General features: G+C 46.3%; 38 protein-coding genes, 1 tRNA gene and 1 pseudogene. 28 read left to right on the top strand and 12 right to left on the bottom strand.

Translation table 11 applies throughout. The annotated features are described in order from the left end of the window. The first annotated feature begins 163 nt into the window (after positions 1–163). Together bfr (FJM67_RS12845) and bfr (FJM67_RS12840) are read left to right on the top strand one after the other, a co-directional pair. Entirely contained in the window at positions 164–631 is a 468-nt protein-coding gene (bfr, locus tag FJM67_RS12845; RefSeq protein WP_140589890.1) for a bacterioferritin, read from the top strand. A gap of 9 nt (positions 632–640) precedes the next feature. Next, a complete protein-coding gene (gene bfr, locus FJM67_RS12840; RefSeq protein ID WP_140589889.1) occupies positions 641–1,111 on the top strand; it encodes a bacterioferritin in 471 nt (156 codons plus the stop codon). Between the two features lie 32 nt (positions 1,112–1,143). On the opposite strand, the gene FJM67_RS12835 is transcribed toward bfr (FJM67_RS12840), so the two are convergent. Both FJM67_RS12835 and FJM67_RS12830 read right to left on the bottom strand, forming a co-directional pair. Next, the gene (locus FJM67_RS12835; protein WP_140589888.1) at positions 1,144–1,338 is read right to left on the bottom strand and encodes a (2Fe-2S)-binding protein; all 195 of its coding nucleotides are present in this window, start codon (positions 1,336–1,338) and stop codon (positions 1,144–1,146) included. 135 nt (positions 1,339–1,473) lie between these two features. Continuing rightward, positions 1,474–2,115, bottom strand: coding sequence for a DsbA family oxidoreductase (locus FJM67_RS12830; RefSeq protein ID WP_140589887.1), 642 nt, complete (start codon positions 2,113–2,115; stop codon positions 1,474–1,476). A gap of 159 nt (positions 2,116–2,274) precedes the next feature. Between FJM67_RS12830 and FJM67_RS12825 the strand changes: the two genes are divergently transcribed. Genes FJM67_RS12825 through FJM67_RS12810 form a run of 4 tightly spaced genes read left to right on the top strand, consistent with a single transcriptional unit; the run spans position 2,275 to position 6,252 of the window. Then, positions 2,275–3,000, top strand: coding sequence for a pyridoxine 5'-phosphate synthase (locus FJM67_RS12825; protein WP_140589885.1), 726 nt, complete (start codon positions 2,275–2,277; stop codon positions 2,998–3,000). A 7-nt stretch (positions 3,001–3,007) separates the two neighbouring features. Then, complete coding sequence (locus FJM67_RS12820; protein WP_140589883.1) at positions 3,008–3,592, top strand: tRNA-uridine aminocarboxypropyltransferase; 585 nt, start codon at positions 3,008–3,010, stop codon at positions 3,590–3,592. A 14-nt stretch (positions 3,593–3,606) separates the two neighbouring features. Next, entirely contained in the window at positions 3,607–4,293 is a 687-nt protein-coding gene (locus FJM67_RS12815; RefSeq protein ID WP_407943624.1) for a transglutaminase-like cysteine peptidase, read from the top strand. 9 nt (positions 4,294–4,302) lie between these two features. After that, positions 4,303–6,252, top strand: a complete 1,950-nt coding sequence (locus FJM67_RS12810) for a bifunctional diguanylate cyclase/phosphodiesterase (protein ID WP_140589882.1) — start codon at positions 4,303–4,305, stop codon at positions 6,250–6,252. A gap of 43 nt (positions 6,253–6,295) precedes the next feature. On the opposite strand, the gene FJM67_RS12805 is transcribed toward FJM67_RS12810, so the two are convergent. Then, the gene (locus FJM67_RS12805; RefSeq protein WP_140589880.1) at positions 6,296–6,649 is read right to left on the bottom strand and encodes a hypothetical protein; all 354 of its coding nucleotides are present in this window, start codon (positions 6,647–6,649) and stop codon (positions 6,296–6,298) included. A gap of 133 nt (positions 6,650–6,782) precedes the next feature. Between FJM67_RS12805 and FJM67_RS12800 the strand changes: the two genes are divergently transcribed. The 3 genes from FJM67_RS12800 to FJM67_RS12790 all read left to right on the top strand — a co-directional run bounded on the left by FJM67_RS12800 (position 6,783) and on the right by FJM67_RS12790 (position 11,098). Further along, positions 6,783–9,011: a type I secretion system permease/ATPase gene (locus FJM67_RS12800; protein WP_140589878.1), complete on the top strand. Its 2,229-nt coding sequence runs from the start codon at positions 6,783–6,785 to the stop codon at positions 9,009–9,011. A gap of 1 nt (position 9,012) precedes the next feature. Further along, positions 9,013–10,356, top strand: a complete 1,344-nt coding sequence (locus tag FJM67_RS12795) for an HlyD family type I secretion periplasmic adaptor subunit (RefSeq protein WP_140589877.1) — start codon at positions 9,013–9,015, stop codon at positions 10,354–10,356. 127 nt (positions 10,357–10,483) lie between these two features. Next, a complete protein-coding gene (locus FJM67_RS12790; protein WP_140589875.1) occupies positions 10,484–11,098 on the top strand; it encodes a helix-turn-helix transcriptional regulator in 615 nt (204 codons plus the stop codon). A 19-nt stretch (positions 11,099–11,117) separates the two neighbouring features. On the opposite strand, the gene FJM67_RS12785 is transcribed toward FJM67_RS12790, so the two are convergent. From FJM67_RS12785 to purM, 3 genes are read right to left on the bottom strand one after another with little or no spacing between them, the layout of a single operon-like run. Continuing rightward, positions 11,118–11,852, bottom strand: coding sequence for a DUF3108 domain-containing protein (locus FJM67_RS12785; protein WP_140589874.1), 735 nt, complete (start codon positions 11,850–11,852; stop codon positions 11,118–11,120). Between the two features lie 8 nt (positions 11,853–11,860). Next, positions 11,861–12,520, bottom strand: coding sequence for a phosphoribosylglycinamide formyltransferase (purN, locus tag FJM67_RS12780; protein ID WP_140589872.1), 660 nt, complete (start codon positions 12,518–12,520; stop codon positions 11,861–11,863). Then, the gene (purM, locus tag FJM67_RS12775; RefSeq protein ID WP_140589870.1) at positions 12,517–13,572 is read right to left on the bottom strand and encodes a phosphoribosylformylglycinamidine cyclo-ligase; all 1,056 of its coding nucleotides are present in this window, start codon (positions 13,570–13,572) and stop codon (positions 12,517–12,519) included. The genes purN and purM overlap by 4 nt, the downstream gene beginning before the upstream one ends. Positions 13,573–13,686: 114 nt before the next feature. Here purM and FJM67_RS12770 point away from each other — a divergent pair, with 114 nt between their 5' ends. Both FJM67_RS12770 and FJM67_RS12765 read left to right on the top strand, forming a co-directional pair. Then, the gene (locus tag FJM67_RS12770; protein ID WP_140589869.1) at positions 13,687–14,766 is read left to right on the top strand and encodes a DUF2066 domain-containing protein; all 1,080 of its coding nucleotides are present in this window, start codon (positions 13,687–13,689) and stop codon (positions 14,764–14,766) included. After that, positions 14,766–14,987 carry a hypothetical protein gene (locus FJM67_RS12765; RefSeq protein WP_140589867.1) on the top strand — a complete coding sequence of 74 codons (222 nt, stop codon included), beginning with the start codon at positions 14,766–14,768 and terminating at the stop codon, positions 14,985–14,987. Before FJM67_RS12770 ends, FJM67_RS12765 begins: the two co-directional genes overlap by 1 nt. 54 nt (positions 14,988–15,041) lie before the next feature. Here the strand turns inward: FJM67_RS12765 and gltA are convergent, their stop codons facing one another. Further along, on the bottom strand, positions 15,042–16,322 hold the full coding sequence (gene gltA, locus FJM67_RS12760; RefSeq protein WP_140589865.1) for a citrate synthase: 1,281 nt from the start codon (positions 16,320–16,322) through the stop codon (positions 15,042–15,044). A gap of 558 nt (positions 16,323–16,880) precedes the next feature. On the opposite strand from gltA, the gene sdhC reads away from it, so the two are divergent. The 9 genes from sdhC to sucD all read left to right on the top strand — a co-directional run bounded on the left by sdhC (position 16,881) and on the right by sucD (position 28,464). Next, the gene (gene sdhC, locus FJM67_RS12755) at positions 16,881–17,258 is read left to right on the top strand and encodes a succinate dehydrogenase, cytochrome b556 subunit (RefSeq protein ID WP_140589863.1); all 378 of its coding nucleotides are present in this window, start codon (positions 16,881–16,883) and stop codon (positions 17,256–17,258) included. After that, the gene (sdhD, locus tag FJM67_RS12750; RefSeq protein ID WP_140589861.1) at positions 17,252–17,599 is read left to right on the top strand and encodes a succinate dehydrogenase, hydrophobic membrane anchor protein; all 348 of its coding nucleotides are present in this window, start codon (positions 17,252–17,254) and stop codon (positions 17,597–17,599) included. The genes sdhC and sdhD overlap by 7 nt, the downstream gene beginning before the upstream one ends. 3 nt (positions 17,600–17,602) lie before the next feature. Beyond that, the gene (gene sdhA, locus FJM67_RS12745) at positions 17,603–19,375 is read left to right on the top strand and encodes a succinate dehydrogenase flavoprotein subunit (protein ID WP_140589858.1); all 1,773 of its coding nucleotides are present in this window, start codon (positions 17,603–17,605) and stop codon (positions 19,373–19,375) included. Positions 19,376–19,388: 13 nt separating this feature from the next. Next, entirely contained in the window at positions 19,389–20,093 is a 705-nt protein-coding gene (locus tag FJM67_RS12740) for a succinate dehydrogenase iron-sulfur subunit (protein ID WP_140589856.1), read from the top strand. A gap of 348 nt (positions 20,094–20,441) precedes the next feature. Beyond that, positions 20,442–23,279: a 2-oxoglutarate dehydrogenase E1 component gene (locus tag FJM67_RS12735; protein ID WP_140589854.1), complete on the top strand. Its 2,838-nt coding sequence runs from the start codon at positions 20,442–20,444 to the stop codon at positions 23,277–23,279. Between the two features lie 33 nt (positions 23,280–23,312). Continuing rightward, positions 23,313–24,818: a 2-oxoglutarate dehydrogenase complex dihydrolipoyllysine-residue succinyltransferase gene (odhB, locus tag FJM67_RS12730; protein WP_140589852.1), complete on the top strand. Its 1,506-nt coding sequence runs from the start codon at positions 23,313–23,315 to the stop codon at positions 24,816–24,818. Positions 24,819–24,899: 81 nt separating this feature from the next. After that, complete coding sequence (lpdA, locus tag FJM67_RS12725) at positions 24,900–26,339, top strand: dihydrolipoyl dehydrogenase (RefSeq protein ID WP_140589850.1); 1,440 nt, start codon at positions 24,900–24,902, stop codon at positions 26,337–26,339. Positions 26,340–26,422: 83 nt separating this feature from the next. After that, positions 26,423–27,589 carry an ADP-forming succinate--CoA ligase subunit beta gene (gene sucC / locus FJM67_RS12720; protein ID WP_140589848.1) on the top strand — a complete coding sequence of 389 codons (1,167 nt, stop codon included), beginning with the start codon at positions 26,423–26,425 and terminating at the stop codon, positions 27,587–27,589. A 2-nt stretch (positions 27,590–27,591) separates the two neighbouring features. Beyond that, positions 27,592–28,464, top strand: coding sequence for a succinate--CoA ligase subunit alpha (sucD, locus tag FJM67_RS12715; RefSeq protein WP_140589846.1), 873 nt, complete (start codon positions 27,592–27,594; stop codon positions 28,462–28,464). 287 nt (positions 28,465–28,751) lie between these two features. On the opposite strand, the gene FJM67_RS12710 is transcribed toward sucD, so the two are convergent. Continuing rightward, positions 28,752–29,249, bottom strand: coding sequence for a MarR family winged helix-turn-helix transcriptional regulator (locus tag FJM67_RS12710; RefSeq protein ID WP_140589844.1), 498 nt, complete (start codon positions 29,247–29,249; stop codon positions 28,752–28,754). Between the two features lie 95 nt (positions 29,250–29,344). On the opposite strand from FJM67_RS12710, the gene FJM67_RS12705 reads away from it, so the two are divergent. Then, on the top strand, positions 29,345–30,223 hold the full coding sequence (locus tag FJM67_RS12705; protein ID WP_140589843.1) for a DMT family transporter: 879 nt from the start codon (positions 29,345–29,347) through the stop codon (positions 30,221–30,223). A 27-nt stretch (positions 30,224–30,250) separates the two neighbouring features. Here the strand turns inward: FJM67_RS12705 and FJM67_RS12700 are convergent. After that, positions 30,251–31,291, bottom strand: a pseudogene (locus tag FJM67_RS12700) (methyl-accepting chemotaxis protein); the annotation flags it as partial. A gap of 749 nt (positions 31,292–32,040) precedes the next feature. Between FJM67_RS12700 and FJM67_RS12695 the strand changes: the two are divergent. Beyond that, positions 32,041–33,069 (top strand): pirin family protein, encoded by a 1,029-nt coding sequence (locus tag FJM67_RS12695; protein WP_140589838.1) that lies wholly within the window; start codon positions 32,041–32,043, stop codon positions 33,067–33,069. Between the two features lie 35 nt (positions 33,070–33,104). Here FJM67_RS12695 and FJM67_RS12690 read toward each other — a convergent pair whose 3' ends face one another. Together FJM67_RS12690 and FJM67_RS12685 are read right to left on the bottom strand one after the other, a co-directional pair. After that, positions 33,105–34,112, bottom strand: a complete 1,008-nt coding sequence (locus tag FJM67_RS12690; protein ID WP_140589837.1) for an asparaginase — start codon at positions 34,110–34,112, stop codon at positions 33,105–33,107. Positions 34,113–34,116: 4 nt separating this feature from the next. Next, the gene (locus tag FJM67_RS12685; RefSeq protein ID WP_140589835.1) at positions 34,117–35,517 is read right to left on the bottom strand and encodes an aspartate ammonia-lyase; all 1,401 of its coding nucleotides are present in this window, start codon (positions 35,515–35,517) and stop codon (positions 34,117–34,119) included. A gap of 181 nt (positions 35,518–35,698) precedes the next feature. Here FJM67_RS12685 and FJM67_RS12680 point away from each other — a divergent pair, with 181 nt between their 5' ends. After that, positions 35,699–36,511, top strand: coding sequence for a helix-turn-helix domain-containing protein (locus FJM67_RS12680; RefSeq protein WP_140589833.1), 813 nt, complete (start codon positions 35,699–35,701; stop codon positions 36,509–36,511). Between the two features lie 140 nt (positions 36,512–36,651). On the opposite strand, the gene FJM67_RS12675 is transcribed toward FJM67_RS12680, so the two are convergent. After that, a tRNA-Leu gene (locus tag FJM67_RS12675) sits at positions 36,652–36,736 on the bottom strand. 199 nt (positions 36,737–36,935) lie between these two features. Between FJM67_RS12675 and queA the strand changes: the two genes are divergently transcribed. The 5 genes from queA to secF all read left to right on the top strand — a co-directional run bounded on the left by queA (position 36,936) and on the right by secF (position 42,370). Further along, positions 36,936–38,006, top strand: coding sequence for a tRNA preQ1(34) S-adenosylmethionine ribosyltransferase-isomerase QueA (gene queA, locus FJM67_RS12670; RefSeq protein ID WP_140589832.1), 1,071 nt, complete (start codon positions 36,936–36,938; stop codon positions 38,004–38,006). 23 nt (positions 38,007–38,029) lie between these two features. Further along, a complete protein-coding gene (tgt, locus tag FJM67_RS12665; RefSeq protein ID WP_219845986.1) occupies positions 38,030–39,148 on the top strand; it encodes a tRNA guanosine(34) transglycosylase Tgt in 1,119 nt (372 codons plus the stop codon). A gap of 53 nt (positions 39,149–39,201) precedes the next feature. Beyond that, positions 39,202–39,528, top strand: coding sequence for a preprotein translocase subunit YajC (gene yajC / locus FJM67_RS12660; RefSeq protein WP_140589828.1), 327 nt, complete (start codon positions 39,202–39,204; stop codon positions 39,526–39,528). A 69-nt stretch (positions 39,529–39,597) separates the two neighbouring features. Beyond that, positions 39,598–41,445: a protein translocase subunit SecD gene (gene secD / locus FJM67_RS12655; protein WP_140589826.1), complete on the top strand. Its 1,848-nt coding sequence runs from the start codon at positions 39,598–39,600 to the stop codon at positions 41,443–41,445. Positions 41,446–41,455: 10 nt separating this feature from the next. Beyond that, positions 41,456–42,370 (top strand): protein translocase subunit SecF, encoded by a 915-nt coding sequence (secF, locus tag FJM67_RS12650; RefSeq protein WP_140589825.1) that lies wholly within the window; start codon positions 41,456–41,458, stop codon positions 42,368–42,370. Positions 42,371–42,538 lie beyond the last annotated feature (168 nt).

Raw genomic sequence — 42,538 nt, 5'->3', positions numbered from 1 at the left:
GCCTTACGGCGTATTTATAGCAAGATTTCGGTATTAACTATCGTATAAAAACACGTTGTATTCAATGGGTTGAGAGTTTTTCAGGGGCGACTAAATAAGCATTACGGCCATCATCATCTGAGTTAGACTTTAGCTCGAAGATTAACTGTTACGGGAGAAGTACGTGAAAGGTAGTCAACGCGTCATTGATAGTTTGAACACGTTGTTAGCGAATGAGCTGGCAGCAATCGACCAATATTTTATCCATTCTCGTATGTACGAAGATTGGGGGCTGACAAAATTGTATGAACGCCTTAACCATGAGATGGATGAAGAAAAGGATCATGCAGACTGGCTGATAAAGCGAATTCTGTTTCTCGAAGGTACGCCTTGTATGACCAAACGCCGTGAATTGCTTATCGGTACAGATGTGCGTTCTATGATGCAAAACGATCTCACTCTCGAGCTAGAAGTGGTTGAGTGTGCGCGTGAGGTCATCGCTGTGTGCGAGGCGGAAGGAGATTACCAAACTAGAGAAGTGTTAGAAAAGCTCTTGTTTGATACAGAAGAAGATCATGTCTACTGGTTGGAAAAGCAATTGCGTTTGATCGACATGATTGGTTCTCCTAACTACCATCAGGCGCAAATGTAAGGAGCGATAATGAAAGGTGATAAAAGTGTTATTGCCGCCTTAAATAAGGTGTTAGCCAATGAACTGGTGGGAATCAATCAGTATTTTCTTCATGCCCGTATGTTTAAGGACAAGGGCCTAGATAAGCTGGATAAAGCCGACTACAAGGTCTCGATTCAGAAAATGAAAAATGCTGACCGTCTGATTGAGCGTATTCTGTTTTTAGAAGGGCTACCTAATCTACAAGACCTGGGCCGCTTAAGAATCGGAGAAGATTGCGAAGAAATGATTGCCGCTAATTTGGCCTTTGAAAGTGCTTCGTTGCCAGACTTGCTTAGTGCGGTGAAGGTTTGTGAGCAAGCCAAAGATTTCATTAGTCGTGAGGTGGTAGAGCACATTCAGGAAGAGCAGGAAGAGCAAATTGATTGGCTTGAAACGCAACAAACATTAATCACGAACGTTGGTATTCAGAATTACCTTCAATCTATGATGGCTGAGTAGTATGCCGTCATAATTCCGGGTGGCTTGTGGTTTCAGGCCACCTGGACGGCATCGTAGGCTAACTTGGCTAGCTCTTCGTTAAGTATTTGTTTGGCTGTTTGGCAGCATTTTCCACACTGACGTCCCAGCTCCAGCTCAGTATAGAGGTCTCGCATTGAATGCGCCCCTTGAGCAACAGATTGTTTAATATCTTTCTCTTTCACCGAGTAGCAAATACATACGTACATTAATGAAAATCGCTCTCAATACCTTTTGTATTTGAGATATTAAAGTTTATAAGAACTATTATCAACTGTAATTTTGTCTCATCTATAAAAAAGCCAGCATTGCGCTGGCTTGTTGAGATCGCTAGGAAAGAAAACTTAGTCGCGTCCGTCAATCACTTCTATAATGGCTTGGGCAAACTCTTCTGGGGAGCGCGCTCCTTGCAGTAAAAACTGCTCATTAATAATATAACTCGGTACCGATTGGATATTTAGGCGGCGGATTTTATCGATTTTCTCTTGCACTATTTGGGCGCCGCTACGGGTGAAAGCATCGTTGATGAGCTCGTCTTCAAGCCCAACATTCTTCGCTATTTTGGTAAGTACTGTTTCAAGGCCGATATTTTCGCCCTTGGTAAAGTAAGCGTCGAACAAGGCCAGCATCATGGGAGTTGCTAAGTCTTGTTTGACTGCTTGGAGCATCAGCTGATGCGCTTTCAAGGTGTTCGGCACAACATCTTCGGGAGAAAAATTGAACTCAATTCCTTCAGCTGCGCCAATGGTTTGCAGGGCGTGGCTCACCTCATTGAGCTTCTCTTGGCTACCAAATTTGCGTCCCAAATAGTCATCTCGCAAAACCCCCGTGGCTGGAATATCCGGATGTAGCTCAAATGGTAGCCAATTTAATTTGAAACGATAACTGTCGCCGAGATGCTCAACAGCACCTTGTAAACGTCGGTAGCCAAGGTAGCACCAAGGGCAAACCGGGTCAGCAATGATATCGATGGTTACATCAGCCATAACAATCCTTAAATACGTTTAAAATTGCTGCCATTGTAACACAGGTCGTTCTACCTAAAAGATGAGCGTGTTTATGACAATTTATTTCCCTAATGGCGGTGATGTGGTTGACCAGATTAGCTTATAATCTACTCATAACTTTGGTTTTAGAGTATTTGTATGACGCATTTAAGTGTAAATCTGAATAAAATTGGCCTGCTGCGAAATTCTCGTGGGCGGAATTACCCCAACATGGAGCAGATGGCAAAACGCACTCTAGACTTGGGGGCATTTGGTATCACCATTCACCCGCGTCCAGATCAACGTCATGCAACCTATCAAGATGCCCATGATTTAAAGGCGCTGTTAGCTCAATATCCGGGCAGAGAGCTGAATATCGAAGGCTTTCCCGATAGCAAATTTCTCGACGTGGTTCTGGAAGTTGTGCCTGATCAATGTACGCTGGTGCCAGATGACCCAAACCAGTTGACTTCAGATCACGGTTGGAACCTAGACAGAGACAGTGAAGCCTTGTTGCCGGTAATTGCAAAGTTGCAAGAAAAAGGCATTCGCGTGTCTTTATTTATGGATCCTGTTCCGGAACAAATGGCCCTAGCTAAAGCCACCGGCGCGGAGCGAGTGGAGCTTTATACCGAGGCTTTTGCAGAGGCTTACGGTACGGATCAGCAAGATATCGTCAATGCTCAGTATCAAGCCGCAGCGCAAGCAGCCCTTGATCTAGGTTTGGAGGTCAACGCTGGGCACGACTTAGACTTGCAAAATGTCAGTTTGCTATGTGCGCCTGGGCGTATCATGGAGGTTTCGATAGGGCATGCACTGACTGTCGAAGCGCTTCAATATGGTTGGGATGAAGTCATTAAGCGTTATTTAGCCGAGTTAAGTTAGGTGCTATATGTCTCGACCAAGGTGTAGCCAGTGTCAATATGTGCATGAGCAGTGCGTGTGCGACTTGCGACCATCCTTAGTCTCAGACATACATCTTGTGATAGTGCAGGATAAGCGCGAGGCGCACCATGCCAAAAATACAGTGCGTCTGTTGTCTCTGGCGTATTCGCCGGTGTCCATTATTCAAATTGCTGAGCCTTTTGTTGCCCTAGACCTCCCCGATGATATGAGCGTCGAGAACACACTACTGCTGTATCCCGGAGAGGATGCTTTTCCTCTTGTCCGAGAAAATAGCGAGCAGTTTGCGTCAACCAAGTATCTGTTATTGTTGGATGCAACTTGGCGCAAAGCTAAAAAAATGATGTATAGCTTGGATCATCTGCGTTGTTTTCCAAAAGTGGCTTTAACAGATTTAGAAGAGTCCAACTACAACATTAGAAAAACGTCGGTAAGTCATGGTCTGTCTACCTTAGAAGCTAGTGCACGTGCTCTGGAAGTGATAACCGAAACCGATATGACACCACTGGTAAACTTTATGATTCAGAGCCATAAACGCCAGTGGCGTTTACATCCCAATATTGTCTCTGTTTAGCTGAGATCAAGTGAATGTCGCTATTGTTCCTATCCAAGCAACTCTTGATCACCCGTCTTAGCCGATGGTGGTGCTACGGACTAGTGCTAATGGCGTTGGTTGGGGTAACGCAGGCCGAGATTTCCCAACAATACCTACGTTTGGCACAGCAGATAGGCAGTCAGTATGGCGAGTTTGCCCAGCGCCGTATCATTGCTTGGCGCGAAACAATTGATAATAACCGCTCTAAAAATATTCAGACTCAGCTAACAGCGGTCAATGATTTTTTTAACCAAATGGACTTTGTTAATGATATTGACCATTGGGGGAAAGAGGACTATTGGGCCACACCAATAGAATTCCTCTCTACTCGGGGGGGAGATTGCGAGGATTTTACCATTGCCAAATACTTCGCCTTACGGGAGCTCGGTGTGCCGGATGAAAAATTACGCTTAGTCTATGTTAAGGCGTTAACCTTAAACCAGCATCATATGGTGCTAGCTTACTACCATACACCAACCGCGGTACCAGTGATTTTGGATAACTTGGATAAAACGATTAAGCCTGCTATACACCGAAAAGATTTGTTGCCTATTTATTCATTTAACGCTGAGAATCTTTGGTTATCCAAAGAGAAAGGCCGCGGTGAATTGGTAGGTGGTTCTTCCCGTCTGAGCCTATGGACGGATCTCAACAATCGACTCTCAGAATTCGAGAATTAGGGGAATATAATGACCTTATTTCGTCAGTTGCTATTGACCATTGTGGCGCTGCTGTCACTGATGTTGTTGGTGGTGATGGGAATAAACTTCCAAACCACAAAAGATTATCTGGTTAATCAATTGCAGAATACGACACAGGACTCAGCCACGTCGTTAAGTATGCAAGTCTCGGATTTCATGGCCTATGAAGACTATGCTGCGGTAGAAAGCAGCGTCAATGCTGTCTTCGATAGTGGCTACTTCTCGGAAGTTCGAATTCACGTCTACGCCACCGACAAAGATATTCGCCGTACCAATGATACGCAGGTGAAAGGCGTCCCCGGCTGGTTTATAAGCGCAATTGATTTTCGTGTGCCCACTGCGAAAGCGGTCATTTCTAATGGTTGGAGCGAACTAGGACAAGTTTACGTCACTGGTAGCGCCGGATATGGTTACTATCAGCTCTGGTTAGCAACGCGAGATCTATTGATCTCTTTTGTCATTATTGGTGGTATTTGGGTGGCTCTGGGAGGCTTAGCGTTGCGCTGGTTATTCCGGCCTCTAGTGGAGGTGGAGCGTCAGGCGGAAGCAATTCAACAGCGTCGTTTTGTTAAAATGACCAAATTGCCAAAAACCCGCGAATTAAAGTCTGTGGTTGAGTCGATGAATCGCATGGCTGAGAAATTGGAAAAGGAATTTGCGGCAGAAGCTGAAACCGCCCAGTGGTTGCAAGCGAAGGCTTTTAAAGATCCAGTTAGTAACTTAGGTAACCGTAATTTCTTTGAAAGTCAGGCTCAAGCCCATTTCTCTGCAGCAGATCGAGCCACAGATGGCCTTATGTTGATCAGTTTGGCAGATTTGGCAAAGCTGAATAATGAAAGGGGTTATGAGGCCGCAGACACCTTAATTCGCTCAGCAGCTCAAGTGCTGTCGGAACAAATTAGTCAAACCGGTACAAGTGCGACTCTGGCACGTTTGAGTGGTGCTGATTTTATCGTCTTAATTACCAATATCGACTATGAGGGGCTTACTCAGCTTGCCGAAGCAATCATGCTGGGCCTGAAAGAGTTGGTTCCGGCGCGTATCAGCTATAGCGAATCCGTGGCGAACATCGGTGCTGTGCTAATCGACGAGAATGTCGATCGCTCGAATGCAATGGCTCAAGCAGATGCGGCTCTGCGTGCAGCCAAAACCGCTGGTATAAACGCCACTCGAGTGTTTGATTTAGAAACTGGGCAAGAGATGGCAATTGGTCGCATGGCATGGAAGGATATGCTCGAAAGTGCCATTGAAAAGCGTGCATTTAGCCTCAGAAAGCAGCCTGTTATGGCCACTGATGAAAATGGAAAGGTGCTGCAGCAAGAAGTATTTGCGAGCCTAGAATACGGCGGAAAGCAGTATCATGCTGGGTACTTCATCGGCTTGGCGGAGCAATTTGATCTCGGCGATGAAATTGATAAAGTTGTGATTGATTTAGTGATCGAACGTTTGCCATCTTTGCCAAAAGATCAACAGCTAACGATAAACCTAGCCGCTTCAGCCTATGCTAAGACCACGTTCTTGGGCTGGTTAGACCGGCGCCTAGGTGCCTTGGACTTGAAAACCCGACAGCAATTAGCCTTCGAAATTTCTGAGCAGAGTGTATTGGCAACTGAAGATCATGCTTTTCTGTTGGCGCAAACACTGAAGCGCCATCAGGTGGCATTTGGCATAGACAATGTGGGCAAGCAGTTTTCTGCCTTTCAGTATTTGCAGACGCTAATGCCGGATTATGTGAAAGTCGATCCTTCCTATACCAAATTAGCGGTTGGGAAGGATTCCGAGTCTTTCTTTATGCACACCCTGTGCAAGATGTTTAACAGTCTTAATATAAAAGTGTTTGCGACTGGTGTCGAAACTGCGCAACAGGCACAAACCTTAGCCCGCTTCGATATCGCGGGGGTACAGGGATTCGGAGTAGGTAGGGCGGAGAGCTTTTAAACTCAGAACTCAGTGGTTGTGGGTCACTGATTTGAACAGGTATTCAGATCAGTGCATCATCATCTAAGTTGTGTTCTTGGATCAAGGCTTCCTCGTGATTAGCATGGCGGCCCCGAACCCATTTTCTGCTCAGTAATTTCTTCTGTGCCGCGAGCGGTAACTCGGTAAATTGGATCAAGCGTTTGCTGGTTAACAAATCAATCAGGTCTTCAAGTACCCGCATCATATCTTGGTCTGAGGCTTCTAGTAACTCTTGCGTGTCACTTTCAGTAAGCTTAGCTTCCAAGATTCTCGCGACCACAGGGTCATCAGGCGCGACAAGTTTGCGGTAATCATCTGATTGACGCGTTGCCACGTCGACGATCTCGCCATTTGCATTTAACTTGGCATAGAGCATAAGTTCCCCTTATTAATCCGTTAATCGCGTATGTAAAGGTCTGTTAATAGCAGCCGATAAAGCATATTCTAGACTAATAGTTTATTGATTCATAAGTAATTAATCTCGATTACGCTAAGGTTAGGGCGAAAGTATGTCTGGGACTGATCAGAACGACAACACAGATACCCCCAAAGAGTCGGCAACGGTGCCTGAACAGGATCAGAAAAAGCCTCAGTGGCAAGTGGACTCTACGTCGATTGAGTATCCCAATCCACTACTGGATTGCTTGGTGCTGCTTACTCGCTATTTTAATAACCCCTACACCGCCGACGCCTTGGCTGCAGGTTTGCCAATAACGAATAGTGAGATGCCTCCGGAGCTATTCCAACGGGCGGCGCAACGTGCAGGAATCAGTAGTCGCTTAGTGAAAAGGGATTTGGCGACTATTCCATCCATGCTACTGCCCACCGTGTTGTTATTAAAAGATAAGCAGGCTTGTATTCTGCTAGAGGTCGATCACGAACAAAATGTCGCTAAGGTATTGCGCCCCGAATCTGGGGAGGGAGAGATCTACCTGTCGTTGGATCAAGTTCAGAAGCTCTACACAGGCTACTGTTTCTTTGTCCGTCCGCTATACCGATTCGATAAACGCTCTGAGCATCAATACGAAGAAAAGCAAAAACGCGGCCATTGGTTTTGGCAAACCGTCACATCATCCTGGCGCATTTATCGGGATGTATTGATTGCGTCTTTGTTGATTAACCTATTTGCCGTCGCGAGTCCCTTGTTCGTTATGAACGTGTATGACCGTGTAGTTCCCAACAATGCCTTTGAGACCCTCTGGGTTCTGGCAATTGGAGCGACCGTTGTTTACCTGTTCGATTTCTTACTAAGAATGCTGCGGGGATATTTTATCGATGTGGCAGGCAAAAAATCCGACATACTAATCTCGGCAAAAATATTTTCCAAAGTGAACAATATGCGCATGGCCGTGCGTCCTAAGTCGGTGGGTGCGTTCGCGAAGAATTTGCAAGAATTTGAGAGCATTCGGGATTTTATAACTTCAGCTACTATCACTACATTAGTCGATCTACCCTTTATGTTTATCATTCTTGGGGTGATCTGGATGATTGGTGGCCCCGTGGCTTATGTTCCCCTCGTCACCATACTATTGGTAATCTGTTACAGCGCTATCATTCAGATCCCCCTGAGAAAATCCATCGAAGAAGGGCAAAAAACTGCATCGCAAAAAAATGCGGTATTGATTGAAAGTTTGTCGAATGCGGAAAGTGTCAAGCTCAACAACGCCCAAGGCGTCTTGCAGCAGCACTGGGAAAGTGCCGTGGGCAATATTGCAGACTGGGGAATCAAGACACGGCAGTTAGCCCAATCAAGCTCAGCGTTTGCGTCAGTGGCGCAACAGCTAACCACTGTGGTGATGGTCATTATCGGTGTTTATCAGATATCCGAGCGCAATATGAGTATGGGTGCTCTGATTGCTGCGGTGATGCTTACTGGAAGAGCTCTAGGGCCCATGGCGCAAGTGGCGAGCTTGGCAACCCGTTACAATCAGGCCAAATCGGCCTTCAACTCTCTCAACGAAATTATGGCTTCTCCAGTTGAGAACCCTGATGACGTCAAGTTTGTTCACCGCCCTAAATTTGAGGGGGCTTTTGAATTTGATAAGGTTTCCTTTGCTTATCCTGAGCAGGAACAAGCAGCAGTTTCCGATATTTCCTTCAGTATTAAGGCCGGTGAAAAAGTCGCTATTATTGGGCGTATCGGATCTGGGAAATCAACCCTTGGCAAGATTATGACGGGCCTATATCAGCCTAGTGATGGCGCCATACGTATCGACGGGGTGGATTTGCGGCAGATCAACCCAACTGACTTGCGCCGCAATGTTGGGGCGGTGTCGCAAGATGTTACCCTATTCTACGGCTCTATTCGTGACAATATTACCCTTGGTGTTCCTTACATTGAGGATGGTGCAATTATCCGTGCGGCAGAGCTCTCCGGCGTGGCGGAATTTGCTAACCGAAGACCATCTGGGCTAGATGCGGTGGTAGGGGAGCGTGGCGTGCTATTGTCCGGCGGTCAACGACAAAGCGTTGCCATTGCTCGGGCATTACTGTTCGATCCTAATATTCTCATTTTAGATGAGCCAACCGCTTCCATGGACAATACAACCGAAGCGCGTATGAAGCGGCGACTAGGGGAAATTATTCATAATAAAACCCTGATATTAATTACGCACAAGTCGTCAATGTTGGATTTAGTGGATCGAATTATCGTCATGGATAATGGTCGTATGGTGGCTGATGGGCCAAAAGAGCAAGTATTTGAAGCGCTCCGTCAGGGTCGGTTAAAGGTAAGTTAGCATGTGGAAGCGAGAGAAGAGTGAAGATCAGGTTGCACAGCAGGACCTTGATTTTTTGAGTGATAGAAATGCGGCTTTGATGCTTAAAACACCTCGTGGGGGCCGTATTATCCTATGGGCGATTACCGCTTTTGTTTTTATTGCGCTCATATGGGCAAATTTCACAAACTTGGATGAAGTCACCGTAGGAGATGGCAAAGTCATACCATCCAGCCAAGTGCAAATAGTACAAAACCTTGAAGGTGGTATTTTAAAAGAAATTAATACCGCGATTGGTCAGACAGTGGAAAGGAATCAGTTGCTGATGACAATCGAAAATACGGAAGCGCTATCCTCCTTACGAGAGCAGCAAATTGAGGAGATGAACCTAAGAGTCCGCGCGGCAAGACTGACAGCGGAAGCCAATGGTGAACAACCTGATTTTGATAATCCAATGTTTAGCGATTATGGACAGATTGTGGCGCGGGAAAAGGATTTGTATCGCAATCGCCTCACTTCCCTAGTTGCTAACCAATCGATTTTTGAACAGCAAGTCGAGCAAAAGCGTCAAGAAATCGTTGAGCAAGAGGCCAAGTTACGCAACCTTATGGACAGTCTTGAATTGGCTCAAGAGGAATTGAAGTTAACGCAGCCTGCGTTCGAGCAAGGTGCGGTTTCTCGGGTAGAGCTATTACAAATCGAGCGCGAAGTGAATCAAATGCAAGGGGATATGGAAGCGACCAAACTGGCGTTGCCACGGGCGAGATCATCCTTGAGGGAAGCACAAACTAAGCTCGAAGAAAGTACGGCTAAATTTCGTGCCGACGCCCAGGAAGAGCTGACTAAAGTCAAAGCAGAGCTGGATAAAATTCGAGAGTCTAGTGTCTCACTGGAAGATAAAGTGCAGCGGACACAAGTGCGTTCACCTGTGAAAGGGATTGTGAAGCAAATCCAAATAAATACTGTGGGCGGTGTCATTAAGCCTGGTATGAATTTGATAGAAATTGTGCCACTAGAAGACTCGTTGTTAATAGAAGCCAAAGTGCGCCCCGAAGATATAGGCTTCATCAAACCTGGTCTAACCGCAATGGTAAAATTGACGGCTTACGATTTTGCAATTTTCGGTGGTTTGCCGGCGAAAGTGGAGAACATTTCTGCCGATACCATCTTAGATGAAGAGGGTAATAGCTTTTATCTAGTGCGGGTTCGTACTGATAAGAGTTATCTAGGAACGGAAGAAGCGCCGTTGCCTATCATACCTGGGATGCAGGCTAGTGTAGATGTCATTACGGGTAAGAAAACGCTATTGGATTACCTGTTAAAACCAATATTGAAGGCGCAGCAAAATGCACTTCGTGAACGCTAGTAACAATTCTGTTTTGAGATAAGGTAAAATTTTTACAAAAAGTTACATTTGGTCTTGGTGGGCTAGATAAAATGATTTCTCTAAACGGAAAGTAGGCTTTAGACATGAGAGCAGGATTGAGGTCGCTTTGAAGATAATTTGTTGGAATACAAACGATGCAGTATGGCGCCATTGGCAGCAAGTCTCGCCGTCAGTGTATGAGTTGCATAGGGCGGTAACATTTGATGAATGTCGCGATTTTCTAGATCAGGAAAATGACGTATCTTTTTGTTTTGTTTATCTAGGGCCTGAGTCTTTTACCGCTCAAGTGGAACAATTGGTGACACTTAAAGCAACATTTCCAAATACTCTGATGATTGCGTTTCCTAATCAACGGAGCCAGTCAGCTGCAATGCGCCTATTGTCTAACGGAGTAGAAGGTAACTGTGCGCCTTTCATCGGTGCTCGTCAGCTTGGTTTAGCGTTAACTGTCATTGAGTCAGGGGAGATCTGGGGTGGAAAAGACTTCATTCAAGGGTTGATTAACCTGAACCCGGTGGAGCAAGACGCACAGAAGCAGGCTGCAATTGGTCTATCCGAGCGTGAATTTGAAGTAGCGATACTGGTATCTAAAGGGCTGTCCAACAAACAAATTGCAGATCAGTTGAGCGTCACTGAGCGTACTGTAAAAGCCCACTTGACTTCGAGTTTTAAGAAGCTTCAGGTCAAAGATCGTCTTGGCTTGGCGTTGGCGCTACGCTGAACGGTTGTGCGACATATTTCTATTGGCGAATCTTTTCTAGTTCCAGTTTGTAAGATTCGCCATCTTCCTTATGCACCATTTTCACCAGCAGGTAATCGTATTTAGGTGCAAACCAAAACGTCGATAAGCGTTCTTCAGATTGGTTGTCTGTGCGTATTACCTTAATTGCATCAAGCTTACCTAGTTTTGTCTGGATACGATCACTACCTTGACGCTTAAACTGCCAGTGTTTTACTTTCCCGCCATCAGCCACATCATAAGACAATTCTTCTTTTCCAAGTTGCAGATCCCTGCGTAATTGCAGTTGCAAGCCCAGCCGGTCCAGTGTCCCGTTCTCCACTTCCATATACCAAGGAGTATCATCGACATCGTTGAGTACGCGCATGTTATCCCAGTCGAATGTGATTATTGCTTCACGCTTTCGCCCCAGAACACTGCTTTTGTAGGCGTAACGCAAAGGTTTTATTGGGGAGTCTAAAGCATCGGGTAGGGTGAATGTGACATCTTCTTTGAGGCTTGCGATTAAGGCGCTGGCTTTAAATTCAAAATGCCACGTATTGGGCGCTTGTTTGGTAAGAGTTTGCTTGCCTTCTACTCTTAAGCTAATTCCCTTGTGCCATGTGGTGCTGTAGGTGGCACTAAAGGGTGCAAGATTGGATTCGGCTTCAGCGCTACTAAAAAAAAGGGTGCCGGCAGCTAATAGAATGGCTATGAGAGTTGGTCTGTATGTCTTTCCTTGATTAATCGCTCTCATAGCTGGTCCTATTTCATTAGCAAGTTAGGCTCAAAATTAATGCCTGATTCACCGAGAATATGATCATCCAAGATAGCGTGAGTGCCATCAAACCGAAGACGCCCTTCGCTGAACCATTTAACTGCTAGAGGATAAATAAGGTGCTCTTGTTGGTGCACTTTTGCTGCGAGAGTATCAGCATTATCTTCTGGGCTAATGGGTACACTTGCCTGAATAATCACTGCTCCGGCATCAAGCTCTGCGGAGACGAAATGAACAGAAACACCATGCTCACATTCCCCAGCATCGATGGCTCGTTGATGTGTATTAAGACCCTTATACTTTGGCAGAAGAGATGGATGGATATTAACTAATCGACCTTGGTAATGATGAGTAAATTCTGGGGTTAGAATCCGCATAAATCCGGCTAATATCACGAGGTCCGGCTGATACTGGTCGATGGTGGACATCATTTCTGTATCGAATGCTTCGCGGCTGTCATAATCTTTATGACTTAGTGCGTGGGTTGGAATGAGAGCGCGACGGGCGCGCTCTAAACCAAATGCTTCCGCCTTATTGCTGATCACGGCTTTAATATCGATATCGAGCTTTCCGGCTTGATGTTGATCGATAAAAGCTTGCAGATTGCTGCCGCTACCTGAGATCAGTATAACAACGGATAGACTCATTGATTTTCCTCAAGATCAGAAATCACAACTTCCTTATCTTGCAGTGAACGAATTTCACCGATCACCCAAGCTTGTTCGCCCGCTTCGGTAAGCAGGGCTCGGGCTTGCTCAGCATGCTCTGGAGCTACGCTGATAACCATGCCAACGCCACAGTTTAGTACGCGATACATCTCTTCTTGCTCAACGTTACCTTGCTGTTGGAGCCAATCGAACACGGCAGGGCGCTGCCATGAGGATGCATCAATATAAGCTGCTGTGCCTTCAGGCAATACGCGAGGGATATTCTCTAGCAAACCACCGCCGGTAATGTGGGCCAAGGCATGAACCTGGATTTGCTCCATAAGCTTTAGGATAGATTTTACATAAATCTTAGTTGGCGCCATTAGGGCATTTTTAAGTGCTATGCCGCCAATATCAGTATTTAGGTCAGCTTTGCTTACTTCCAAGATTTTACGAATAAGTGAGTAGCCGTTGGAATGAGGGCCAGAGGAGCCAAGGGCAATTAGGGTGTCTCCAACAGCCACCTTGCTACCGTCAATGATCTGGTCTTCTTCTACAACTCCAACGCAGAAGCCAGCAAGATCATAATCCCCGCCATGGTACATGCCAGGCATTTCTGCGGTTTCGCCGCCCACTAGCGCGCAACCGGCTTGTAAGCAGCCTTCACCGATCCCGGTCACAACGTCCGCTGCAACATCAACGTTTAGCTTGCCCGTGGCGTAGTAATCTAGAAATAGTAAGGGTTCTGCGCCGGCCACTACTAAATCGTTTACACACATGGCAACTAAATCGATACCGATGGTGCTGTGTTGTTCTAGATCCATCGCAAGGCGTAGTTTGGTGCCGACGCCATCAGTACCAGATACCAAAACAGGTTTTTTGTATTTTTCTGGCAAACGAGTTAATGCACCAAAACCACCTAAGCCGCCAAGGACTTCAGGGCGTTTGGTTTTTTTGCTAACGCCTTTGATGCGTTCAACAAGTTCATTGCCTGCATTAATATCAACACCTGCGTCTTTATAACTAATCGAGGTCTTGTTCGATTCGGTCATTACCTAAGCCTTACGTTAATGGGGGAAAAAAGCTATTTTAGCACAGTCGTTGTATAGGGCTATGGTTCTTTGAGGGAATGTCGTTAGAATAGTGCGACAAATTAAGGAAGGGTTATGATTTATCGTATCGTTAGTCTTTTGTGCCTTTGTATTCCTTTACTGGCGAAGGCCGTACCTGTGAGCAATCTCTATAGCGCTCAGGTTCTTATGGGCGCTAATCAAGGGGAAGCAGATTTATTGCAGAATGCTTTTACCAAGGCAGCGACACAAGTATTGGCCCGTGTATCGGGAAAAGAGGTTGAAATCAAAGGAGAATTGGCTCCTAGAATTGCTCAGCAAGCCTCTAAGTGGGTAGCGGAACATGCCGTACAAGCATTGCCAGGTCTATACGACATCGATGGTGTGAGCCAGCCAGCTAAGCAGGTAAAGGTTGATTTCTATCCTCAGTTGGTTAATCAGTTCTTATATGCTCAGGGGTTGCCCGTATGGGGGGGGAATCGTCCCTCGATATTGGTTTGGGTGATTTCCGAACAAAATGGCGTTCGAGCGGTTGCTAGTGCCAATCAATCCACATCGGCGCTGAATGCATTAGCTTCCCACGCGCAAATGATGGGGCTCCCTATTTATGCACCTTTATACGATGATACTGATCAACGTAATCTGTCTGGCTCTGAACTATGGGGAATGTTTGAAGACTCGATTGCCTTAGCCAGTAAAAGATATCAGACCGATATGGTGTTAGCGGTAAAAGTCGATCAGTTAACACAAGATGTATCTGCAAATGCAGAATTATTTATTCCGGATATGGAACCTGTTGTTTGGCAGTTGACAGCAGAGAACGAAGCCGCAGTGTTAGAAAGTTTGATTGGTGCGGTTGCTGCAGAATTATCTGAGCGCTATGCCTCAACTCGTTCCGATATTACCGGTGATGTTGTGATGCGTGTAACAAATATCAATGATGCATCCGCTTTGCGACTAGTGAGTTCCTATCTGTCTTCCATCGATGTTGTCCGTAAAGTGCGTCTAGCTACGTTAGATGGGCAAACAGTCGAGTGGGTTTTGACGCTTGATGGTGACCAGCAAAAACTACTTAACAGTATTCGCTTGCGCTCTATTTTGGTAGCGCAAACTGTCAGTGCGCTTGATCCTGATGCCAATCGGGTGCTTGCTTATAAATACAACAGAGGTAATTAATGGATCAGAATGAAGTGTTAGAATTGAATTTCTATGACCGTCCTGAAGATGAGCAGCAAGATTTCTTGGCTCAAACATGGTGCAATCAATGTCTTGAGGTTGATCTAGGTATGGTTAATCCTCGGGAGTATCGTAGTGAGGATCGCCATTGGATCGTGGGAGATTGTGCGCGTTGTGGTAATGAAGTGATTACCGAAATTGTCTACGAAGATGATGAATAAAAAAATGCCGCGGTTTGAACGCGGCATTTTGTTTTACGAATTAATAATCGTATCTTACTTTTTCGGATAACTGCGCTCAGTATGACCAACGTAAAGCTGGCGCGGGCGTCCAATTTTGTAAGGCCCACTGATCATTTCATTCCAATGTGAAATCCAGCCAATGGTTCGAGCCATAGCAAAAATTACAGTGAACATAGAAGTTGGAATGCCAATCGCCTTCATGATGATGCCTGAGTAGAAGTCCACATTCGGGTAGAGTTTGCGCTCTACAAAGTAAGGGTCTTCTAGGGCAATCTGCTCTAATCGCTTAGCGATCTTCAGCATTGGGTCGTCTGATTTGCCTAACTCTGCAAGCACCTGATCACAGGTCTCACGCATTACTTTCGCGCGAGGATCGAAGTTCTTGTATACCCGATGGCCAAAACCCATTAGTCGGAATGGATCGTTCTTGTCTTTTGCCTTAGCGATAAACTCATCAATGCGGGACTCATCACCAATTTCTTCAAGCATTGTTAATACTGCCTCATTGGCACCGCCATGAGCAGGCCCCCATAGGGTCGCGATACCGGCAGCGATACAGGCAAATGGGTTGGCGCCAGATGAGCCAGCCAAACGTACAGTAGAAGTGGAGGCGTTTTGCTCATGATCGGCATGAAGAATGAAGATTCGATCCATTGCCTTAGCAAACACAGGGTTCACTTTATATTCCTCACATGGAGTAGAGAACATCATGTGAAGGAAGTTTTCAGCGTAACTGAGGTCGTTACGAGGGTAAGTTACGGGTTGTCCCTTGGAGTACTTGTAACACATTGCTGCAATCGTTGGCATCTTAGAAATGAGACGGAACGCCGCGATTTCTCGATGTTTAGGATCATTTATATCCATATGATCTTGATAGAATGCCGATAATGCGCCTACCAATCCAACCATTACGGCCATTGGGTGTGCATCGTTGCGGAATCCTTCTAGGAATTTTTGCATCGACTGTTGCACCATAGTGTGGTTTTTAACAGTCTTAACGAACTCTGCCTTCTCGGCCTCGTTTGGTAGCTCTCCATATAAAAGTAGGTAGCAAGTTTCGAGGTAGTCAGAGTGTTGTGCTAATTCGGCGATAGGGTAGCCGCGGTGTAGTAATACACCCGCGTCACCATCTATGTAGGTAATTGCAGACTCGCATGAGCCAGTAGACATAAAACCAGGGTCGTATGTAAACACCCCGTGGGAACCGAGTCCACGAACATCAATTACGTCTGTGCCTAATGTACCTGACAGGACGGGTAGTTCGATTGGTTGATCGATACCGTCCACCGTTAGTCGTGCTTTCTTATCAGCCATTTATGGTCTCCTTCGTATCTGGTCCGGGGCAAAGAGCCGTGAGTTGACTCTCCAGGCCCAGAAGGTGCGGAAAAAATACTTTCTAACTCACTCTAAAGTCAATCATACCCTATACCGTAAGATTCATAGTTTAGATTAAAAATTCTGTAATAAAATTACGAAATGCGACTAAAGTAGAATAGGTTTTAGGTGCGTAATTATAATTTAACTTATTGATAAATATATGTTTTATTTTGGTTTGACATGGGGTTGTTATATGTAATTTTGTACCATTATTGCTTGTGTTTATGGGGCTATTCATTTTATGAATGACGACAATTAAATTGCTATAGTTTTGTCTATTTGTCTTAACTTTTTTCGCTAGTCTATAATTGCGCTCCGATGATTTCATTGATTTGTCGATGTGATTTTGCGGTTGCTAAGCCGCCAAGATTGAACTCGTTTGCAAATCGATGGGATTTTCAATTGGCCTATTCGGCAGCGTCTAGCGAGAGGGGCGCTACTGGTAGATCCTGGGTCGTGATGGACCAATCATTTCAAAAAATGGTGTAAAGAGTCGTGAACAAAAAAAGACCAGTCAATCTTGATATTTCAACAATATCAATGCCCGTAACGGCAATCGTCTCCATCTTGCATCGTGTAACAGGCGTCATCCTTTTCGTTGGGTTGGTGTTCTTGTTTTATGCGTTTGATGCTTCTTTATCTTCTCAGGAAGGTTTTGACCAAGTTGTAGATCTGTTGTCTAGTAATTTCCTGGCCAAGTTCATCGTGTGGGGTGTGGTATCTGCACTGATGTATCACTTCGTGGCAGGTGTTAAACACTTGTTTATGGATCTTGGTTATTTCGAAGAGCTGGAAAGCGGTCGTCAAGCGGCGAAAGCTAACTTGGTAATCGCAGCAGTACTAGTTGTTCTAGCGGGAGTTTGGGTATGGTAACGCAAATTACAAGTTTTGGTCGCTCAGGCCTATACGATTGGATGATGCAGCGTATTTCTGCTGTTGTCTTATCACTCTACAGCGTTTTTATTATCGGTTATTTGCTGTTGAACCCTGATCTTACTTATGAGCAGTGGGGCTCGCTGTTTGAGGCTACGTGGATGCGTATCTTCAGTTTGTTGGCTCTTTTATCTGTTGGTATTCACTCGTGGATCGGACTTTGGTCTGTTTCTACTGACTACTTGAAAGCCACAGGTGTTCGTTTCTTCTTTCAATCTCTATGCGGCCTAGTGATGTTTGTTTATGTCGTATGGGGTGTTCAAGTGCTTTGGGGGCTGTAAGACATGGCAAATATCCGGACGATTTCATTTGACGCTATCGTAATTGGTGGTGGTGGTGCAGGTATGCGTGCAGCATTGCAGCTTACCGAGTCTGGTCTACACACAGCGTGTGTCACCAAGGTGTTTCCAACTCGTTCTCACACTGTTTCTGCTCAGGGTGGTATCACTTGTGCGATCGCCAGTGAAGATCCTAATGATGATTGGCGTTGGCACATGTACGACACTGTTAAGGGGTCTGACTACATCGGTGACCAAGATGCTATCGAATACATGTGCTCTGTAGGACCACAAGCAGTTTTTGAACTAGAGCACATGGGTCTGCCTTTCTCTCGTAAAGAAAATGGTCGTATCTACCAGCGTCCTTTCGGTGGTCAATCAAAAGACTTTGGTAAAGGTGGGCAAGCGGCTCGTACTTGTGCTGCTGCGGACCGTACGGGGCATGCACTATTGCACACGCTTTATCAAGCTAACCTAAAGGGCGGTACCACATTCTTTAATGAATGGTATGCTGTTGATTTGGTTAAAAATGCTGACGACGCCGTAGTGGGTGTAGTAGCGATCTGTGTGGAAACTGGTGAAACAGTTTATTTGAAAGCTAAGGCGACTGTCATGGCAACTGGTGGTGCAGGTCGTATCTACCAGTCTACAACTAATGCCCACATCAATACTGGTGATGGTGTTGGTATGGCATTGCGCGCAGGCTTCCCTATGCAAGACATGGAAATGTGGCAATTCCACCCAACCGGTATTTATGGCGCTGGTACACTTGTGACAGAAGGCTGTCGTGGTGAAGGTGGTTACCTGATCAACAAAGATGGCGAGCGTTTCATGGAGCGTTATGCGCCGAATGCTAAAGACTTGGCTGGTCGTGACGTAGTTGCTCGCTCCATGATTTTGGAAATCCTTGAGGGGCGCGGCTGTGGTCCTAAAGGCGATCATGTGTTGTTGAAACTTGATCACCTTGGTGAAGAGACTCTGAATAAACGTTTGCCTGGTATCCTTGAGCTTTCTCGTACTTTTGCTCACGTTGACCCTGTGAAAGAGCCAATTCCTGTAATCCCTACTTGTCACTATATGATGGGCGGTATTCCGACCAATGTTGGTGGTCAAGCACTAAAGACCAACGAAGCTGGCGAAGATGTGGTTATTCCTGGTCTATACGCCTGTGGTGAAGTGGCATGTGTGTCTGTGCATGGTGCCAACCGTCTAGGCGGTAACTCGTTGCTAGACTTGGTCGTATTTGGTCGTGCGGTAGGTATCCAGGTTAAGAAGTCGCTTGATGAAGGCTTTGAGTCCATGAACGCTAGTGATACCGATGTTGAAAAGGCTATGGCTCGTATCAATCGTCTAAATTCAACTAAAGGTGGTGAGTCTGTTGCGGAAGTGCGTGACGCATTACAACGTGTTATGCAGCTATACTTCGGTGTATTCCGTGATGGCGAAGCAATGCAAAAAGGTTTGAAAGAGCTTGCTGAGATTCGTAAGCGCGTTGAGAACCTACACCTAGAAGATAAGAGTTTAGCGTTTAACACAGCTCGTATTGAAGCGTTAGAGCTAGAAAACTTGCTTGAAGTGGCTGAAGCAACGGCAGTTCCTGCTGAGTTCCGTAAAGAGAGTCGTGGTGCGCATGCGCGTAATGACTTTACCGAACGTGACGACGAGAACTGGTTGAAGCATTCTCTATACCACCCAACAGACAAGACTGTGACAAAACGCGATGTTAACTTTGCGCCGAAGACCGTTGAAGCCTTCCCGCCTAAAGTTCGTTCGTACTAAGGAGTAATGACCGATGTTAGTTAGTATTTATCGTTACAATCCTGAAGTGGACGACGCTCCTTACATGCAGGATTACGAAGTTAATCTACCAGAAGGCAAAGACCTGATGGTATTGGATGTGTTGAATATCCTAAAAGCACAGGATCCTAGTATTTCTTACCGCCGTTCATGCCGTGAGGGTGTATGTGGATCTGACGGTATGAATATGTCAGGTAAAAATGGCTTGGCTTGTATTACACCCGTATCGAGCGCTGTTAAGAATAATAAGCTAGTACTACGTCCGCTTCCTGGTCTGCCTGTGGTGCGTGACTTAGTGGTAGACATGTCTCAGTTCTACAAACAGTATGAGAAGATCAAGCCATTCTTGATTAACGATACGCCAGCGCCTGCTATCGAGCGTCTGCAGAGTCCTGAAGATCGTGAGAAGCTTGATGGCTTGTATGAGTGTATTTTGTGTGCATGTTGTTCAACAGCTTGTCCTTCATTCTGGTGGAATCCTGATAAATTTATTGGCCCATCAGGTCTGTTGCAGGCTTACCGTTTCTTGGCGGACAGCCGTGATACGGCAACTCAAGATCGTTTGAGTGAGCTAGATGATCCGTTCAGTGTATTTCGTTGCCACGGTATCATGAACTGTGTGAACGTTTGTCCGAAAGGGTTGAACCCGACTAAGGCAATTGGCCACATTCGTACCATGCTGCTACAAAGAGCAACCTGATAGTCGTTGAATTATATTGTGCTAAATCAATATAATTGCAAAGAGGCGACTTTGGTTTCTCAGAGTCGCCATTTTTGCATGTGTGAGCCGGAATATCGGGTCAGACGATATAACTGTCTTTAATGAGTATTTTTGGTCTCACCAGTAGTTCGGATGAGAAAAAATACTGACTAAGCCTCATTTTTATCTAAGTGAGACAGGCTCAGTAGCTTAAAATACTCGACCAAGGCAAATAATAGCTGAAAGCAAAAATAAGTCGGTTCTGATTCGCGTCAGAAATCGATGTGATAGAAAAATAAGTTGTCGTCTGTAGGCAACTATAGCTCGAACATAAAAGGGTGATCGAGAATGCACGAAAGTTTAATGGAGTTGCTATGGAGCACCTCTCATTTCTCTGGTGGTAACGTAGAGTATGTTGAGGGGTTGTTTGAGAGCTACTTGGTTGATCCGAACTCGGTGTCGGAAGAGTGGAGAAAATGTTTTGATCAGCTTCCCAGAGTGAGTGAAGCACAATCAACCGATTTACCCCATTCTGTTATCCAACAACAGTTCCTTGAACTAGGTAAAAATAAATTTCGCAACGTACCTGTTAGTACAGGAGTTGCCGCAAGCTCAGAGCATGAGCAAAAACAAATCAATGTTCTGCAATTAATTAATGCTTATCGCCATCGCGGTCACCAGCATGCTAGTCTTGATCCATTAGGATTACAAAAGCGTGAGAAAGTCGCTGACCTTGATCTAAGCTATCACCAACTTACTGGTGCTGATCTCGATACCCAATTCAAAACCGGCTCTCTATTTTTTAATCAAGAGTCGATGCCTCTTAAAGAAATCGTTTCCGAGTTAGAGAAAACCTATTGTGGCTCTATTGGTTACGAGTTCATGCACATTGTTGACACACAAGAGCGTGCTTGGTTGCAACAGCGTGTTGAGTCCGTGCGTTCTCGTCCAGAATATTCAGCGGAAACCCGTATCGCTTTACTTGAGCGCTTGACTGCTGCCGAGGGTTTGGAAAAATACTTAGGTAGTCGCTACCCAGGTGCCAAGCGATTTGGCTTGGAAGGCGGCGAGAGTTTGATTCCGATGGTGAACGAGTTGATTCAACGCTCTGGTGCGCTTGGTGCCAAAGAAGTTGTAATCGGTATGGCTCACCGTGGTCGCCTAAACGTCTTAGTTAATACCTTGGGTAAGAATCCTCGCGATCTTTTCGATGAGTTCGAAGGTAAGAAACTCGTTAACACCTCTGGTGACGTGAAATACCACCAAGGTTTCTCATCAAATGTGATGACCGCGGGTGGTGAAGTTCATACCGTTTTGGCGTTTAACCCATCTCACTTAGAAATTGTTTCTCCGGTAGTGGAAGGGTCTGTTCGCGCTCGTCAAGATCGTCGTAACGATACTGTAGGTAAAACGGTTGTGCCAATTTCTATTCACGGCGATGCTGCTTTTGCTGGGCAAGGTGTGGTGTTGGAAACCTTCCAAATGTCCCAAACCCGTGCTTACCGTACCGGTGGTACAGTGCATATCGTGGTGAACAACCAAGTTGGTTTCACGACAAACCGTCGCGAAGACAGCCGTTCTACAGAATATGCAACCGACGTTGCGAAAATGATTCAGGCACCGATCATTCACGTTAATGGTGATGATCCTGAAGCGGTATTGTTTGTCACTCAGCTAGCGTTAGATTACCGCTATGAGTTTGGTCGCGATGTGGTAATTGATCTAGTTTGTTACCGTCGTCGTGGTCACAACGAGACAGACGAGCCATCTGGCACTCAGCCTTTGATGTATCAGGTCATCAATAAGCTCAAGACAACTCGTACGCTTTACGCCGAAAAACTGGTTGCTGAAAACGTATTGAGCCAAGCTCAAGCTGATGAAATGGTTGCTGAGAACCGCGAAGACCTAGATAACGGTCGTCACGTTGCGAAAAGCTTAGTGCTTGAGTCAAAAGTCGAGTTGTTTGTCGATTGGACGCCTTACCTTGGTGTTGAATGGACGGATGCCGGCGATACTACTTATCCGCTAGCGCAATTACAGGAAGTTGCGAAGAAAACTACAGCGATTCCTGATGGTGTTGTAGTGCAGCGCCAAGTGGAAAAAATCTACCAAGATCGCGACAAGATGACGGCTGGCGCAATGCCGATTAACTGGGGCTATGCCGAGACTATGGCATTTGCTACTTTGCTAGAGCAGGGTTACCCAATCCGTATCACCGGTCAGGACTCAGGTCGTGGTACTTTCTCCCACCGTCATGCAGTAATACACAGTCAAAAAGACGGTAGCACTTATATCCCACTGAAACATTTGTCAGAGAGTCAGCCAGAGTTTGATCTTTATGACTCCTACCTGTCGGAAGAAGCGGTACTAGCTTTTGAATATGGTTATTCAACCACAGCTCCCAAAGGACTGGTTATTTGGGAAGCACAGTTCGGTGACTTTGCCAATGGTGCACAGGTTGTAATAGATCAGTTTATTACCAGTGGTGAGCACAAGTGGGGACGTTTGTGTGGTTTGACTATGTTGTTGCCCCATGGTTACGAAGGTCAGGGTCCAGAGCACTCATCTGCTCGTCTTGAGCGCTTCATGCAATTATGTGCTGAGTTCAATATTCAGGTTTGTGTCCCGACTACGCCATCGCAAATTTTCCATATCTTGCGTCGTCAAGCGATTCGTCCGATGCGCCGTCCTTTGATCATTATGTCGCCGAAGAGTTTGTTGCGTCATAAGCAAGCAATCTCTACTTTGGAAGAATTATCTGAAGGCAGTTTTAAAACTGTATTGGCCGAGACAGAAGAGAAGATTAAGCCTGAAAATGTCAAGCGTCTAATTATCTGTTCGGGCAAGGTGTACTACGATCTATTTAATCGTCGTGAAGAACTAGAGCGTGATGATATCGCTATTATCCGTTTGGAGCAGTTGTACCCGTTCCCCTATGCGGATTTTGAAGAGATTCTAGCGCCTTACACGAATGTTGAGGATTTGGTTTGGTGTCAGGAAGAACCTAAGAACCAAGGCGCTTGGCACTCTAATCGTCACCGCATGAATCGCGTATTGGAAAAACTATATCCTAGCTTGAAGATCCGTTTTGCAGGTCGAATTTCATCTGCAGCGCCAGCAGCGGGATATATGTCAGTACATGTTGAAGAACAAGAAGCGTTAGTAAACGACGCAATCAACGGCTAAAACAGAGCCTGTCAGAGATAATAAGGGTATAAAATGAGCATCGAAATCAAAGCACCTACTTTCCCTGAATCCGTAGCGGATGGCACCATCGCGACTTGGCACAAACAGCCAGGTGAAGCTTGCAAACGCGACGAGCACATTGTTGACATTGAAACCGATAAAGTGGTTTTGGAGGTGGTTGCGCCAGCAGACGGTGTGATTGCTGAAATCATTAAAGGCGAAGGTGAGGTCGTACTAAGCGCTGAAGTGATTGCTGTATTTAACGAGGGCGCTGACGCATCAGCGCCTGTCGCCGCTGCAGCAACTCCAGCTGCGTCTTCTAGTACAGCGAAGGAAACTGTTCAGGTTAAAGCGCCAACTTTCCCAGAATCTGTAGCAGACGGCACAGTAGCTGCTTGGCACAAACAACCAGGTGAAGCATGCAAACGTGACGAGCACATCGTTGACATTGAAACTGACAAAGTTGTGCTTGAAGTTGTGGCGCCAAACGACGGTGTGATTGGTGAAATCTTCAAAGCTGAAGGCGAGACAGTGTTAAGTGATGAAGTACTTGCCAACTTCCTTGTAGGCGTATCCGGTTCTGCTGCTGTGGTAGCGGAAGCAGTAGCGCCAGTTGAGGCAGGTAGTGAAGATGGTGTAGCGGGTCCTGCTGCACGTAAAGCGCTGGCAGAAGCCGGTCTTACTGTTGCGGATGTCAAAGGAACTGGCAAAGGTGGTCGTATTACGAAAGAGGATGTTGATGCGGCGGCTAAAGCCAAGTCAGCTTCTGCGCAGGCAGCTCCTGCTCCTGCAGCAAAAGCAGCTCCAGCTGCGTTACCAGCCCTAGGTGCAGATGGCCGTGTTGAGAAACGCGTACCTATGACTCGCCTACGTGCAACCATTGCTAAGCGTCTTGTTGAAGCGCAACAAACGGCAGCTATGTTGACTACTTACAACGAAGTCAACATGGGTCCAGTTATGGAGCTACGTAAGAAGTACAAAGACCTTTTTGAGAAGACACACAACGGTACGAAACTAGGCTTTATGTCATTCTTCGTTAAAGCGGCTACTGAAGCACTAAAACGCTTCCCAGCAGTGAACGCTTCTATTGATGGTAACGATATGGTTTACCATGGTTACCAAGATATCGGTGTAGCCGTATCCACTGATCGTGGTTTGATGGTTCCTGTACTACGCAACACTGAAGCAATGGGTCTTGCAGATATCGAAGCCGGTATCATGGATTTTGCCCTACGTGGTCGTGAAGGCAAGTTGGGTATGGAAGATATGCAAGGTGGTACATTCACCATCACTAACGGTGGTATCTTCGGTTCCCTAATGTCAACTCCTATCCTTAACCCGCCTCAAACTGCAATCTTGGGTATGCACAAAATCCAAGAGCGTCCAATGGCGGTAAACGGACAGGTTGTGATCCAGCCTATGATGTACTTAGCATTGTCATACGATCACCGTATGATTGATGGTAAAGAAGCTGTTCAGTTCCTTGTTACCATTAAGGACCTGCTAGAAGACCCAGCACGTTTGTTGCTAGAGATTTAATCGTACACTAACCCTCGGTGTTTGTATGAACCCGGCTGGAGCGCTACCCGCTCCAGCCACAAGGAAAATTGGATAAACCCTATGTCTAATAAATTTGATGTTATCGTAATTGGTGGTGGTCCTGGTGGCTACGTTGCGGCTATCCGCGCGGCTCAATTAGGCCTGAAAACAGCATGTATCGAAAAGTGGTTGGACAAAGAAAATAAACCACGTCTTGGTGGTACCTGTTTGAACGTAGGTTGTATCCCATCTAAAGCGCTATTGGATTCATCTCACAAGTACCATGATGCCAAAGAAGAGTTTGCTACTCACGGTATCGGTGTGGAAGGCGTTTCCATGGACGTGAATGCCATGGTTGATCGCAAAGACAAAATTGTAAACCAACTGACTAGTGGTATTACCGGTCTTTTCAAAGCCAATGGCGTAACCAGCTTTGAAGGCTTCGGTAAACTGCTTGCTAACAAAAAAGTAGAATTCACCGCTCACGATGGCTCTGTACAGACTTTAGAAGCGGACAACGTGATCCTAGCTACAGGTTCTGTACCAGTAAATATCCCACCAGCACCACGTACTGGCGACATCATCGTTGATAACGAAGGTGCCCTAGATTTCCGTGCAGTGCCTAAGCGCCTTGGTGTGATCGGTGCTGGTGTTATCGGTCTTGAGCTTGGTTCTGTATGGAACCGCCTTGGCTCTGAAGTAGTTGTACTAGAGGCTCAAGATCAGTTCCTAAGCCTATGCGATCAGGACATGGCGAAAGAAGCAGCTAAGATCTTTAAAAAGCAAGGTCTAGACATTCGCGTCGGTGCTCGTGTAACTGGCAGCGAAGTGAAAGGCGATGAAGTTGAAGTGACTTACCTTGATGCAAAAGGTGAAGAGCAGAAGCAAACTTTCGATAAGCTGATCGTTGCCGTAGGTCGTAAGCCATTCACTGATGGCTGTCTAGCCGCTGATTCCGGTGTCAATCTAGACGAGCGTGGTTTTGTATTCGTTGATGAGCAATGCCGTACTAACGTACCTGGCGTATTTGCAATCGGTGATATCGTGCGTGGCCCAATGTTGGCTCACAAAGCCTCTGAAGAAGGTGTCATGGTCGCTGATATCATCGCTGGCCACAAAGCGCAGATGAACTACGACTGCATCCCATCTGTTATCTACACCCACCCAGAGCTTGCTTGGGTAGGTAAAAACGAGCAGCAACTAAAAGCGGAAGGCGTGAAATTTAAAGTGGGTAAATTCCCATTCGCCGCGTCTGGCCGTGCTATGGCTGCTAACGATACCGATGGTTTCGTGAAGATGATCGCTTGTGAAGAAACTGATCGCATTTTAGGTTGCCACATTATTGGTGGTCACGCAGCGGACTTGATCGCACAAGCAGTTATTGCCATGGAATTCGGTTCTACGGCTGAAGACATTGCCCTAACTGTGTTTGCTCACCCAACAGTGAGTGAAGCGGTACACGAAGCAGCACTTGCTGTTGATGGCCACGCCATCCACGTTGCTAACCGTAAACGTAAATAAATTCGATTTGCCGGCCTAAGAGCCGGCAATTTCTGTCGACAGACAGAGCTTATGTCAATCATTAAGATGAGCGGAAGAGTCAAATGAACCTACATGAATATCAGGCAAAACAGCTATTCGCTGAATATGGCCTGCCAGTATCTACAGGGTACGCAGTAGACACGCCAGAAGAGGCGGTAGAAGCGGCGAAAAAAATTGGTGGTGACAAGTGGGTTGTAAAAGCTCAGGTTCACGCTGGTGGTCGTGGTAAAGCAGGCGGTGTAAAGCTTGTTGATTCTTTAGACGAAGTAAAAGCATTTGCTGCAAACTGGCTAGGCAAAAACCTAGTTACTTACCAAACTGACGAAAAAGGTCAGCCAGTTGCTAAGATCCTAGTAGAGTCTTGCACAGACATCGCTAACGAATTGTACCTAGGTGCAGTTGTAGACCGTTCTACTCGTCGTGTAGTTTTCATGGCATCTACTGAAGGTGGTGTGGAAATCGAGAAAGTAGCAGAGGAAACTCCTGAACTAATTCACAAAGCGATCATTGATCCGCTTGTTGGTGCTCAGCCATACCAAGCTCGTGAAATGGCGTTCAAAATGGGTCTAAACCCTGCGCAAATCAAGCAGTTCACTCAGATCTTCCTTGGCTTGTCGCAAATGTTCCACGACTACGACTTTGCTCTACTAGAGATCAACCCTCTAGTTATCACATCGGAAGGTAATCTTCACTGTCTAGACGGCAAAATCAACATCGACAGCAACGCGGTATACCGTCAGAAGAAAATGCAAGAGTTCCACGATCCATCTCAAGAAGATGAGCGTGAAGCCCATGCTGCATCTTGGGAACTTAACTACGTAGCCCTAGACGGTAACGTAGGTTGTATGGTTAACGGTGCTGGTCTAGCGATGGGTACCATGGATATCGTAAACCTTCACGGTGGCAAACCAGCTAACTTCCTAGACGTTGGTGGTGGTGCGACTAAAGAGCGTGTTGCTGAAGCATTCAAGATCATTCTATCTGACAGCAATGTTAAAGCCGTATTGGTAAACATCTTCGGTGGTATCGTACGTTGTGACATGATCGCAGAAGGTATCATCGGTGCAGTAGAGCAGGTAGGCGTAAACGTACCTGTTGTTGTACGTCTTGAAGGTACTAACGCAGAGAAAGGCCGTGAAGTTCTTGCGAACTCAGGTCTAGACATCATCGCTGCAACAAGTCTAAAAGACGCAGCTGAACAAGTTGTTAAAGCTGCGGAGGGCAAATAATAATGTCTGTTCTAATTAACAAAGATACTAAAGTAATCTGTCAAGGTTTCACTGGCGGCCAAGGTACTTTCCACTCTGAGCAAGCAATTGCTTACGGTACGAAAATGGTTGGCGGTGTAACCCCAGGTAAAGGTGGTCAAACTCACCTAGGTCTACCTGTATTTAACACAGTGCAAGAAGCGGTAGAGCAAACTGGTGCTGAAGCATCTGTAATCTACGTTCCAGCCCCTTTCGTTAAGGATTCTATCCTTGAAGCGGCTAATGCTGGTATCAAACTAATCGTTTGTATCACTGAAGGTGTTCCTACTCTAGATATGCTTGACTGTAAAGTTAAGTGTGACGAGCTAGGCGTTCGCCTAATCGGTCCTAACTGTCCAGGTGTTATCACTCCTGGAGAATGTAAGATCGGTATCATGCCTGGTCACATCCACATGCCAGGTAAAGTAGGTATCGTTTCTCGTTCTGGTACGTTGACGTACGAAGCCGTTAAGCAAACAACGGACGCTGGCTACGGTCAATCTACTTGTGTTGGTATCGGTGGTGACCCAATCCCAGGTACTAACTTCATCGACGTACTAGAAATGTTCCAAAACGATCCACAAACTGAAGCGATCGTAATGATCGGTGAGATCGGTGGTACTGCAGAAGAAGAAGCGGCTGCTTACATCAAAGCAAACGTGACTAAGCCTGTTGTATCTTACATCGCTGGTGTAACGGCTCCTGCTGGTAAGCGTATGGGCCACGCTGGTGCGATCATTTCTGGTGGTAAAGGTACAGCTGACGAGAAATTCGCAGCACTGCAAGACGCTGGCGTTAAGACCGTTCGTTCTCTAGCAGACATCGGTGTAGCCTTAAAAGAAATCACTGGCTGGTAAGCATCTGCTTATAGTTGTTTGATTTGAAAATCCCCGCTTATGCGGGGATTTTTTTGGCTTAAATATTGCGTAAAGACTATGTAGTTCTTGTAAAGCCGCTTGCTTGAAAAAGCCCGTACTTCGATACTCTTTCTGATAGAAATCAAGGAGTAAGAGATGAAATACATAGGTTTGTTAATCGTTTCCGCTTGTTTGGATACATCGCAGATGTTATGGCTACTGGCTGATATTTGCCCATAATCAAGCGCTAAATTGGTGCAAATTGCTCTTCGTTCTTATCGGTAGCACTACTTTGTGTCGTTATCCTTTTCCAAGTCTACCAATAATTTTCCTAATAGCTTGGCGAGCAAAAGTTGCTCATCTTTGCTTAAGCTCTGCAATAGTCTAGCTTCGTTATCTAGATGTGCCTCTAGTGCCTCATTAATCAGGTCGACCCCCGTCTGGGTGAGTTGCACCAAGCAGCTGCGGCGATCCTGATTGTGGGACAGGCGTTCTACCAAGCCTCGTTCAACTAATCCCTCTAGTTTGGTCGACATAGTGCCAGAGGATAATAGGGTTTCCTTATATAGCTGAGTAGGGGTGAGCGCTTTGTTTGCCCTGCGTAATGTGGCCAATATATCGAATTCGATTCGGCTCAAAGTAAAGTCCTTTATGACTTTGAGGACCGGTGGTTCAAGGAAACGATTAGCGCGCCCGATCCGTGCAATGACGGCCATTGGTGTGCAATCAAGTTCTGGGCGTTGTTGCTGCCATTGGGCGAGCAAGTGGGCAACATGATCGGCCATTTTTTCCTCCGGAAAAGTATCTTTTATGAAAGATACTTTATCTCAATGCCGTGCTACAATATCTTTTTGAAAAGATACTTGTTAGGAAGTAATCTATGTATTTCTTTTTTGCGATGCTGCCCCCGATCCTCTGGGGTAGTACCTACGCTGCGGTAGGGCTATTCCTGACCGATCTCACTCCTTTTTGGGTTTCAGTTTATCGGGCGCTACCTGCGGGTATTTTACTCCTTATTATATTTCGTCGGTGGCCGGGGGCGCACATCTGGCGTTTAATGGTGCTCGGTGTATTAAATATTGGCCTCTTTTTTATCTGCTTGATGGTGGCTGCCTATCGTATCCCTGGAAGTGTTGCCGGAACCCTCTCGGCTACTTTGCCGCTACAGTTACTATTAGTTCAATGGTTAATCCTTGGTCGTAAACCAAGTTCTCGGTCTCTCATTGCCGCTTTGGTTGGGTTGACCGGGGTAATGCTGTTGTTAGATCCACGTTTTGATTTAGATATGGTTGGGGTAGTTGCCGCTCTTTCTGCCACGTCGCTTGTAGTGGTAGTGACTTTGCTGATGGAGCACTGGCGTAGTGACGATATTATCGGAGCCGCCACTTGGCAGCTTATCTTTGGTGGTTTGTTTTTGCTCCCTGTGGCTTATTTCTGGGAAGGTGCGCCGACTCTTCCAAGTCTGGCCCAACTGCCTGGAATCGCTTGGCTTAGTTTGATGAATACTGCTTTTGCTTACGTCATGTTCGTATATGCCATCAAAATGGTGGGGCCGAATATGTTTGGGATTTTTACCTTTTTAAATCCTCTCACCGCTGTCACCCTCGGAATTTTCTTTTTGGATGAGGTGTTATCGGTTTGGCAATGGCTAGGGGTTATTTTCGTGTTGAGTTCGCTGTTGATCGTAAAGCTATCGCCGGGTGCTATGCGCAATTTAATATCGACCAAGTTGAAGGGAAAAAAGCAGGTAAACAGCTAACTGCTTACCTGCTGATAGAGGAAAATATTAACGCTTTGATTTAAAGCCAATGCGGAAGCCGCCCCAATGCTTACCATTCACATAGATGGGTACGGATAAATCGTGTAGCACGTCCCCGGTGTCACGTTTATAGGTTTGTAGCAAGAATGACTCCGTATGTGCACCGCAGCGCCCTCCAGTGGCGTCATCAAAGATACGTTTGGTACGGTTATTCACCAGGTCTCGTTCGTAGTCGCCCGTAAGTGGATGACTGTAGCGCTTATTGTGGGTTGGGAAATAGCCTTTCCTATCTACCGCGCCAGCATAAAGTACATCTTGATGACGTTCTAATATGGGCTCTTGAATCGCGGGTAACAGTCTATCCGTAAGCGAGTCAAAAGGGGTGGAGAACTTGGTCGGGTTGGTATTAGCAATTGGCCGATAGTTTTGTGAGAACAAGTCGGATTCGGAAATTTGCCCATTCTTAATTTGTTCCGCAAACAGATCTCCGATGCTCTGGGCTGCTGAGCGCGCTTCCGATAGCAGTTTGGTGAAGAAGTTATCATGTGGCACCACATCAAGTTCACGGAATACCCCTTCGGCGCCTAGGCTCAATTTGCCGGCTTGTTTTGATAGGGTTGTACCACGGTCCGATAGGTTTGCTAAGGCTTGAGTGACATCACCTATGGATGTGTCTATTTGAGTGCTGCTGGTCTGGAATTCAATGCTAGATTGCTCTATTTGCTCCAATGCTGCTGACGCGCTTTGTACGTCTTGTGTAATCTTGATAAAAGTACCGGTGACAGCGGTTAGATCCTCTTTCAAACTGGCGCTTTGTGCGGTGACGGTAGCCATTTCTGCTGCGGTTTGTTGGCTGTTATTACGTACTTCCGTCAGCATATCCGCGATTTGTCGTGATGCGTCCGAGCTTTTTGCGGCAAGTGCCCGTACCTCATCTGCCACCACAGCAAAGCCGCGGCCCTGTTCCCCCGCACGAGCGGCTTCGATGGCCGCGTTAAGTGCTAATAGATTGGTTTGCTCCGATACGCCTTGAATGACGGTGGTGATACTTTCAATTTCGTCGGCGCTTTGATTAAGTCGATCTAGCTGATTTGCAGTTTGTTCAATTAATTTAGCAAGCTCAACGACTCGTTTTGCACTTTGTTCCAATTGTTGTTCTGACGAGCTCGCTGCATCTGCCGTCGCTTCCATGGTGCTACTTACTGTCGCAATATGATCGCTTAATGCTTGGCTATGCTCCTTCAGGTTAGTCGATGCTTGGCTAATCTGGCCGCTGTGTTCCATGGAAATACGCAAGTCTCGGGTAAAATTATCAACGAAGTGAGATACCTCTGCTGCTCCGATTGCCATATCAGAGGTGATGCGGCAAACATTGGCTGCCACTTGCTCAACGGGTTGAGTTGCAGCCTTTTGAGGGACTGAAAGTTGTTCTCGGTTTGCTTGGGGTACTAGTACGGGGATGAAACCAAATAATGTGACGATGATGGTAAAGCCAATAGGTACCGCAAAAACAAGCGTACCGACAACGCAAGCAACCAATATAAGTATTGGGCTGATCCATTTTACGTTCATATATTGCTCCGACTTTTTCTCGATAGTGTCTGTAACCTTCCTACCTATTGCAATCAGATAGGTACAAAACACGACTAAAGTATAGGCAGTTAAATGAATAGGTTTGCAACGAATCGTATTTTTATTGATGCGATTGATCACAATCATCAACTATTTGTATTCGAAAAGTAGGTTTTTTGGCTCGAACTTCACCTAATGCTTGGTTATCTTAGGTGGTATTACAATGATTCTAAAAGGTAGTGACTATGTCTAAGGTGATAAAACAGCGGCTATCGCTTGGTATGTTCTGGCCGACCTTCGATCCTTTCTTATTCTGTGCATTTCATAATGATAGTTACCCAGCAGGGAATGAGAAACTTGGGCCGCAGGCTTCTTTAGCTGGACGTAGTATTGGACAGGACTTTGCCGGTATTGGTGGTTGGCGTATGTATCATGGTGATGTTGTGCCTGGTTTTCCTAGTCACCCCCATCGCGGCTTTGAAACAGTGACCATCGTTAATAAAGGTTATGTTGATCATGCTGATTCTATGGGAGCGGCTGGCCGTTATGGCGTAGGGGATACCCAGTGGATGACAGCAGGTTCTGGAGTTCAGCACTCAGAGATGTTTCCTTTATTACGTCAGAATGAGCCTAATCCACTAGAGCTGTTTCAGATTTGGCTCAATCTCCCTGCTCGGAACAAAATGGTAGAACCGCATTTTGCTATGTTGTGGAATGAGCAAACCCCGAATGTCGCTTTCACTGATGGTGAGGGCAACCATATTAGTGTGAAAGTGGTCGCGGGAAGCCTGTCAGACCAACAGGGAAACCAAGTGGCGCCATTAGCACCACCGCCAAACTCTTGGGCTTCGCAGTCAGACAGTGAGGTGGCAATTTGGTTAATTGATTTACCTGCCAACGCTACCTGGACTATTCCTGAAGCTGTGGTTGGATTAAACCGCACCTTATACTTCTTTGAAGGCGATGCAATAACAATCGCGGGAGAACAGGCTAACGTGAGCGAGGCCTACGTAGTAGACAGTAGCTTACCCCTTGAGCTGGTCGGTGGGGATAAGCCTGCGCGTTTATTGATGTTGCAAGGTCGTCCTATTGGTGAGCCGGTTGCGCAACACGGGCCATTCGTGATGAATACACGCCAAGAATTGCAGCAAGCATTTTTTGATTTTCAACGTACCCAGTTTGGTGGTTGGCCGTGGCCTGACAACGATCAGACCCATGGTGTTGAAATACGCCGCTTTGCTAAACATGCTGACGGAACCGTAGAGACACCTTAATGATAATTATGAAAGAGCGAGGTTACTCGCTCTTTCTACTCACTCCATTCTTCAGCTCTGCAAGTCTGCCAGTGAGTCCGTATTTCTTTTGGTGAATGATCAAGCGCCAATAAATAGTGAAGTTTAGTGAACGCGGCCTCCACTGTCATATCTTTACCATCCAGAACGCCAAGCTGGGTTAAAACGCTACCCGCCGCATAGGCCCCGGTACTGGTGCCGCCATGTTGACATTGACTAACATTGACTACGACTAGACCCTTGTCTTTTGCATCAGCCAAGAATTGGCAAAAAGACTGGTTCTCCGAAGCGATATTGCCAGCGCCAAAACTGACCAACACTAACGCTTTGCACTTGGAGTCATGGAGAAAACCTCCATAGCTTGCTTGGCTCAGGCTTGGTGTTAACCACAATAAAGCAACCGCCTCTGGCTGAAAGTGCAATTCAGCAGGCTCCTTACATGGTTGGCACCCAGTCAAGCCATTAACTCGATAGTGTGGTGTGATTTGGTTGGTTACTAGCGGTGGCGTGTTGGGACTGTCAAAACCTGCGAACGCTTGGCTGGATATCTTGGTGGCCCTATTGCCCTGCAGCACTTGATTGCCAAAGGCGATAGCTACCTGCCCAAGTGGTATGCCATTCGCTAAAGACAGCGCCAAGGCAAGATTGCATGGCGCGTCAGATCTTTCTGCTCCCAAGGGTAATTGGGAGCCAGTTAGAATGATATTTTTGCAACTGTTGGCAAACACATAGCTTAGGAGACTGGCTGTATAGGCCATGGTATCCGTACCATGGAGTATGATGAAGCTGTTGTAAGCGTCCCAATGTTGTTGAATCGCAGCGACAATTCTCTGCCAATGGGTGGTATCCAAGTTGGCGCTATCAATTAAAGGGTCCAGCGTTTGTACAGAATACTCCGGTGTATTTGCTATGCCAGACGGAAAAATAGTATGCAGCTTTTCCACCAATGATGAGCTCGGTGCCAGACCTGACTCGCTTACCGTCATGCCGATAGTGCCGCCGGTGTACAAAATCAAAATACTCACGTCGTTAGCCTTCTTTTTGGGAAAAGATCATTTTTTCGATATTTAGTGCTTGCTCTAACTCTTGTTCGGTCAGAAGTTGTTGTTGCAGCACGAGTTCCTTGATGGTTGCGCCTGTGAGTAGTGCTTCACGGGCGAGTTTGGAGGCGACTGAATAGCCCAACACAGGAACCAGAGCGGTAACAATGCCGATACTGCGCTCCACATAATCACGGCAGATATCCTCGTTTGCAGTGATGCCGCGAATGCAGCGTTGCTCAAGCATTTCACAGGCCGCCTTAAGCATTTTTAAACTGTTGAATAAGTTGTAGACGATGAGTGGCTCCATCGCGTTAAGTTGCAGTTGACCTGATTCTGCGGCAAGTGAAACGGCCATATCCGCGGCCATCACTTGGTAAGCTGTTTGATTCATGGCCTCAGGAATCACCGGGTTGACTTTGCCTGGCATAATCGAAGAGCCGGGCTGCATTTCAGGCAAGCGTATTTCCCCTAATCCTGTGCGAGGGCCGCTGGATAGCAAACGGAGGTCATTACTCATCTTGCTGAGCTTGATTGCTAAGCGCTTTAGCATGCTGGAGAAAAATACGAAGGCGCCCATGTCGGAAGTTGCTTCAACCAAATTAGAAGCCGGTACAAGAGGTTTCTGAGAAATGGTGGCGAGCTTTTGTACGACTGCTTCACTAAATCCCGCCGGGGCATTGATACGAGTACCAATAGCGGTACCACCGAGGTTGACTTCGCAGAGTAGGGCGCAAGCTTCTTTGATGCGATCCACATCTTCGCCAAGGTTGACTGCAAATGCTTCAAATTCCTGACCCAAGGTCATCGGAACCGCATCTTGTAATTGGGTGCGGCCCATTTTGACGATATGGGCAAACTCGCGTCCCTTTTCCTCTAGCGATGCCTTCAAGGATATTAATGTTGGCAGGAAATTGTCGGCTGCAAACTGTAAACCTAGGCAAACCGCAGTCGGATAAGCGTCGTTGGTTGATTGAGAGCGGTTTACGTGGTCGTTTGGATGTAAATGCTGATAGTCGCCTTTATTGAATCCCAGCTTGGTGAGGGCGATATTGGCAATCACCTCGTTGGCGTTCATGTTAGTGGAAGTGCCGGCACCACCTTGAATCACATCCACAATAAACTGGTCGTGATGTAGACCTTGAATCAAATCCTGACAAGCGTAGACAATGGCGTCGGCATTTTTATCGCTTAATTGGCCAAAGTCTTGGTTGGTTCTTGCTGCCGCCGCTTTAACCATGGCTAGAGCTCGAATTAACTCGGGAAAATGCGCAATTGGAACACCAGTGATCTGAAAATTCTTCGCGGCGCGCAGTGTTTGGATGCCATAATAGGCGTCGGCCGGAACTTCCATTGTACCTAGTAGATCGGATTCAATACGTGTATTCATAGGTGCCTCGAAGAGGAGTTAAAGTGGTATTCGCTAGTGACTAGTAAAACTTGAATTGAAGCACAAAAGAAGTTCGTAAGCTGATATCTAATGATGTTTAAATAGCATCATATAGCGTCAAGATTTAGCTTTAACTGTTAGTGGTTGCGGGTTAATATTTGCCCATTGCTAGGGGGAGCTTATGAACGACTATTTTCCAGAAAATCTACGTTTGCTATGTAGCTATTACAAATCCATTGCTGATGTTTGTCGGCGTCTCAATGTGAATCGCCCACAATTTAATCGTTATTTAAGTGGCGCGACTTTCCCCTCTAACAGTACGCTGCGCAAAATATGTAACTTTTTTGGCGTAGAAGAGCACGAAATTGTATTGCCCCACAGTCAGTTTCGCCGCCTAATCCAAGTGCGTCCCGTGTCTCAAGCGGAGGATTACACCTCAACTCCAGAGCAAGATTACTTTGATCGTTTAAACGGGGTGGGGCAGGCAGGTATTGATAAATACGTGGGTCACTATTTCGAATATTATTTATCGATGGCTTATCCTGGCAAGGTGTTGCGGACGTTAGTTTCTATCGAGCGACGAGACGGCAAAACCTACTATCAACGTACCGAACGACTCAATCCAAGACGCACAGGTAAGCCTTTCCACGGCGTGTACAAAGGCATTGTGCAATTTTTGTCTGATCGTATTTTTTTATGCGACTACGAAACGTTGACGAATAGCGAGATGACGCAAACGGTCTTATTTCCTACCTTCAAAAATCGCATTGATCGACTTACTGGGCTCCGACTGGGGGTCTCAGGTAGTGGTGAACGGATGCCCTGTTGTACGCGGGTTCTATACGAGTTTATTGGCAAAGATATGAAGCGTAACAAGGTGTTTCCGTTATTAGGTTTATATGACTTTGATGATCATCGAATTGATCAGGATATTCGAGATGCCATTATTAATAATATCGCTGAAGGAGAGTGGCATTTCCGAGGTCGGTTTTGACTTTTAAGAAAGGGGTACTTATCTAATAAGTCATACTGGTTCACTGGTAGTTCCTAATGTATTGGCGTCAGGAATCATTTGCTTAGTAAACAAAAAAGCCCCAGCAACTTATTGCTGGGGCTTTAGCATCTTTATAAAGATGGTACCAGTGGGCGGACTCGAACCGCCACGCCTTGCGGCAACGGATTTTGAATCCGTCATGTCTACCAATTCCATCACACTGGCTTGGAAAGATGGTGCGTATTATGTCGATATTTTTAGTTGAGTCAACGGTTATTTTGAATTTATTTTTCCAAATGTGTTCTAACAAATGGTACCTAGGAGCGCAAAAATAACATTCTCAGGATTTTCGTTGTCCTAGCGTACCCAAGCCTAGCCAAATCCGCTAGAATGCCGCCACTTTTAAACTTAGTTAATATGACCCATGCGCGTTGCTGATTACCATTTTGACCTTCCGGAAAACCTAATAGCCCGATACCCCATGCCGGAGCGTAGCGCCAGCCGTCTGTTGCGCTTGCAAGGCGAGACGGGGGAACTCACTCACCATCGGTTTAAAGATATCTTAGATTTTGTTGAACCAGGCGATTTAATGGTATTTAACAATACTCGCGTTATCCCTGCTCGTGTCTTTGGTGAGAAAGATTCTGGGGGGAAAATCGAAATTCTGGTTGAGCGTGTATTGGATGAATTTGAGATTCTTGCCCATGTGCGTGCTAGTAAGTCACCTAAACCCGGTACCAGTTTATTTTTGGGGATCGATAGAGGGCAGAAAGTAAAGGCAGACATGATCGCCCGCCAAGGCAGTCTATTTCACCTACGTCTACACGCCCCAGTGCTAAGGGTGTTGGATGAAGTTGGGCATATGCCACTTCCACCCTACATTGAGCGTCCTGACGAAGATAGTGATCAAGAGCGCTACCAGACGGTTTACAATCAGACTCCGGGTGCTGTTGCTGCACCGACTGCAGGCTTGCATTTTGACGAAGCACTATTGGCGAAACTGTCAGAAAAAGGGGTAGAAACGGCATTTGTGACGTTACATGTCGGTGCTGGTACTTTTCAGCCTGTGAAAGTCGACAAGGTGGAAGATCATGTGATGCACTCTGAATACGCTGAAGTGAGTGAAGAGGTGGTTGCCAAAGTAAAAGCCGCCAAAGCACTTGGTAAGCGTGTGATTGCTGTGGGTACTACCAGTGTACGTTCGCTAGAGTCCGCGAGTCAGGGTGGAGAAATTGCACCAATGGCGAGCGATACCAGCATCTTTATTTATCCTGGTTATCAATTCAAAACGGTAGATTGCTTAATTACCAATTTTCATTTACCGGAATCTACGCTCATTATGTTAATCAGCGCGTTCGCTGGCTATCAAGAGACCATGCATGCCTACCAAGTGGCTGTTGCCGAGCAATATCGCTTCTTTAGTTATGGTGATGCCATGTTTATCTCACGAAACCCAAATGCCTGTGGGCCGCTACAAGAGGATGTCACCCCATGAGTGAAAAACGTCCAGAATGTTTTATGGATTTTGAAGTGCTTACCACATCTGGTAAAGCGCGCCGAGCGCGTTTGCGCTTTCCCCGCGGCAATGTGGAGACGCCCGCGTTTATGCCTGTTGGCACCTATGGCACGGTAAAAGGGATGTTGACTCGTGATATTGAAGAAATTGGCGCCGATATTATTCTAGGCAACACCTTCCACCTTTGGTTACGTCCTGGCACCGAAATTGTCAAACAACATGGCGACTTGCACAATTTCACCCAGTGGCAAAAGCCTATCTTGACCGATTCAGGTGGTTTTCAGGTATTTTCATTAGGAGATATGCGCAAGATAACCGAAGAAGGGGTAAGTTTTCGCTCCCCTGTTAACGGTGACAAAGTTTTTCTTAGCCCAGAAATCTCGATGAAAGTACAGCGAGATTTGGGTTCAGACATCGTCATGATCTTTGATGAATGTACCCCTTATCCTGCCACGGAAATTCAAGCAGCCCAGTCTATGCGCATGAGTTTACGCTGGGCGCAGCGCTCGAAAGATGCCCATGGGGATAGTCCTAGCGCCTTGTTCGGTATTATCCAAGGTAGTATGTACGAGCATTTGCGTCAGGAATCGCTAGAAGGTCTATTGAATATCGGTTTTGATGGTTACGCCATCGGTGGCCTATCGGTGGGCGAGCCCAAAGACGAAATGATGAAAGTACTGGATTACGTCGCACACCGTATGCCAGCGGATAAGCCCCGTTACCTAATGGGAGTGGGTAAGCCAGAAGATCTGGTTGAAGGGGTTCGCCGTGGTGTAGACATGTTCGATTGTGTTATGCCGACCCGTAATGCCCGCAATGGACATCTGTTTACTTCAGCAGGAGTTGTGCGTATTCGTAACTCGGCAAATAAAACGGATACCCGTCCGTTAGATGAAGAATGTGATTGTTATACTTGTAAAAACTTTTCTCGGGCTTATCTACATCACTTAGATAAATGCCAAGAAATGGTGGGTGCGCAACTGAATACGATTCATAACTTGCGTTACTACCAAACTTTAATGGCAGGATTGCGTCAGGCTCTGGATGAAGGTAGATTTGATGCTTTCGTGGATGAATTTTATAGTAAGCGCGGCATGGAAACGCCACCGTTGACTGCATAACCGCATCTTCCTGTTAACCTTATTTTTTAGCAATAAATCGGAGAGTGTAAAACATGATCGCATTGATCTCCCCAGCTTACGCTGAAGGCGGCGCACCAGCAGATGCTGGTATTTTCAACCTAGTATTGTTGGTTGGTTTCGTTATTATTTTCTACTTCCTCATGTGGCGCCCACAAGCTAAGCGTGCGAAAGAGCACAAGAATCTTTTGGCTTCTCTTGCTAAAGGTACAGAAGTCGTTACCAATGGTGGTATTCTTGGTCGAGTAACTAAAGTAGACGATAACTACGTTGCGCTAGAAGTTGCTGAAAATATCGAGATGAAATTCCAAAAAGCAGCTGTTGCTGCGGTATTGCCTAAGGGTACTTTGAAATCCATCTAACTTTTTAAAAAGCGCCTTTACGGCGCTTTTTTGCTTTTTGTTTCCCGTCATTAGTTCAAAGGAATATCCATGTTGAACAAATACCCCCTGTGGAAGTATTTGCTGATTCTGATGGTATTGGCCTTAGGTATGGTTTATGCCTTACCAAACCTCTACCCAGATGACCCAGCGCTGCAAATTTCAACCCAAAAAGCCACGACTGTTATTGATCAGCGTACCCTTGATAAGGCTGAAGCAGCTTTGGTTGAATCAGGCATACAACTCAAGCAAGCCGAACTTACAGCAACTGGCGCTACTCTTCGTTTCAATAGTGGTGAAGACCAGCTTGCGGCTAAGCCTGTTATTGCGGCAGCACTCGGTGATGGTTTTGTCACGGCGCTAAATTTGGTGCCAACTACACCCGCTTGGCTGGATGCTTTAGGTGCTGGACCAGCTAAATTGGGGTTGGATTTACGTGGGGGGGTGCACTTCCTGCTTGAAGTTGACACGCCGACTGCATTGAAGCAGCGCTTAGATGTTGCTGGTAGTGAGATGAAAACCCTCCTGCGTAAAGATCGTGTCCGCTACCGTAGTGTCGATATTAACGACGGGGTGTTGACTATTCGTTTCTTGCAACAAGACGAGTTGCAGCGCGCTGAGTCTTTACTAAAAGGGGAGTTTGATACCTACCTTTACCGCACCCGTGAAGACGGCAGCGAGTTCTTTTTGGATATCTCTTTCTCCGAAGCTGAGCAGAGAGAGATCGAAGCCTATGCGTTAGAACAGAACTTGACCACCTTGCGTAACCGCGTAAACGAATTGGGCGTGGCCGAGCCTCTAGTGCAGCGCCAAGGTAGTAACCGTATCGTGGTGGAGTTGCCTGGGGTACAGGACACGGCAGCCGCGAAGCGTATTATCGGTGCCACAGCAAACCTAGAGTTTCGTCTTGAGGCAGCGTTGGATGATAACGGCGGTGAAACTCTGACCTTCCGCGATGGCAGTGGGCGTACGGCGAAACTTGAGCGTGACATTATTATCACAGGTGAAAGTGTTTCTGATGCAAACTCTTCATTTGATGAAAATGGCCGTCCACAGGTAAATATCTCCCTTGATTCGAAGGGTGGTAAACAGATGGCCAAAGTGACCCGTACTGCAGTGGGTCGAAATATGGCGGTTGTGTTTATCGAGCACAAATCTCGTTCTCGCTTCGTCGAAAATGAAAAGGGCGAGCTTGAAGAAGTGCGTCGGACCTACAGTGAGCGTGGCATTATTTCCCTTGCTACGATCCAAACCACTTTGGGGAATGCTTTCCGTATTACTGGCTTGGATAGTCCTCGGGAGTCTTCGGAACTAGCTCTATTGTTGCGAGCCGGTGCCTTGGCCGCTCCGATTTACTTTGTAGAGGAACGTACCATTGGCCCAAGCCTTGGTGCTGAAAACATTCGCTTAGGCGTGTTGTCGGCGCAGATTGGTTTGTTGGTCGTGATGCTGTTTATGCTGGTTTACTACAAGGTATTTGGTATTTTTGCCAACATTTCACTTGGTCTTAATATCATCTTGCTGATGGCCTGTATGTCCATGCTCTCCGCTACTCTGACGCTACCCGGCATTGCTGGTATTGTGTTGACCATGGGTATGGCGGTAGATGCTAACGTACTCATTTTCTCCCGTATTAAAGAGGAATTAGCGGCTGGCTTGCCAAATCAGCAGGCTATTCATTCTGGTTTTAATCGTGCTTTTACGACCATTTTCGATGCCAATATCACCACCTTGTTGGTCGCGGTGATCTTGTTCGCTGTAGGAACAGGGCCGGTAAAAGGCTTTGCCGTAACTTTGTCGTTAGGTATTTTGACTTCCATGTTCACTGCTATTGTAGTGACTCGTGCCCAGGTGAACCTGGTCTACGGTGGACGTAAAAATAAACGCTTATTTATTTAATGGAGCAGGTATGAAAACGACAAATATTCCATTTATGGCGTATCGTAAAGTAGTAGCCATGTTCTCTATTGCTATGGTGCTAATTTCCCTTGGTTCGCTGGTTGTAAAGGGGCTGCCATTTGGTCTTGATTTTACCGGTGGCACCCTGATCGAGGTGCAATATGCTGACGCGCCAGTGTTGGATGATGTGCGCGCTCAGTTGGGGGCTGGTGGTTATCAAGATATCATTGTGCAGAACTTTGGTTCGCCAACCGATGTGGTTGTGCGCATGGCTAACGCCTTTACTCCAACCCTAGGGGATGAAGTGCTTCAGGTGTTGCGTCAAGATGGTGCCGTCGCCGTCGAGCTAATGCGCTCGGAGTTCGTTGGTGCTCAAGTGGGTGAGGAACTACGTGAGCAGGGTGGCTTAGGCATGTTGCTCGCGTTGGCGATCGTGATGGTTTACGTTGCTGTGCGCTTCCAGTTTAAGTTCTCAGTCGCGTCCGTGGTGGCTCTAGCTCATGACGTTACGATAACGTTAGGTGTTTTCTCAATTTTTGAAATTGAGTTTGATCTTACGGTATTAGCCGCCTTGTTGGCGGTTATTGGGTACTCTCTGAACGATACTATCGTGGTATGTGACCGTATCCGTGAGAACTTTAGGATCATGCGCGATACTACACCCTATGAGCTGATCAATGAGTCGATTAATCAGACATTGGGTCGAACCTTGATTACCTCGTTGACGACCCTTTTCGTGTTAGTGGTGCTCTTTTTCTTTGGTGGTGAAGCGATCCACAATTTCTCGCTAGCTCTACTAGTGGGTATTTTAGTGGGTACTTATTCTTCTATTTTTGTGGCAGCAAGTTTGTTGTTGACGCAGAATATTACGAAAGAAGATTTGATCCCAGCGCCAAAAGAGGAATTCGAGGACGAGATGCCGTAACGGTCGGGCCTCAAAGAAAAAAAGCTAATCCACTGAGGATTAGCTCAGACTGCTGATAAAGTCCTCGCCTTCGTACGGGGACTTTTTATAATAGCCTTATGCTTAAAGAACGCCCCCAAACCCAATCGACTCTAGAGTTTGTCTCCATTGATGAGCTCGTCCCAAGTG

It is taken from the genome of Maribrevibacterium harenarium, from assembly GCF_006385675.1.
Lineage (GTDB): Bacteria > Pseudomonadota > Gammaproteobacteria > Pseudomonadales > Marinomonadaceae > Marinomonas > Marinomonas harenarium.
The sequence above is the reverse complement of the archived record's forward strand: the minus strand, read 5'-3'. Positions and strand labels throughout refer to the sequence as shown.

What these genes read in the sequence shown, in the direction of transcription:
- bfr (WP_140589889.1), top strand. Translation starts at nt 641, where the DNA reads ATGAAAGGTGATAAAAGTGTTATTGCCGCCTTAAATAAGGTGTTAGCC.
- FJM67_RS12835 (WP_140589888.1), bottom strand. Translation starts at nt 1,338, where the DNA reads ATGTACGTATGTATTTGCTACTCGGTGAAAGAGAAAGATATTAAACAA.
- FJM67_RS12830 (WP_140589887.1), bottom strand. Translation starts at nt 2,115, where the DNA reads ATGGCTGATGTAACCATCGATATCATTGCTGACCCGGTTTGCCCTTGG.
- FJM67_RS12825 (WP_140589885.1), top strand. Translation starts at nt 2,275, where the DNA reads ATGACGCATTTAAGTGTAAATCTGAATAAAATTGGCCTGCTGCGAAAT.
- FJM67_RS12820 (WP_140589883.1), top strand. Translation starts at nt 3,008, where the DNA reads ATGTCTCGACCAAGGTGTAGCCAGTGTCAATATGTGCATGAGCAGTGC.
- FJM67_RS12815 (WP_407943624.1), top strand. Translation starts at nt 3,607, where the DNA reads ATGTCGCTATTGTTCCTATCCAAGCAACTCTTGATCACCCGTCTTAGC.
- FJM67_RS12810 (WP_140589882.1), top strand. Translation starts at nt 4,303, where the DNA reads ATGACCTTATTTCGTCAGTTGCTATTGACCATTGTGGCGCTGCTGTCA.
- FJM67_RS12805 (WP_140589880.1), bottom strand. Translation starts at nt 6,649, where the DNA reads ATGCTCTATGCCAAGTTAAATGCAAATGGCGAGATCGTCGACGTGGCA.
- FJM67_RS12800 (WP_140589878.1), top strand. Translation starts at nt 6,783, where the DNA reads ATGTCTGGGACTGATCAGAACGACAACACAGATACCCCCAAAGAGTCG.
- FJM67_RS12795 (WP_140589877.1), top strand. Translation starts at nt 9,013, where the DNA reads ATGTGGAAGCGAGAGAAGAGTGAAGATCAGGTTGCACAGCAGGACCTT.
- FJM67_RS12785 (WP_140589874.1), bottom strand. Translation starts at nt 11,852, where the DNA reads ATGAGAGCGATTAATCAAGGAAAGACATACAGACCAACTCTCATAGCC.
- purN (WP_140589872.1), bottom strand. Translation starts at nt 12,520, where the DNA reads ATGAGTCTATCCGTTGTTATACTGATCTCAGGTAGCGGCAGCAATCTG.
- purM (WP_140589870.1), bottom strand. Translation starts at nt 13,572, where the DNA reads ATGACCGAATCGAACAAGACCTCGATTAGTTATAAAGACGCAGGTGTT.
- FJM67_RS12770 (WP_140589869.1), top strand. Translation starts at nt 13,687, where the DNA reads ATGATTTATCGTATCGTTAGTCTTTTGTGCCTTTGTATTCCTTTACTG.
- FJM67_RS12765 (WP_140589867.1), top strand. Translation starts at nt 14,766, where the DNA reads ATGGATCAGAATGAAGTGTTAGAATTGAATTTCTATGACCGTCCTGAA.
- gltA (WP_140589865.1), bottom strand. Translation starts at nt 16,322, where the DNA reads ATGGCTGATAAGAAAGCACGACTAACGGTGGACGGTATCGATCAACCA.
- sdhD (WP_140589861.1), top strand. Translation starts at nt 17,252, where the DNA reads ATGGTAACGCAAATTACAAGTTTTGGTCGCTCAGGCCTATACGATTGG.
- sdhA (WP_140589858.1), top strand. Translation starts at nt 17,603, where the DNA reads ATGGCAAATATCCGGACGATTTCATTTGACGCTATCGTAATTGGTGGT.
- FJM67_RS12740 (WP_140589856.1), top strand. Translation starts at nt 19,389, where the DNA reads ATGTTAGTTAGTATTTATCGTTACAATCCTGAAGTGGACGACGCTCCT.
- FJM67_RS12735 (WP_140589854.1), top strand. Translation starts at nt 20,442, where the DNA reads ATGCACGAAAGTTTAATGGAGTTGCTATGGAGCACCTCTCATTTCTCT.
- odhB (WP_140589852.1), top strand. Translation starts at nt 23,313, where the DNA reads ATGAGCATCGAAATCAAAGCACCTACTTTCCCTGAATCCGTAGCGGAT.
- lpdA (WP_140589850.1), top strand. Translation starts at nt 24,900, where the DNA reads ATGTCTAATAAATTTGATGTTATCGTAATTGGTGGTGGTCCTGGTGGC.
- sucC (WP_140589848.1), top strand. Translation starts at nt 26,423, where the DNA reads ATGAACCTACATGAATATCAGGCAAAACAGCTATTCGCTGAATATGGC.
- sucD (WP_140589846.1), top strand. Translation starts at nt 27,592, where the DNA reads ATGTCTGTTCTAATTAACAAAGATACTAAAGTAATCTGTCAAGGTTTC.
- FJM67_RS12710 (WP_140589844.1), bottom strand. Translation starts at nt 29,249, where the DNA reads ATGGCCGATCATGTTGCCCACTTGCTCGCCCAATGGCAGCAACAACGC.
- FJM67_RS12705 (WP_140589843.1), top strand. Translation starts at nt 29,345, where the DNA reads ATGTATTTCTTTTTTGCGATGCTGCCCCCGATCCTCTGGGGTAGTACC.
- FJM67_RS12695 (WP_140589838.1), top strand. Translation starts at nt 32,041, where the DNA reads ATGTCTAAGGTGATAAAACAGCGGCTATCGCTTGGTATGTTCTGGCCG.
- FJM67_RS12685 (WP_140589835.1), bottom strand. Translation starts at nt 35,517, where the DNA reads ATGAATACACGTATTGAATCCGATCTACTAGGTACAATGGAAGTTCCG.
- FJM67_RS12680 (WP_140589833.1), top strand. Translation starts at nt 35,699, where the DNA reads ATGAACGACTATTTTCCAGAAAATCTACGTTTGCTATGTAGCTATTAC.
- queA (WP_140589832.1), top strand. Translation starts at nt 36,936, where the DNA reads ATGCGCGTTGCTGATTACCATTTTGACCTTCCGGAAAACCTAATAGCC.
- tgt (WP_219845986.1), top strand. Translation starts at nt 38,030, where the DNA reads ATGGATTTTGAAGTGCTTACCACATCTGGTAAAGCGCGCCGAGCGCGT.
- yajC (WP_140589828.1), top strand. Translation starts at nt 39,202, where the DNA reads ATGATCGCATTGATCTCCCCAGCTTACGCTGAAGGCGGCGCACCAGCA.
- secD (WP_140589826.1), top strand. Translation starts at nt 39,598, where the DNA reads ATGTTGAACAAATACCCCCTGTGGAAGTATTTGCTGATTCTGATGGTA.
- secF (WP_140589825.1), top strand. Translation starts at nt 41,456, where the DNA reads ATGAAAACGACAAATATTCCATTTATGGCGTATCGTAAAGTAGTAGCC.